A 57,671-nucleotide genomic window follows, 5' to 3' on the forward strand; every position below is an offset into this window, starting at 1 on the left:
ATCGCTAAAAATTATGTTCGTAATGAATTAACTTTGAGTTTTTCTGCTGTCTTAAATGATAATTTTTATAGTTAGAATGAACTCCGAAAAGGAGTCTCAACCAACTTTATTTTTTAGCATTCTGAATCAGCAAAAATCCACACAAGTTGTTCTTTAGTTATGCTTTTAAATAATGCTCAATCACTGTCGTCCAGTAACTGATATATAGGGTAACTCTCTTGCTGTTTAGTCTCAATCCCTTGCGGGTTAAGCTATCTAGCGAGCCGACTATCTTATCATAATGATTTGATTTGTCAAGCTTTTTTATGTTTTGTTTCATTCAATTGAATTGGGTTATTTATATGTGTCTTTCATATAAGCTTCCAGCTCGTCTTGTTGAGGGCGTATTATAGAGGGTTTGAATCTTTAGTCAAGGGCTATTTTAGCTTAATTTGAATAATCTTGGTGATTAGACTAAATTGGCAGAATGGCGACGCTACTTTTGCTTTAACTGGGTAGTAGTGTATGGAGTTTTGAGGCTGGGCTAAGGTAATTTCGTAAATAAGAGTACTTATTTCATCTCAATCATGTGGATTTCTTTAACGAGTCGTTATCAATGATCATTAGCTAAAAAATGAGTTGATCCTTATTTATCTTATCGTGATGAATACACTGATAGCCATTTTGATATATAAAGCGCATAAAAAAAGGAACTTACCCTACGGTAAATTCCTTAATATGACACTAACAGTCAATTCTAAAAATTTGCTTTTGCTTTAATCGTCGTAACAATACCCGATAACGCATAGATAATACCAATGGCTAAAATACCGACAGGTATATCATAGAGCACAATACTCATGATCAACACACCGATTATTAGAACCACAAAAGGTACTTTCTTTTTATCAAACTCTTTAAAGCTATAGTATTTGACGTTACTAACCATCAGTAAACCACAAATCACCACCCAAGCAGCAAACAAGAACATGACTGCCGTATCGTACTGCCCAACCCATTCATTATGGTCGACAGCGACCATAACCGCTGCCGTTACTAATATAGCAGCAAGTGGACTGGCCAAACCGACAAAGTATTTTTTATCAACAATACCGACCTGAACGTTAAAACGTGCCAGACGGAAGGCAGCACAGGCGGTAAAGACAAACGCACAGCCCAAGCCAATGCGACCTAACGGCTGCAGCGCAAAACTATAAACTAAGATCGCTGGTGCAACACCAAAAGCCAGCATATCGGCAAGCGAGTCATATTGCTCGCCAAACGGGCTTTGCGCATTAAGCATACGCGCCACTCGCCCATCAGCACCGTCGAGAATAGCGGACAAAAAGATGGCTAAAGAAGCTTTGTAGAACTCGCCTTGCGTACTGGCCAAAATCGAGTAAAAGCCAGATAGCAGTGACAAGGTTGTAATTAGGTTTGGCGCTAGATAGACACCGCGACTGACTACTCGCTGCCCTTCAGCAACTTCTGCTTCAATCACTTCAAAGGTCAAGCCATCATAACTCTCATTATCCGCTAAGCGAATATTGAAATCATGCTCATCGACAAAGGGCGGCTGGGCGGCTGCGCTGTCTTGTAACAATCCATCATTTAGAGGCGGATGATTTGATTCGTCTTTAGGTGATTGCACGTTAGTCATCTCAATATCCTTATTTGCCGGCATAGTTATTCACTAACATGGTTATTCGCCGACTAGCCAGCGTACATTGGTTGCGCTATCAGGCGTTAAGTCTGGAGCATCAGCCACTTTTAATGCAGGCTGTAAGAAGCGTAATATCTCACGTGCATGATTATCAAATTGCCAAGGTGGATTGATGACCAGTAAACCTGTACCGTTAAGACCAACCGCCACATCATTTGGATAAATATTCAGCTCACAAACCAGCTGGCGGCGCATTTCAGTACGCTTCAGTTTTTTGTAAAACAATTCAACGGCTTCAACGTTCTTAATAGGGAACCAAAGCGCATAAGTGCCTTGTGGCCATTTATTATAAGCAGCAACGAGTAAATTTATAAGGCGTGTAAAATCTTTGTGCTCTTGCTCATAAGGAGGATCAAGAAAAATCAGACCGCGCTTTTCTTTTGGTGGAATAACGGCGGTAATCCCTTCAAAGGCATCACGATGCTGTATACCAATGGGTAACTTGTGCAACTGATAATTTAGCGCATCATATTCGCTAGCTTTGGCTTCAAAAGCTTCACCGCGCACGCCTGCATCTGGATTTTTCTCGATATGATGGGCAACCCACCAAGGAGAACCAGGATAGACTTTATTGTCATAAGTGAAACGGGCTTGCTTAATGCCTTCCATATAATCTTTGACGGCAGCAGGTGCCTTGTCGGTATTGGCATTTAGTAACGCTTGGATACCACCTTTGGCCTCACCTGTCTTGCGCGCTTCTTCACTGCTCAGTGAATACAGTCCGCGACCACCATAAGCATCAAGCACATAAAAAGGTTTGTTTTTTTGCCCCAATTGATTAAGGAGTTGTACCAATAAAATGTGTTTAACCACATCAGCAAAGTTACCAGCGTGGTAGGCGTGTTTATAGTTCATAATCTCAAAAGTTTAAATAAGAAAAATTACATCTATGGTAGCATAGGCAGAGTAAAAGATAACGATGGTTTTGGTAAAAAGGCATTGATTGGCTATGTATTGCTAGCTAACTGACCATAGTGAGACGAAATGACAGAGATTATTAGCAATCTTGATGTGACAAAGTTGGTGGTTGAGCATCCAATAGGAGAAGATAATCCACCATTATTATTTCCTTATAGCGACGACCCAAGCCAAAAACCACTGACTCAGCGCGTATTACAACAGTCTGATTTCGATATCAGTTGGCAAGATAAGCTGACTGATACACAACTGGATATATTCGTTGATGATGGTTGGATCATTATTGATGAGGTCTTTGAAACGAAAGCGCTGTTAGCCTTGCAAGCAGAGAGTGGTTTTATTGACTATCGTGATGCAGAGCTGACAGCTGGGATTCGTGTCAGTGATATTCGCGGTGATCGCATCCGCTGGATTACGGAAAATTTCTTTGCTGGGTTTTATTATTTGCAAAGTATCAATGCGCTTGCTAGCTTATTTAATCGCAGTTTATTTGCCGGTATTCGCCACAGTGAAGCGCATTATGCTTGCTATCCGCTGGGTTTTGGCTATCAATGGCATAGTGACAATCCAGCTGGGCGTGATGAACGCGTTATCTCTGCGGTGTTTTACCTCAATGATGAATGGGAACCAACTGACGGCGGCGCACTAGAAATCATTGATAAACATGGCGTTCATCATAATGTCATGCCTGTCGCCAATAGATTGGTGATATTTGACAGTGACCTAAAACATCAAGTGCAAATTGCCCATCGGCAGCGTTACTCTATCGCGACGTGGATGCGCCGTGATGGTTTGGTACCTTTTGTTGAAGACAATATTTAAAACGCATTAGCAAGTAACAAGCAACGACTGATTGTATTGTATCGTGGCTGCCAATTTTAAAAAACCATCATCTTAATTTATAATAAAAAGGTTTATTCATGTCGGACTTTAATAAACAAACCATTCATCAACAACAAAACCATCAGCAGCAAACGCTAGATTTAAGTATTACGCTACTTGAGCGTCCCTCCGTCACACCAGATGATGATGGCTGTCAAGATATCTTGTCAAAACGATTATCACAAGCTGGGTTTGACTGCGAATTTATGTATTTTGGCGATAGAGATCAAAGCGGCGAACATGCAGAAGTTAAAAATCTATGGGCGCGCCGTGGCACCACTGATCCAGTTATTTGTTTTGCTGGTCATACCGACGTCGTGCCTACAGGTGATGAAAACAATTGGACGTATCCGCCATTTACGCCAACCATCGCTGATGGTTACCTATGGGCTCGCGGTGCGGCTGATATGAAAACAGGTATTGCCGCCTTTACTGTCGCAGCAGAACGTTTTGTCGCCAATCACCCTGAACACAAGGGTTCGATTGCTTTTTTAATCACCTCAGATGAAGAAGGCCCGTCAATCAATGGTACAGTCAAAGTCATTGAAACCTTGGAAGGGCGTCAAGAAAAGATCACCTATTGCTTGGTTGGCGAACCATCAAGTACCGATACGCTAGGCGATATCATTAAAAATGGTCGCCGCGGCTCATTGGGTGCGGAACTTACGGTCACTGGCAAACAAGGTCATGTTGCTTACCCGCATTTAGCTTGCAACCCTATTCATGCAACGATGGCAGCTTTGGCGGAACTGACTGCCGCTACTTGGGATAGTGGCAATGACTACTTCCCTGCGACATCACTACAAATATCAAATATTAATGGCGGTACAGGTGCCACCAACGTCATTCCTGAAACGTTAAAAGTTATCTTCAATTTCCGCTTTTCTACGGAAACCACTGAAGATGAGCTGAAGGCAAAAACCCATGCTATCTTTGATAAATACTTTACCGATAGCAAAGCAAATTATAATATCCATTGGAAATTGTCTGGTCAGCCGTTTTTGACCCCTGAAGGTAAGTTGGTTTCTGCCTGTCAAAAAGCCATCAAAAAGGTAACCGATACTGACACCACCCTATCTACATCAGGTGGTACTTCTGATGGACGCTTTATTGCACCAACGGGTGCACAAGTCGTTGAGCTTGGTGTAAGAAATGCGACGATTCACCAAGTTGATGAAAAGGTAGAAGTCGATGACCTAGGCAAGCTCGCCCAAATTTATGAGGGAATTTTAGAGAATTTACTGTTAGATTAATCATTCGTTGAAGTAAGCAAAAAAAGCGCCAAGTCTGATAGCAGACTTGGCGCTTTTTTATTATTTTGACTAATTTATTCAATACTAATTTTACTCAATACCAATATAGAGATCAACTTGACCATACTCTAGATTACCACCGATATAATGCTCAAAATCGACATCAAAAGTTCGGGTATGTTCACAGCTGCGATCATTAAAATAGGTCCAAGCCTTTTCCCAAGCATTCATCACCGTGTATGGCATTCTACCCTGCTCAGAGAATACCAAATACTTTCCTGCAGGAATATCTACTGTTACTAGGTTTGCAGCCTTAGACATATTTTCACTGTCTGATGGCTCTTGCTCACTGGCTACTTTCCAACTGGCAATCACGTCAAAAGCGCCGACCAAATCATCGCTCTCATAGTTATGATAGACACCATAAATGTCTTCGCCTTTAGGCAGATCACTGGCATGATTTTGGTAAAACTTTTGCCATAAACGACCCAGTTTCGCCGTGTCTTCGCTAATCTCAGCGTTATTGGTCGTACGAACGCTAATACCTTTACAAGTTATTGCTTCAGGTAACTCTTTAATTTGTGAAGTCATGATCTGTAAGTCCTATATATTTATTCAGTTTTCTATTTGAGATGGTATTAAAAATAGCGCTTCAGGGTATAAATCTAATCTGCTTCATCAATCCAATTCATCTGAATGGCTTCTAAGATGCCTTCGTTTGATTTTTGTGGATCATCATCAAAACCTTCAAGCTCAGTCACCCAGCGATGTAAATCAGTAAAACGGATGTACTGCGGATCGGTCTCTGGAAACTTCTCATACAGCTCAATAGCGATATCTAAGCTGTCTGTCCATTTTAATTTTTGCGGGGTCATGATGGCTCCTTAACTTTTAATCATTTTTAGACACGTCATCAAATCAGTGGTCAATTTGAATGGTGATTTAATTGGCAACTTAATAACCGCTATCCTACCAAAATTCGCCTGCTGATTATAGACAAGTTCGTTATGCAGCATTTGTTGTTTTACTTGTTTCAGCAGATTTGGCAGATTTAATCGCCACTTGATGCTGATTCCAAGAATCAATGACCTCATTCAACCGCTCGCCTATCATATCCAATATCTCTGGCGCACACTTGCCTTTTTTATTGGTCAATACAAACTTAGTCATACCAACGCCCATCAGCTGGCTTTTTACAAAAAAGTGCGTTTCAAAATAAACGTATTTTTTATCCCAGCCCGCAAGCGTGCTACTCACCGTCATTTTATCTAAAAATTTAATTTCTTTAAGATAGACCATCTCTTGCATGGCGATGACCCAACCTAAATTATTAATACCTTTTTGATGACAGCATGCCATTAGCCAACGAGTAACGTTCAGCTCGATAAAGGACAAATAACGATAATTGGGCAAATGATCTCGAAAACCCATGTCATGCGGCAACACGCGATAACGACGAACCGTCGGAGCAGTCAAGGTCTCAACACTCAGGCGCTCGCTCACTGATTGCTGCTTGAGTTGTTGTTTTAGCAAACTGACCATAATAAAAAAACGGAGCAACATGTTCATAAATAACTCTCTTAACGCCTATTTTGTATAAACTTATCTAGTATAAATAGTGACTTAATATAAATGTGGCATACCTTAACGCAAAAAAAGCCACCTCAGTGACTTTTTTTATTTAAAAGCTCATATTTAAAAGCTTATTTCAGAAATTAGTGAGCGCCATTAATACTACGAACCATTTCTTCGACCATTTTCTTCGCATCGCCAAAGATCATCATGGTTTTGTCCATATAGAACAAGCTATTATCAAGACCTGCATAACCGGTGTTCATCGAACGTTTGATGACCATCACCGTTTGCGCTTTGGTAACTTCTAAGATAGGCATACCAAAGATTGGCGACGATGGATCGTCTTTTGCTGAAGGATTAACCACGTCATTGGCACCAATAACCAAGACCACATCTGTACTAGCAAAATCCGAGTTGATTTCATCCATTTCAAGGATGTCATCGTAAGGCACATCCGCTTCAGCCAATAGCACGTTCATATGTCCTGGCATACGACCAGCAACAGGATGAATGGCAAAGCGAACATTAACACCTTCTTCTTTCAACAGCTCATACAGCTCTTTTACTGCATTTTGTGCTCGACCTTGCGCCATACCATAACCCGGTACGATCACCACGTTGCTGGCATTGGCCATCAAGAAACCAGCATCTTCTGCTGAACCAGCCTTGTAGTTTTTTGGTGCGCCATCATCGCCACCAGCAGCGACTGCTGCCGTACCCATACCACCAAATAGGACGTTGAGTAATGAGCGGTTCATGGCTTTACACATGATGTAAGATAAAATCGCACCTGACGAACCAACGAGCGAACCCGCGATAATTAACATCGAGTTGCCAAGGGTAAAACCAATACCTGCTGCTGCCCAACCTGAGAATGAGTTCAATAGCGATACAACGACTGGCATGTCACCGCCACCGATTGGCGCAATCCACATCCAACCGAATACCACGGCCAGTACTGCCATCGCATAGAAAGCAGGCAGTGAATCAGTCATAAAGTAGACGATACCAAAGCCAATCATAGCAATGAACAAGATAGCTTGTACGGGTTTGACCCAGCCACCGACCAAGGTTTTTGCCCAGCTCTTCGCTGCCAATTTACCAAAGGCGAAGACAGACGCTGAGAACGTAATCGCACCGATGAAACAACCGATGAACAATTCTAAACGGGCAACTGTCCCATGCTGCTGTTCCGTATGCAGTACCGTTGCTAACGCAATCGCAACCGCTGCTAGACCAACAAAAGAATGCATCAAAGCCACGGTTTCTGGCATTTGAGTCATCGCAACCGTTTTTGCCTTCCACATACCAACGATAGCACCCAATACCATGGCACCAATAATTAACCAAAGCACAGGACCTTCTGCTAAGAAGAATGTCGTAGCAACAGCAATCGCCATCGCAACCATACCAAAGCGGTTACCGCGAATGGCGGTTTTTGGGCTAGATAAACCACGTAGGGTTAACACAAAAAGAATGGCACCGATGAGATAAAACCAGTCCGCATTAGTCGCAATCATATTTGTTAAATCACTCATGCGTCGCCTCCGCTTTCAGTCGTTACCACTGGAGCTTTTTTTGCTTTGGGCTTAAACATCGCAAGCATACGTTCAGTCACCGCAAAACCACCAAAGATATTAATACTGGCTAAAAATACGGCAAAAGCACCTAGCAAACTGGTTGGAGTAAATAGTGAGCCGTCGATAGTGACGGTCTGTAGCATCGCACCAACGATAACAATACTCGATAAAGCGTTGGTCACAGCCATCAATGGTGTGTGCAATGCAGGCGTGACACCCCAAACGACGTAATATCCCACAAAAATAGCGAGTACAAATACGGTAAAAATCGCTACAAATGGTGTGCTACTCATGGCCGCACCGGCTGGCGCTGCCGCTAAAACAGTGGCAATCATCTAATCCTCCTAAAAATTGTTTCGTGTCTGGCAAATGTAGGGTAATGAAATATTCGAGACTTGATGTTTTAAGGCTTAGCGTTTAGCAAGACGTACTTGGTTTTCATGCGTCACTGCTAATGCCCCTTGAATCTCATCATTCATATCTAAATTCAATGCCAGTGTCTTTGCTGAAGTATCATTTGTCGCGGCAGGAGCAATTAAGGTCGTGATAAAATTAACGAGGTTATTGGCATACAAGTCTGAAGACTGGGCGGCCAGTTGCGATGGAATATTTGCCGCCCCAACGATACGTACGCCATTAGCAGTGGTAATAGTTTCATCAGGTACGCTGCCTTCGACGTTACCACCTGTGCCAGCAGCCATATCAATCAGTACAGACCCTGCCTTCATTTTGGCAAGTGTTGCCCCGTGCACCAAGCGTGGTGCGTTACGACCAGGAATCTGTGCAGTAGTAATGACGATGTCCGCATTGCTTAACGCTTTGTCCACGACAGCGGCTTGATCTTTGACATACTGCTCTGATGGCGTCCAAGCATAACCACCTGTAGACTTAGCGGTCTCAGCCTCCTCTGCACTCATCGGCACATCAAGCCATTTACCACCCAATGACTCTACTTGCTCGCGAGCAGTCGGACGTAAATCACTGGCTTCAACGACAGCACCCAAACGTTTCGCCGTGGCAATCGCTTGCAAACCAGCAACACCAACACCTAAGATAACCACTTTAGCAGGCTTAACCGTTCCCGCTGAGGTCATAAACATTGGGAAAGGACGTGAGTATTCATTGGCGGCGAGCAACACGGCTTTATAACCGGCAAGGTTGGCTTGTGAAGATAAGACATCCATATTCTGTGCACGTGACAATGTGCGTGGTAATAGCTCCATGGCAAAGACGGTAACGCCTTTACCTGCATAGGTATCTAGCTGCGTGTTACGATACGGGTCGAGCATGCCAATGACAATTTGACCTGATGTTAACTGGTCAATGGCTGCTGCTGGCAAGTCATTGACCGTGGTAATAATCTGAGATTGGGTGACGACCTCGGTGCTGCTACTGGCAATGTCGGCACCTGCCGCCTGATACATCTCATCAGCGTAATATGCTGCTTGACCTGCACCTGACTGAATGACAACTTCAAACCCTAGCTTACGTAATTTTTTTACCGCGTCAGGGGTTAGCGCTACCCGACTTTCACTTGCGCTATCTGCACTAATAACACCGATTCTCATACTGTCTCCTTACTTACGTCTAATGACTATACTCACGTCTAATGACTACCTTTTAACACCCTCAACGCATATTTAAAAAGCACAGGGGACAAAAAATCCTTGGTCATGGTTGGTTTAACACTTAAGACCAAAGATTATCAATTTAATAAATGATGACGCCTTTGCCATCATGCCTTTTTATTATAGAGATATCGTCTGCTAACTTTCATTGTCTAATGATGACCCACAAGTAAAATAAAAAGTTAGGAATTTACACCATCTGCATAACTTTTATTGTTATATTAAAAATTTTTCCTTTTCAATTAAACGCTAGACTTGACAAGCTATCGGCTTATATCACTTAAATATCTGTCCTTTTTAAGGATAACGTTAAACAACACGAAATAACGACGGGTAGGTCAAGATACAATGCTGCATATCGTATAATAAGAAAACTTGATACATAAATAGAATACCCATTGACTCACTATAATAAGGAATGACGATGTATTTTTTACTTTCCCCTGCCAAATCTTTAAATGAGAAAGATGCGGTGCCAGTGAACTTAGACAAATATTATAGTCAACCAGAGCTCATCGAACATGCGCAAGCATTGATGAAAAACTTAAAATCAAAAGAACCGATTGATTTACAAGAACTGATGAGCATATCTGATGATTTGGCACAGCTCAATGCCAAGCGCAATCAAGAGTGGCGTTGGAGCAACGATAAGCCCTTTACTTTAGGCAATGCCAAACCTGCAGGTTATTTATTCGATGGCGATGTTTATACGGGTCTTGATATGTATCATATGGATAAAGACACCGCCATTTATGTCAATAAGCATCTGGGTATCTTGTCTGGATTATATGGCGTACTGAAACCGCTCGATTTAATTCAACCCTATCGTTTAGAGATGGGTACCAAACTGAAAAATGAACGTGGTGATAACCTTTATGAGTTTTGGGGCGAGACAGTAACTGCCATTATCAATGCACGTATGGCAGATAGTGATGATAATATTTTGATTAATCTGGCGTCAAATGAATATTTCAAAGTGGTCAAGAAGAAAGCGCTGAATGCGAAAGTTATCACGCCACGATTTGAAGATGAAAAGAATGGTCAATACAAAGTGATTAGCTTCTATGCCAAAAAAGCACGTGGACTGATGGTGAAGTATGCTGCTGATAATAAGCTAACCAATGCTGAGCAGCTAAAGCAGTTTGATTTGGCGGGATATTATTACTGTGAAGAGGATTCTGATGATAAAACGTGGACGTTTAGACGGGATGCAGCCAGTCAGTAGTTTTTAAAAACATATCTAATTTGTATAAATAAACCCCGATAAGCTCAGCCTATCGGGGTTTTTCGACAGAATATTATCACCAGTTGCCGTAAAACCTCTCAATGATTATACGGTAAAGCGCAACTTATCTCTTGAGACATCAAGTACGACAGTTTGATCATATACGTTATAGGTATGAAGACGATCGATATCGTTCTCCCAATTGGGTTCGATATAACGCACAAAGGTTTCTTTGTAAGATGTCGGTGTCAACTCTTCTACCAGATACAAAGCCACTCTACGCCCATACCTAATAGTGCCATCTTGAGCCGTACGAAACAGCTGACCATCTCTCTTAAATAGTGCACCTGCTAATCGTGACCCACGCACGTCAATTTTTAAAGGCGCCGAGGGATGAATGGTCCAGTTATCTGACTCCAACTTATCAGACGTATAAATATGCAATTCCAAATCCATTGTAAGGACTGAAATTGAACCATGCGTGGTAAAAAGATACCATAAGCCATTGTGCTCAATAACGGCACTATCTGCTGCCTGAACTCCAGACACCAACTCATGAACTTTTTCCCACTTCTGCGGAAAATCCGTCGCTTTCAATAGGTTAATACAATTGGTATTGGCGGCTTCTGGAATCATATATACAGCGTTTTCATGCTCGAATACATTAGGAAAGCTTAAATGAGAGCGAATACCTAAATCGACTGGTCCAGAATTGATAACTTGATGGTGCTCATCCAGTTCCACCCACTCTATACGGCCGATACCTTCTTTGTAGTTTAAGCTCTCAAAAAATATATAACGCCTTGAATCTCGCTTAATATAAAAAGGGTCAGCCCAAAAACATCCTTTTTCAGGCAATAGCTCAGTGTATGTTTGCATCGACTGATCAATAGAACCAATCAAAATACTCCAGTTATTGTGATAAAGACTCTTATAGAAAGTCTTTATCGTATAGTTTTTAAAAAAACTCATCAAATGCCGTAAGGCAATCAGTTGCTGGGGTTCTTCATAAATTGCATCGTCAAGCATTAAATTCGTCAAATTTCCATTTTTAACGCCAATTTTATTTTTATGGAAATACCAATACAATATCGATGCTGTGACACCATTTAATTTATGCTCGGTTAAATTATAGTCCCAGTAAAATAAAGAGCCATACCCTCTCCCAACGACTTTATCACCATTAAGATGCTCATTTAACAGATGTAGCGTGACTACGCTATTCTCCCATTGTTCGGCAAACTGCCAATACAATGCTGATCCGTGTCTTTGTTTGGTTTCATCGCCGTAACGAAATAAGAGAATACCTTTTTTTGAAACACTCAGAATTCTCCCTGCTAAGGTTCGAAAACCAAATTTGACTAGATAATCTAGATTGGCGGCTTCAAGTTTCTCAATTACTGAATCCTCAATCTCATCATAAATTTCATCCTGATTTACTACTGATATTACAATGGGCATCTCACCATTAGCCACCAAGTCATGAATAGAATAACGCTTGGTATTACTCTTATTTCGAGAAAGAAAAGAAAATAACTTTTGATTAATGGAAGGAATAACTTTGGACAGACGAGACATGTGAGATGCTTGTTTTTTATCCCGTTGGACAGCAATACAAACCTCAACCTTGCCTTCATCGACGAGAGATTTTAATGGTTTGAACTTATACCATGGCAATGTTTCCTCTTCTACCAGAATCCCAAGCCTAATTTTTTTCATCATCATCACCTTGAATTGCACAAGAGTTCTTGGCTGGGCAGCCTTAACACGTGCTCAATTGTCCTTTGACAAAGTATCAGTCCATTGATTATATTTATTAATTATATTTAAATAATAACATATATAAAAAAACTTTATATATTCAATGCTCTTGATAATGTCAGGTCGATTTTGTTGATCTAATGGGTATTTTATTTGTTGAAATCTTTGGGGGTGCATCAAAGACTATGAATAAATAGCAGGTAAAGTGTCGCCCCTAAGTCTGGGAAACATCAACGCCCTCACTATGTCGGTCAATTGGCAACCTTCCCAAGCATAAAACACTTATCCAACACTATCGAATGAATGTATATAAAACCGTGATTACCTCATATACCAATGAGTAGCGCTATAAAAATTAGGCAAAAAAAAGCCCTGCTATCTTCCGATAACAGAGCTTCTAATGAGCAAATAAACGTTATGACAAAATTATACTTCTAGCGAAAAGCGATTTGTCGAGGAAGATGCGCAAAAATAGTACCTGTTGTACATTGAGCGCATCTGACGAAAAGAAATCGCTTTGTAGCAGAAGTAAAATTACATCATGCCGCCCATTCCACCCATACCGCCCATTCCACCAGCACCGCCCATGCCAGCCATACCGTCATCACCTTGTGGCAAATCAGTAATCATGACTTCGGTCGTTAGCATTAGGCCTGCAACAGATGCTGCATTTTCTAGCGCTGAACGAGCTACTTTAGCTGGATCAAGAATACCCATCTCTAGCATATCGCCGTATTCGCTAGAAGCTGCGTTGTAACCATAGTTACCGCTGCCACTCTTCACTTCGTTCACTACCACTGATGCTTCTTCGCCAGCGTTGGTAACGATTTGACGTAATGGTGCTTCCATTGCGCGACGTAAGATATTGATACCCGCGTTTTGGTCATCGTTATCCCCACGTAGCTCAGACAATGCATTCATTGCACGAACTAAAGCAACACCGCCGCCAGGTACAACGCCTTCTTCAACCGCTGCACGAGTCGCATGTAGCGCATCGTCAACACGATCTTTCTTCTCTTTCATTTCAGTTTCAGTCGCAGCGCCAACTTTGATAACGGCAACGCCGCCAGCCAGTTTAGCCATACGCTCTTGAAGCTTTTCTTTATCGTAGTCAGACGTTGATTCTTCAACTTGACGTTTGATAGATTCAACGCGATTTTCGATGTCAGCAGAGTTACCAGCGCCATCAACGATCACGGTATTTTCTTTACCGACAGTGACTTTCTTAGCGGTACCAAGTTGCTCAAGAGTAGCAGTCTCTAAACTTAGACCAATCTCTTCAGAAATCACAGTACCGCCCGTTAGCGTTGCGATATCTTCTAGCATGGCTTTACGACGATCGCCGAAACCTGGTGCTTTTACGGCACAAGTTTTCAAACCGCCACGCATGTTGTTGACAACCAATGTCGCCAATGCTTCGTTTTCTACGTCTTCAGCGATGATTAGCAATGGCTTGCTCTGCTGCATGACTTGCTCAAGTAATGGTACGATTTCACGAATATTGCTGATTTTTTTATCAACCAACAAGATATATGGGTTTTCAAATTCAGCGGTTAAGCTGTCTTGCTTGTTCGCAAAGTACGGGCTGATATAACCACGGTCAAACTGCATACCTTCGACAACTTCTAAGGTATCTTCGAAGCTTGAACCTTCTTCAACGGTGATAACGCCTTGCTTACCGACTTTTTCCATCGCTTGAGCAATTAGCTCGCCGATTTTGGTGTCTGAGTTGGCAGAGATAGAGCCCACTTGAGCAATCGCTTTTGAATCGTCAGCTGGTGTAGCTAGCAAATGAATTTGCTCAACAGCAGCGCGAACCGCTTTATCGATACCGCGTTTTAGATCCATTGGGTTCATGCCAGCGGCAACTGACTTCATGCCTTCTTGCAAGATAGATTGCGCCAATACAGTCGCAGTCGTCGTGCCATCACCAGCGACATCATTTGTGCGGCTAGCCACTTCACGGACCAATTGAGCGCCCATGTTTTCGAATTTGTTTTCAAGCTCGATTTCTTTAGCAACCGAAACACCATCTTTAGTGATGGTAGGCGCGCCAAATGATTTATCGATAACCACGTTACGACCTTTAGGGCCTAGGGTTACGCGTACTGCATTTGCTAGGATGTTTACGCCATCCATCATTTGTTTACGGGCATCAATGCCGAATTTTACGTCTTTTGCCATGTTAAATTACTCCACTATTATAAGTATGAGAATGCAATTAAATGTTTCAATAATTTTTAAATAATGTTGTCAAAATGCGCTGAGTATAAAAATACTCAAAAAGGACTAGCCTTCTAACACACCCAATACATCAGATTCTTTCATAATCAATAGTTCTTCGCCGTCAACTTTTACGGTTTGACCAGCATATTGACCGAACAAGACTTTGTCGCCAGTTTTTACATCTAACGCGCGAGTTTCGCCGTTGTCACGAATCTGACCATTACCAGTTGCTAGCACTTCACCTTGTGAAGGTTTTTCTTGAGCAGAACCAGGAAGCAAGATACCACCAGCCGTTTTTGTTTCTTCTTCTATGCGGCGGACAACGATGCGATCATGTAAAGGACGAATATTCATCAATATGTCTCCAATAATTTGGTTATTTGCAGTAAGGGTTTATTTGAATTAATGGTCTCAATACCAATATCTATAGGCACTACTGCCTAAAACAGCATTCTAAAGATAAGCTTTGAGCTTGTATCAAAAAGTGGGGGCAAAGTGAGTTGGCTTCAAGTGTAAAGCCCAAAAATTTACAAGAATTTTGCATATCGTGGATTATTTAGTTGGTAATGACGTTTATGAACAGTCATTTGATTGGATTGCACCGTATTAAAGGCCTTAGCATGATTTTAAAAGCCGCCATATGAGTGCTAAATTTCAACACCGATAAGTTACCGCATATCATTTACAACTGACCGATTAACTTACTCCTGCTTACTCAAGTTACAGCAAGTGACGCCTGATGATATCGCGCTCGATGCCAGCAACCTTGGCTACAATAGCAACACCACAGGGACAGCTGGCACTCTTGAAAAGATAGCAAAACATGACCATTATAGTCCTTGAGAAAATAACAATAGTTATAAGCAATGCCATAAATAGCGATTAAGGAATGTCCATGAGTTTTTTATCAAACGATCAAAAGTCATTAACAACCGATACTAATAATACTAAACGTAGCAAGTCTAAGTTTTTAACCGCCCTAACCACTGGGGCCAGTATTGCTACGATTGGAGCGATAAGTATGACTGCACCTACCCTTGCCAGCGCAAAGAATATCGAACCTTCAAGCGCCAACTACAGCTTTACGGTTGAGGACAAATATAAAGGTACGGCTACTCGCACGCTTAACAAATCAGGCAATACTTGGAAATATAATGTCAATGCTCGGGTGGCAGGTGTTGCAAGCGCTTCGCAAAACAGCACTTTTACCATCAACGGTAATAATGTCATTCCGACTCAAGCCAGCACCACTTATAAGCTATTAGGCGTTGGTCGCACGCATAAATTAGACTTCAATCCAAGCAGTAAAAAGGTGGTGAGTAACTATAAAGGCAAATCGACGACCATGAACATGGCACAACAAGCTTTTGATGATTTAAGTTTGGAAGTGCAAATTCGCCAAGATTTATTGAACGGTAAATTCTCTGGCAACTATTACATGGCGAAAAAAGACAAAATAGAGAAAACCCCTTTCAAAAAATCTGGTAACACCAAGATTACCGTTCCAGCTGGCACATTTGATACCGTACGTGTCGACCGTATCCACGATGACAATAGTCGTTCTACCAGTTTTTGGCTGGCACCAAGCTTAGATTACCTACCAGTAAAAGTTAGCCAAATTAATGATGGCAAAAAGATGGATTTAGAATTAACCAAAGTAAATTAAGCTTTTTATTAAATAAGCAGAAATAGCATAAAAAAAGCGGCACTCTAAATAGAGCGCCGCTTTTTTTGTCTCAAACTTCGCTAAATCAACTAACGCGGATGCTTAACGACGTTGTTCATTGAAGGAAGACGCTTTAGTAGAATAAATAACCAAATATTGATTGCCAGTAATAAGACAAAATCAAGCAGATAAACCACTATCTCTGCCCAACTGCTGCCGTAAACGCGGGTAAACAGCACCACACCACTCGCCCCCAAATAAACCAAGGTAAGCATACTGCCTATCAATAGCACATATGGCGAACGACCCCGTAGTATCGCGGGCGTCAAAATAAATGCTGGCACTAGCCATAATGCTTGCCAGGCGATACCGCCAATGACATCAGGACTACTGGGATTAAAAACATTGATAAAAATAGGTAGCCCAAGCAGTCTATAGACCAGCCAAATCAGCCAAGTCACCATCAAGCGCTGACGAATGGGCGTAATTGGCTTTTTAAGTTTAGCAGCTTTGGCAGATTTTTTGGCTGGTGCGCTTATCTCACTATCGGAGCGGTTTGTGACCATTAGATATATTTACTTCCTAATTAATAGCGTTATATAAGACCTTGCATGCTATAAAAATCCGCTTAGCGAGTCCAGTTAGCTTGCGCCAATGCAGTAGCACTAATCGCCAAGCGACGACCTTGGGCGATAGCCAACTCGCGCTCATCAGCTGAGATAGGTTGATCATGCAACGCCCCACTCACGTGGCTGGCACCATAAGGCGAGCCACCACGATGAGTACGATTAAGCGCAGGCTCAGCATAAGGCACACCAACAAGGATCATGCCGTGATGCATCAACGGCAACATCATGGTCAACAACGTTGTCTCCTGCCCGCCATGCATCGAGCCAGTAGCAGTAAATACAGCAGCAGGTTTGTTCTGTAAATTACCTGCCAGCCAAATAGTGACCGTATTGTCCCAAAAATACTTCATGGGAGCAGCCATATTACCGAAGTGCGTCGGGCTACCAAGCGCCAAACCCATACAGTCTTTTAGATCGTCCATAGTGCAATATAAGTCACCTTCATCAGGTATCGCAGGCTTGCTCGATGTGGTCTCGGGTGCAACCGTTGGTACAGTACGGATACGGGCTGTCATACCAGTATCCTCAATACCTTGAGCGATAGCATAAGCCAATGTCTTAGTCGTACCGTAATTTGAATAATAGAGTACCAAAACATAAGGGGCGGTCTGACTCATTAGCAATACTTCCTCATAAAACCATTAATGTTATTGTTGATTCTAATCATCTACAACAGCTTCTATGCAGTCTATTTCTTTAGCATAAAACCTTACTTATTATGTAGCTATAGTCGATTCAATTTAAAAATAGCACTAGTACAAGGCAACCGAGTGTAGATGTATATTAAATACTTCAAGCGAGGTTAACGCTGTAATAATTTTATAGTGGGATGACTATATACATAATCTGTGACAGATACCGCAATATAGACATATATTATGCCCCAGTCATTCACCGACATGCAAACAGCCTTGGTACACATTGTCGCTAATAACCTGCTAGAGAGGTTGCTGCTGTGCATTTTGACACAATTAAACCGCAGATGATAACAGCATATCTTTGTTACACTACTGTCACTCAAACACCTGCTAAATGGTCGATATGGAAAATTTATCAAAAAAAATCCCGTTTTTACATCAACGCTGGTTTCAATTCTTACGATTCTTGACTCGGCACTTTTTTGAAGACAATTGCCAGCAAAAAGCGGCATCGCTGACCTACACGACTATGTTGTCAATTGTACCCGTCCTAACCGTCCTATTGATGATCCTATCTTCTGTACCCGCACTTGCGTCCGTTAGAGCACAGATATATGAAGTGATTTATAGTAACTTGCTACCACAATCAAGTATGCAGGTCAGTGAGTATATCAATAGCTTCGCTGAAAAATCCTCAAATCTAACCATCATTGGGGCAATGGTGTTATTTTTTACGACTATTATGACGTTAACAACCATCGAACGCGCTTTTAACCAAATCTGGCGGGTAGAAAATCGCTCTGGCGGTATGAAAAGTATGCTGCGCTATTGGACCATCGTCACGTTAGGACCGTTAGTACTGGGTACGGCATTTCTTGCTTCAAGCGCGGTACAAAGTTTGAGTTTTTTAAACCGACAAATTGCTGGTTATGGCATTGACTGGTCTTTTTGGGTACAAGCCGTATCCATTGGTATCACTGTCGCAGGCTTTATTGGTATGTACTGGTTCATTCCAAAAGCACGCGTACCCGCGAAAAATGCAGCCATTGCTGGTCTCTTCGTCGCTATCGTATTCGAGCTGATGAAGCACCTGTTTGGTACAGTAATGGCAAACTTCACCAGTTATGAAGCGATTTACGGGGCTTTTGCGGCACTGCCCATCTTCTTATTATGGATATATTTGTCTTGGAATTTAATTCTATTAGGTGTTGAGATTAGCTATACCTTGACGATTTTTGAGACTGAAGAGGTCTATCCACGCCACCCGCTCCTAAGTTTGCTCGATATGCTAAACCTCGTTTATACCCATCATTTAAAAGGCGAAGCGGTAAGCGAACAAGCGCTACGTAACGTGCTAGGACGCAAAGAGCTACCAAAATGGTATACCTATATTAATTATCTGCAAGACAGCAATTTAATCACCATGACTGAAGATAATGATTATGTGCTCAAGAGAGATTTGAGCAAAATGACATTATGGGATTTTTATCGCACGCTACCTTATCCCTTGCCTATCAAAGATGAGCTAGATGAGATGGGACCAGAGGATCAAAAACCTTGGCTTAGCTTGCTAGTCAACCGTTTTGAGAATACGGAAGCTTATGCCAAGCAACAGTTAGATCTACCGTTAAATGCTATTTTTGCCAATAGTGAGCCACGTAAGAAAGCTGATTCTAATGGAAAAGGCATCAAAGGCGGTCAATCAAATTTATTTAGAAAAACCTCGGCGACCACTGCAGCATTAGACAAGAATGAGCCGATCAAAGACACCCCACACTTTGACCCAATAGCTTATGATAAAGACAGTGATATTGAATGCGATGAGCAGGATAATGAGATTCTTATTCCTAAAGATTTGAATGACTCTCAAGCTAAAACCAATGGTAATCTCTTTAATTATAAAGGCGATATCATTACTGAATCAGATAACCCAAAAACAAATTAAGAAAAGCGTTAGTAATGAATGAGGCAGACTGAATAATAAAAATTAGTTTTCACTAGAGTTTATAATAGAACTTATCATTATGCATAGAACAAAAGTCGTACGAGATGCTAACACAGCTGTTATATTGCCTTAAACTTTATTAGGGCAATAACTTGAAAAATACAATAGCATTCCCAGTAAAAGCGCTAAGCATTTGTGTCGTATCCATTATGCTTTCTGCTTGTGGTGAAGGTGATGGCAGCACATCATCACTTGTACCACCAACCGTTAATCTACCAGTAGAAACGCCGCCTGTTAAACCACCAGTAACGAGTCTTCCTGCTACGCCACTTGAACCAAGTATGCCTATTAAGCCGCCAGCAACGAGCATTCCTGCTACGCCACTTGAACCAAGTATGCCTATTAAGCCGCCAGCAACGAGCATTCCTGCTACGCCACTTGAACCAAGTACGCCTGTTAAGCCGCCAGCAACGAGTATTCCTGCTACGCCACTTGAACCAAGTACGCCTATTAAACCACTAATAACGAGCATTCCTGCTACGCCACTTGAGCCAAGTACGCCTATTAAACCACCAATAACGAGCATTCCTGCTACGCCACTCGAACCAAGTACGCCTATTAAGCCGCCAGCAACGAGTATTCCTGCTACGCCACTTGAACCAAGTACGCCTATTAAATATCCAGAACCAAAAAAGGATATTGCTGATTTTTATTTATTAGGGTTTTTTGACCACGATGGTAGAGCGGGAGAAATTCGTGCTATTCGTCCAGACTTGGTTGGCGACTTTCAAGCGATGATACAGTTTGGGCAGAATCATACCGTTGATCCACAGGGTAACGAAGCAAAAAACATGCCGCGCCTGACGGCAGAAAAAGAGGCGCTGTTATTAGTGACGCCTACTCTTGAAATGGGTGATATTAATAAATTAGCGGCTGAAATTTACAAAGACGGGGTTTTATTACGAACTGTCAATTTAGCCGATCCGACTCAAATCCCAGACACGGATCAGACTAACACTGACCAACGTCCTCGCGTTGCTTACAGTAAGCGCGCATGGTCAACCAAGCTCAACTGGGATGAGGTACAAGGTGGTCTCAAAATTCGCATTGTGGATGACCAAAATCGTAGCGGTGAATTGTCAGAAGATAACATAGATTTTGCCGCCCCTGGTGAGTTGGTATTGACCAATATCCGTCTGGGCATGTTAACGGATGCACCTCAATCTTGGGGTCATTATATGCTACGCGATCCAGAAAGAGCGGGTTCAGACTACTTCCAAACCATTCCAGCAGCACAAATGACCGTTGCTAGCTATGATGACATGAAGCTCGAACGAGTAATGGTCGCCAATGGCACTATTTATGATTCAGTCAGTGACTCAAATGATGCTGGCGTTTATGCTGGTGATATGCGCGAAAACACCGCGAAATCAACCTTTGGTGTTGGCATTAATTTAGCCAATTGGGGCGTCACCAGTGCTTCAATGCAAAGTCAAGAGCAACCGCAATTGACCCAGAACGTCAATGCGCATCACGCTCGCGGTAAATATAAGAATGGTGAATATAACCACGGCTTAAGCGGCGGTAATGGTATGTTGACCCTAATCGACTCTCAAGGTAATGAGTTCAGCCACGAAATCGGTCATCATTATGGCTTGGGTCATTATTCTGGTGAACAGAACGGCGATTTCTTTTGGGCCGAGCATCATGCTAATAGTGGCTGGGGCTATAATGGCGTCAGAAACAAAATGCGCAGCAACTTAGACTGGCCACGACAGGTCGAGGGTGATGGTCTCACTGGTAAACCTCTTTTCTTAGCCACCTATGGCTATGGTCGCGATGCGATGTCTGGTGGATCACAGAGTGGCGCTTATTCAAACTATACTCACTATACGGGTTATAGTACAAAAATTAAGATACAGCCAGCATTTGATAAAGCAGTATTTGACGCTGACTCACCTACTGGCTATAAGAAATGGAATGCCGAGCTTAGAAAGATGGAAGTCATCCAGCCTAAAGTGTGGAAAGAATCCAAAAACGTTTGGTACAACAGTACCGACGGTAATTACTTAAAACCACGCTTACAAGGCGTGCCAGTATTTACCATTTTAGGCGGTTATGACCCTGTCGCGCAAAAAGGCATCATTTATCCTGAAGCACGTGGTAACTGGGGCAACGTCTTTGAGTTACCGACACCGCATAACTCGCTTGAATCAGCAAGCTGCTGGTTAAGCGTTACTTATAGTAATAACACGATTAATGATATTGCGTTGGCTCCTAATCGGATGACCAGTAACGCCAATAAGTTCCATGTTAATTTAGCGACTTCAGACAACCCGAAAAAAGTAGATTTGTACTGTAAAAAGGTCAATGAAGCACAAGTACAGCTCTCAACTATTGATATTCGTCAATATAGTGATGCGATTAAACCCGCGGTTACCTTTGGTAAAGAACAGGGCTATACGGCACTAAGAAAGGTAGAATTGCCAATCTTAGAGCAGAAACTTCTTGCTCAAGCAGAAAATTCGACTATTAGTTTAGACGCCAACGGTCAGTTATTATATGATTCTTACAAAGAGTATCGTGATGAGCTTAGCCCTTTAGCACTCCAAACATTAGAGCGTTATGAGAAGCAGCAAGAAACTCTAAATCGTCTAAACCGTTGGGTCAATGTATATCGTACGGATTTAATCAAAAAAGAGCCTGAAGCACTTACCGAATTTCAAAAGTTTGTTATAGATTTAGAGCTACAAGATGATAAACCTTTAGATAATGTGACTACTATCCGTAATGGCAACAACTGCCTTAAAGTTGAAACTCTAGAAGGTGGTAAGTTAAATAGCTTTATTAGCGGCCCAAGTGGCTGTACTGGTGATGACTCTGAACAGTGGATTTACGATCTTAAAGGTAAAATTCACAGCAAAATGGCATTAGATCAGTGTTTAACGGAACAAGGTTCTTGGGTGGTTTTGGGTGCTTGTAGCTTGGACTCGCCAGCGCAAGTTTGGGAGATGAACGGTACCGACCAAATCAAACAAGGTGGCAAATGCTTTGATTTGCGTACTGGTAATTTAGTAGATAATCGCGGAAGCTTAATTACTTACAATTGTAGTGGTGGCTGGAATCAGAAGTGGACAACGTTAACCAAAAACCCAAGCTTTATCTTAGCAACCGCTGGTAATAATCTACCGTTAATCGTAGATAGTCTGCAAAAACAGCCAGTATCGACGGATGATATGCAAACGCGTTCATTAAGTATGGACAGTAAAGAAGAGCCATCAGTGCTAGCAAAAGTAAGCACTGCGATAAGCAATTGGATTGACAATCTAGTCAATTAACAAAACAATCCATCATGCTAAAAATAAGCTCCTATGATAGGGGCTTATTTTTTACTAAATTTTTGTGCGCAATCTGTTATATGATAAGCTAATTTACTTTTAAGAGTTTTTATTAGCCAAACAAAATCGTAGCTTAGTAATAAAAAATGGGTCAATTTTTAGGTCACTTGTGGAGCATATAATATTGAATAAACACCCTGAAAATGGCGGGTTTAACTCTGCATTGCTGACAATAACGCACAGACTAAAGCAGTTTACCCAATTATGGTCACTACAGACACTGACCGATATGCCTGATCGACTAAGAAACCTATGGCAGCAGCTTATCGGCTCTTATTGGTTTATCCCAACGGCTTGCGTCATCGTTGGAATATTGCTTGCGCCTTTATTGGTCACTATCGATCAACACTTTGACCGCGAAACCGTCAGAGAGATTACCTTTGCTTTTACCGGTGACGACGATGCGGCGCGCGCTATCATGACAGCGATTGCAGGTGCAGTATTAGGCGTAGCAGGCACGACCTTTTCCATTACAATCGCCGTGCTGTCGATGGCCTCTTCGCAATTTGGCCCACGGCTGTTGCGCAATTTTTTGACCGATACGCCAAATCAATTTGTGTTGGGGGCGTTCATTGGCACGTTTAGTTATAGTTTATTGGTGTTAAAATCCATCCATAAGTATGACGTGGCTTTTGGTGTGCCACAGCTCGCCGTGACTTTTGGTATTATTATGGCTATTATATGTGCGCTGTTGCTGGTGTACTTTGTCCAGCATATGGTACATGCCATTCAAGCTTCCCATGTGATTCAAAATGCCAGCAATGATGCGATTAATAATATTCACTATTGGTATCGCGATCATTGCGATATCCAGCATCAACGCGATATAGAACATCATGACATTGAACAGTTTCATCATTGGTCAGCAGTGCCCATCTATCCACCAAGCTCAGGTTATGTTCAACAATTTTACCTTGAGTCACTGATTACACTGACACAAGACTATGGCGGCGTGGTGCAAATGCGTATTAATCTTGGTGATTATGTCACTGATAAAAACGTCATCGGCTACTTTTACCAGCGTCCAGCAGATCATCCAAACAATCAACAGAAAACAGCGACGCCATCTTTAGCTGTTGTACCGCGTGCCCCTGACGGGCTTTTTTGGCAACGCTTTGCCGGCTGTATACGTATCGAACAACGACTGGCTCATTCTAACGATATTGCTTATAGCTTGGGACAAATGACTGAAATCGCCGTCCGCGCCTTATCGCCTGGTATCAATGATCCAAAAACAGCAGTCAACTGTGTACAATCACTGACCAGTTGCTTAAGTATTATGATGCGTCGTCAGCCGCCCAGTCCCTATCATTTTTATACACCGGCACAAAACGATGATTCATCGAAAGCCGAAGTTAAACAGCGACGCTTGGCGATATTAGCCATAGTTACTCATACTCCCAAAATATCTGATTTTATCAATACATCACTAGGCGAGATACGTCGGTATGCAGCAGCAGATTTGATGGTCTTAAAAGCGCTATGTCAGGCGATGGTCAATCTAAGTTATGCTCGCGTAAATAACGCACAGCAGCAAACCCTATTGCATGAGATAAAACTGATTGAGCGCGCAGGAGAAGAAAACCTAAGCTATCAAGAGCTGATAGATGACTTGAGCGCGATGTGCCAACAAGCCCAGCAATTCATACTTAGCAACGATGCTCATCATCAGTATTTTGACTATGTTAGCGCGTTTGACACCCATATTCGCCAAGCATTACAAACGCAATCAAAATAAAAAGACAAACGATAACTAAACTAAAATCAAACCTATTTAGTGTTTGTAAGCGCTAAGCTTATGACAATTTTAAACTCACTTGAGAATTTTTTCATGGCCCCTACCAGCAGCCTAACCATACTTGAAATCAGCGCGATATTCTTATCAATCACCGCCCTATTAACTTATGTTAACCATCGTTTTATTGGTCTACCGACCACGATTGGCGTGATGGTTATCTCCATTTTATTATCTATTGGCGCCATATTTTTGGGATTTTTGGGGTTTGATCAGCTGATTGATTATGAAGTAAGCTTATTAGAGCAGCTTGATTTTACCGAAGTTTTATTAGACGGCATGCTCTCTATGCTACTGTTCGCAGGAGCGCTGCACGTCAATATCAGCGATTTAAAACGTTATAAACTGCCTATTGGTATCCTTGCTTGCGTCGGTACCATCGTCTCTGCGATGCTTATCGCCACGGCGCTTTATTTCATGCTGCCGCTGCTTGGTTTCGGTTTGCCGTTTCTTTGGTGTTTGCTATTCGGTGCTCTAATATCACCGACCGACCCCATTGCCGTGATGGGCATCCTTTCATCGGCTGGCGCGCCAAAAAGTATAGAAACGGTCATCGCGGGTGAATCACTATTTAATGATGGTATCGGCGTCGTCATCTTTGTATTGCTGCTAGGGATTTTATCCAGTGGTGATATCCCAACCGCCAATTATGTGGCGCATACTCTAGCGGTTGAAGCTGGTGGCGGCATTATTTTTGGCTTAGTACTTGGGGCGATTTTGTATTACATGCTGAAAAGTATCGATAGCTATCAAGAAGAAGTGTTATTAACGCTTGCTGGTGTGATAGGTGGTTATGCACTCGCCAGCCATTGGCATTTATCAGGACCACTCGCTATGGTGATGATGGGATTAATGGTTGGTAATCGCGGACGAGCATTGGCGATGAGCGATAAAACGCGGCATTATATTGATTTATTTTGGGAATTAATCGATGAAATTCTTAATGCTATTTTATTCGTACTCATCGGTTTAGAAGTAGTGATGATTGCTTATTCGGGTAATTTATTTATCGCCGCTGGTTTGACGATTGTCATTGCCCTACTTGCACGTTTTATCGTTGTAGGTATGACGACCAAAACCTTTCATCGTCAGCTCGATTTACCGACTGGTGCATGGAAAGTGCTGACATGGGGCGGATTACGTGGTGGTATTTCGGTTGCTTTAGTATTGCAGCTGCCGCTGGGAACCGAACGCGATATCTTGTTGGCACTCACTTATGCAGTGGTGATATTCTCTATCTTGGTGCAAGGTTTGAGTATTGGCAAAGTCGCCAAAAGCATTCGCACTGATAAGAGTACAGCAAAGCCATAATTTGTAACCAGTTTTAAACCAATCGTTTTAGCAAAAGAAAGCCAGCATAAGAGAGTATCTTACGCTGGCTTTTTCACACACATTCAGTTTTTTTTGATAGGCAATATAATAGGCTCTTTTTATATCAGACCCTTTCGCTTCATATTACGATAAACCACGACCACGATAAGAAGATTTGAGACTAATATCCCAAGCTTAAACCAATCAAATGGGCTAACGATTAGATAGTAAAGCTCAATAGGAATAAACACCCCATAACCCAGCACACCAAACCAATACGCCCATGTTTTATCTTGCCATAAGCCATAAGCCTCAAGAAAACGTAGACTGGCGTAAGCAAAGATTAATAACAAGAATAATGGCCAGTTTTTACTTGCTTGCTGAGCAATCCGTACTACACTGTCAACTTGCGGTGCCAGTAGCTGTCCAAAAGTCTGTTGCCAAGAATCAGTCGCCGTCGTCAGCCAATGCTCAAGGTCAGTATGCCATGACCATAAAGCCCCTGCCCCTAATAGTGCACCGACCCCTTTAACCACCTCATAGACTGCTACCGCTTTGATAGATTCACTGGCAGTACCGTGCGACTTGATGGTTTGGTTGTGCAAGTGATGATCGTTATCCTTCAAGGATGGTTGCAGACTATCATCCTGCCTAGGCAAATTAGCCAAAGAAAGTCTCCACAACGCGGCCTTGCAACTGCTGATTAAAGAATGGCGTGTTTTTACCATTGGACAGCATGGATTGGGCGGTCACTTGCCACTCCAAATTAGGATCCACCAGTACTGCGCCGCCGATATTCTCATATTGCTCACTAATGCCAGCGATTTTCGCCGGATTGAGGCAGATTTTATCGACGAGTTGCTCTAAGGTTAATACCTCATCATTTACTAGCTGACAAGCCAGCGCCATAAAGGTATCAAAATTTGAGATGCCTGGTGTACTCTCAGCAAATGGGGCTTTTTTGGCGGTACTGTTCAAGGGTTCATGATGGCTACATATCGCGTCAATGGTGCCATCTTTCAAACCACGGCGGATGGCTTGCTGATCGGTATTACTACGCAGGGGCGGTAATACGTAGGCTTGGGCGTTAAAACCCTCTAAATTGTCATCGGTCAAATACAACTGATGCATGGCCACATCACAAGTCACGGGCAGGCCTTTATCTTTTGCCCAGCGCATCAATTCGATTGAAGATTTACAGGATAATTGACTAAAGTGAGCGGCGATGCCTGTTTCTTCAACCATCAGCAACTGCGTTGACAAGGCAACCGTTTCAGCGATCCAAGGAATCCCTTGCAAGCCATGATATGACGCGATATAACCTTCATGCGCCACGCCATCACCAGATAGACTTGGTTCATCAGGATAAAAGAATACTTTCATATTAAAAGTCGCGGCGTATTCCAGTGTACGCAGTAATACTAAATCATTGCGAAAAGGGCGGCGCGCATTAGAAACGGCTATACAACCGCCTTTTTTAAGCCCAGCGATATTTGATGGACGCTCGCCTTCTAAACCAGCAGTCAACGCACCTAAAATATGCAAATATATGCCGCCATCACCAAGCGCGCGCTCACGTAAGCCTTTTAATAATGAACCGTTCTCTAAGATAGGATTGGTATCAGGAGGAATGACCACATGCAAAAAACCATTGGCGCGAGCAGCGCGTCCTTCTGATTCCAAAGTGCCATGTTGTTGTTGACCTGGTTCACGTAGGCGGGCGCACAAATCAACCAAAGGCGGCAGAAGCCACATTTCACGACCAGCGTCGAGTGAAGCCAACTTATCTGTCGCAGCACTTGATAGTGAGTCTTTAAATGATTGAGGAAGATGGTTTATTATCGGTGCATCTATATTTAACATAGTTGTCATGAGCGTTATTACCGTATCAATAAAATGGGATAAATAAATATAAAACAGCGAGGCAGAGGATTATTTATTCGCGGCTTGGTGAGCGCGCTGACCTTCCATAGCTAATGACAGTACTGCCATACGAATAGCGATGCCGTTATTCACCTGTTTTAAAATCACTGACTGCTCGCCATCGGCAACGCTTGATGCAATCTCAACACCGCGGTTCATCGGCCCTGGATGCATGACCAACGCATCGGGCTTAGCCAACGCCATGCGCTCTGGTGTAATACCGTAGTGTTTATAATATTCACTCGATGATGCCAGCAGCGGCGAGCCGATACGTTCGTTTTGAATTCTTAATCCCATAATGACATCACAGTCGGTGACACATTCATTCATATCTTCATAAACTTGTACGCCGAAACGCTCAATACCTTTCGGTAATAAGGTACGCGGCGCACAGACGCGGATGTCTTTTACACCCAAGGTTTGTAGTGCACTGATATCTGAGCGCGCCACTCGCGAATGCTTGATATCGCCAACGATAGCCACTGACAACTCCTCAAATGGGCGTGGCGCTTCACGATGAATAGTGAGCATGTCGAGCATCCCTTGCGTTGGATGCGCATGCCAGCCATCACCGCCATTAATAATAGCAATATCGGGTGTCACCTCTGTTGCCATAAAATGGGCAGCACCTGATGCTGAATGCCTTACCACAAAAATATCCGCCGTCATGGCTTGTAGGTTCCACAGCGTATCGCGCAAGCTTTCACCTTTTTTGGTACTAGAGCGCTCGATATCGATATTGAGCACATTGGCACCTAGACGCTTTTCAGCTACTTCAAAAGTCGTACGGGTACGCGTTGACGGTTCAAAAAACAAATTCATTACCGTATAGCCTTCGAGCTCAGGACGGTTAATGAGCTGTCCATTATCATCAAAAAATGTCTCTGCTTTGGCAATAATCGCCTGCAACTGCGCTTTATTAAGACCTTCTACCCCCAAAAAATGGCGAATACTGCCATCGCTATTAAGCTGCGGACTACTTAACGACGCATCAAGTTTCTCATGAATGGTATAAGGGTCGAATTTGGCATAATCCGTTGGCGAGACTGTCTGAGTTGAGCGGCTATCGATAGAATTTGGCATAATGGCAGGTCTTTATTGTTGGTTTATATGATTTAATAATCATTATTTATGCGTTTTTTGGCGATTTATAGTCGACGATAAGCACAGAGACAAGGACATTTTGGCACTTATTTGCTACAATTTACCCCAGTGGCAGTGAGAGACATAGCGCCGTAAAAAACAGCCATTGTTATCCTCTTGGGCAGTAGCCATAGACCTGTCAAAACCATCATTAAAAATCCGCTTAGCCAAACGATAAATAATAATAGTGATAGTGTAGCTGATTTTGTGGTCAGGACAAAGATGCCGTGCGAGGTATTTAAAAATTTGCCAGATTTAGGTCTGTAACATGCGACCCAACCGATTTTCCAACCCCTTACTTAATCCTTAGTTTCAGTAGCATTTATTAGGAAGCCTTATGACAACCCTTACAGACTATCTCAATGATTATTCACCCAATCCTGCACTGAGTGACGTTATTACGACTGTCACCGACGTGGGTAAAACCATCTCACAATTATTGAGAAAAGGGGCACTAGCAGACATTCTAGGTGAAGCTGGCAACCAAAACGTCCAAGGTGAAGACCAAAAGAAACTGGACGTACTGGCCAATGACTTATTGTTAGATGCTTTGGCGAAGAATACCCATTGTGCAGGCGTTGCCTCAGAGGAGCTTGACGATGCTACCCCTGCCAATGCAGATGGCAGTTTGTTGGTATTGTTCGATCCGCTTGATGGTTCATCAAACATCGATATTAATATGGCCGTTGGCACTATCTTTTCTGTTTTACCGTACCAGCGCCAAGGTCAAGTCAGTGAGAATGCTGATTTTTTACAAGCAGGTAATCAACAGCTAGCAGCCGGTTATTTGCTTTATGGCACTTCTACCGTACTAGCGCTAACTATCGCCGATCATGTCGTGATGTTTAGCCTAGACCCTGACACCAATGAGTATGTGCTCATACAAGAAAATGTGCAAATCGATGCCGATACCAGCGAATATGCCATCAATGCTTCAAACTACCGCTACTGGCGCGCACCCATGCAGCAGTATATCGATGAGTTAATTGCTGGCGAAACGGGTGTCCGTGGTCGCGATTTCAATACACGCTGGGTGGCGGCCATGGTCGGTGATGTGCATCGTATTTTATGTCGTGGTGGTCTCTTCACTTATCCGTTCGATACCAAATATGCCAATAAAGCGGGCAAATTACGCTTGATGTATGAAGCCAATCCAATGAGCTTATTGATTGAGCGTGCGGGTGGCGCTGCTACTGATGCAATCAATCGCATTTTAGACATAGAGCCAACCGATATTCACCAACGCGTCCCAGTGGTACTAGGCAGCAAAAATGAAGTCAATTATGTTAAAAATCTGCATGTAACTTACGCTGATAAATAAGCACTTTGCCTTTACTTTGATAACAATCAGTATAAAGCCAGAGCATTTATAAGCTTTATACTGATCGTTTAATTTTTTTATATTTTTTTCTAAGCGATCCACTATGGTAGCAAATCCCACCGAGCTTATTACCTCAGATAAAAATACGACCGTTAAACTTGTCAAATCCTTGTTAACGCAAGCGCGGCAGCGGAAGAAGCAAGGTCAAACGGTGATTGAAGGCGTCCATCTCATCGATGCGGCGCTGCGTAGCGACTACCCGTTTGCCCAAATCCTACTCGCAGAGTCTGCGCACAACCATCCTGAGGTTCAGCAAATTTTGACGCGCTTGCCTACTTATACGCCTATTTTAACGTTATCAAATTCGCTGTATGAGAGCATTCGTAGCTTAGGTACTGGTATCGATATCATGGCAATCATTAAGGTATCAACGCCTAGTTTATCGATGATTAATGATGACTGCTTGATTTTAAATGATGTGCAAGACAGCGGCAATGTGGGCACCCTATTACGCACCGCAGCAGCGGTTGGCATCAAGAACATACTCTGTACCAACGCTACGGCACAAGCGTGGTCCCCTAAGACATTACGAGCAGGCATGGGTGCTCAGTTTGCTCTGACTATTTATGAAGGTCTAAGTGCGCAAGATATTTTGGAGCATGTGCAAACACCGCTATTTGCTACCAGCTCCCATACTGATACAGTCATTTATCAACATGACTTAAAAAAACCTATTGCTTGGATTATGGGGCATGAAGGACAAGGCGTTTGTGATGAGCTGATGCAGTGCGCCACCCCTATCGCTCTACCACAGCCTAATGGTCAAGAAAGTCTGAATGTCGCTATTGCAGGCTCATTATGCTTGTATGAAACACTACGTCAAAGAAATTATAACTAATGTTGTTTGACTGAATCAAAAACATACCTCTCAAATACGAAAAACCCGCTATAAATAATAGCGGGTTTTTATACTTAACTAATCACTAAATAACGATTAAACCTTGCTAGTAAGCTCAGGCAATGCTGTAAATAAATCCGCTTCTAAGAAGTAATCAGCAACGCTAGCGATAGGTGCTTCTGGGTCATTGTTGATAGCAACAATAACTTTAGAATCTTTCATACCTGCTAAATGCTGAATCGCGCCTGAAATGCCCGCTGCGATATATAAGTCTGGTGCAACGATTTTACCCGTTTGACCGACCTGCATATCGTTTGGTACATACCCTGCATCAACAGCGGCACGTGATGCACCAACGGCAGCGCCAAGTTTATCAGCCAATGGTTCGATATATTTGGTAAAGTTTTCACCATTTGCTAAGGCACGACCACCAGAAACTACAATGCCTGCTGAAGTCAATTCAGGACGGTCAGATTTCGCCATCTCTTCATTAACGAAGCTTGCTTTGCCAGTTTCTTGCACGTTGTCGATTGTCTCAACAGTAGCTGATCCACCTTCGCTTGCTACTGGGTCAAAAGCCGTGGTACGTACTGTCATGACAACTTTATCTTCTGTGGTCTTAACAGTTGCTGTGGCGTTACCAGCATAGATAGGACGCTCAAACGTTTGCGCATCTACGACGGCTGAGATTTCTGATAGCATGCTTACGTCAAGTAAAGCGGCAACGCGTGGCATAAAGTTCTTACCAGTGGTTGTTGCTGGTGCAAGGATATGGCTGTAATCACCAGCGATATCAGCAACCAATAGCGCGACGTTACCCGCCAATTGATGCTCATAGGCAGCGTTGTCTGCTAATAATACTTTAGTCACGCCTTCTGCTTTAGCTGCTTGGTCAGCGACAGCTTGAGCACCACTACCTGCAACTAACACATGGATATCATCACCCATTTGCTGAGCAGCAGCGATGGTATTCAAAGTTGCCTTTTTTAGACTGGCATTGTCATGTTCTGCATATACCAAAATTGCCATGGTTTTAATCCTTTTTTGTTCGTATCATCTATTCATGCGGTTGTTTATGTACAAAGCTGTTTGAGCAACTATTATTTTATATAAAATAAATCAGCCAGATCTATAGCCTTGTACAGGATATGCCGTAGCGAAGTATCCAATCATTGAAACATTAAATGACTTTTGCTTCGTTTCTTAGCTTATCGACCAACTCATCCACTGAACCCACTTTGATGCCAGCTTTACGTTCAGCAGGTGGCACAACTTTAATGATCTCTTGCTTAGAGGCCATATCAACACCAAAATCAGCAGGCGTTTTTTCATCAAGTGGCTTTTTCTTCGCTTTCATGATGTTAGGCAATTTAGCATAACGAGGCTCATTCAAACGTAAATCAGTGGTAATAACCGCTGGTAACTCAAGTGCTAGCGTCTGTAAACCACCGTCGATTTCACGAGTCACGTTTACTTTATCGCCTTCAACTTTTACTTCTGATGCAAACGTACCCTGACCGATACCCATCAATGCCGCTAGCATCTGACCAGTCTGGTTGTTATCATCATCAATGGCTTGCTTACCCAATAAGATAATATCAGTGCCTTCACTCTCGGCGATATTTTTGAGGATCTTAGCAATTTGTAATGGATACGGCTTGTCATCAGTCAACACTAAAACACCACGATCAGCACCCAATGCTAACGCTGCACGAATTTGCTCTTGTGATTCTTTTGGACCGATTGAAGCAACAATGATTTCGTCAATCACACCCGCTTCTTTTAGACGAACCGCTTCTTCTACTGCAATCTCATCAAAAGGATTGATTGACATCTTAGTGTTTGATAAATCAACGCCAGAGTTGTCAGCTTTTACACGAACTTTTACGTTGTAATCAATGACACGCTTGACCGCTACTAATGCTTTCATACGTTCCTCGTTTATTAATGTTATGAATTAAAAATTGTCAGTTAAGAACCAAAGGTTCATTTTTTTAAACTGTCGTTCAAAATACTACTTAGGGTTATTACTGCGTCAACAGATAGTAGTTAATTAAGTAAGAAGAAACAATACCGAAAATGGTATTAGTATCACACTACTCATTGATAAAATCTGCTAAAGCTAAGCCAACCATTATTATCAGACCCCTGTATCTTGCGTGACCACAGGCATAAGGTCAAGACAACGCCGTGAATAATGCGTCATAAATTTGTCACCATTCTATAATAAATAGTTTATAAGTGCACAATTTTACAGTCTTCTTTAACCTACATTCTCAATATTTCACCTGTTTTTAGCACTGTCAATACGATAGTTACTTAATGGATTGTTGTGATCTATCTCGTTGGCATCCATCGAGCACAAAAACCAAAAACTCAAAATCTACGACTTGCTGTTTTTACTGGAACCAATCAGCAACTCACTGTCGCGTATATCATCGAATAATGACCAGTCAGGCGTAACCGCATTATTTTTGATGACACTCATATCCCCTGTGGTTTCCATAATGACAGCAAATACTTCCGTTTTAGACTTGATACCATTCTTGCGTAAAACCTGTTGAACATCACTGGTACTAAGATTGGCCTCTTTTAGATTTCCACTAAAATACTCGCCATGCGCCATTAATATAATGGCTCGATTGTCTATCAGAGATTTTAAGGGTTTGAATTTACGCCTGATAAATGAGATAACCCCTTGAATCACAAACAATACTGCGACAGCAAACAGCCCTTGCATTAATGACGGTGTGTCTGATAGCACCGTTGAAGCGAGTATACTGCCAATACCGACAGTCATCGCAAAATCATGGCTTGAGAGCTTGGAGAAACTTCGCAACCCCATCAATCTTGTAAATAACATTAACCCTAAATAAAAACCGATTGCAGATAGAGAAATACCCAGCACTTGCTGCCAATCGATTGAAAACCATGCCTCCCACTTCATAAAACAACCTTATTTTGTTAGATCTTTTTTGAGTCAGTGCTGATGACTGACAGCTAATATCAGTATGCTTTTGATGATTTTACGTTTATAGCGAGAAAAATGGCATAAAAAAAGCAACCTGATAAGAGGTTGCTTTTTTTTAGAGTTGAAACAGTATTTTTATTGTTTTAACAAACAAAGGCATCAATGCATATTGATAATCTTACTGTCATCAAGCTTACTGACTAATCAGCTTACCAGATGTCAAATGAGATTAGATAGCTTCGATTTGCTCGGCTTGTGGGCCTTTTTTGCCATCACCTAAGATGAAAGACACTTTTTGGCCTTCGGCTAGAGTTTTGAAACCACCACCTTGGATAGCGCTGTAGTGAGCGAATACGTCTTGTCCGCCATTGTCTTGAGCGATAAAACCAAAACCTTTAGCTTCATTAAACCACTTTACAGTGCCTTCAACTTTATCTGACATAAATTTTCCTAACTCTTTAACTGTTGGCGAGACGTGTGTCATCACCGATTAATTGATATATACCCAAACTATTTTCTGCTAAATGCAACAGTCAATACGATCAAAATATCGTTAGATAGCTTGAAATTACGACCTAAAATCTTTTGAGTACAGGCTGATTATAGCAGCTTTTTATAATCGCAACAGGTTAAATTGATGATTTTTGTAAACAGCAACAATCGGTTTTGAAAAGTCACGAAAGCCAATTAAATACTATCTAATACATTGATAAGAAAGATATTTTATATCATTTACTATCTATCATTCTAACGTAAAGGTGTCATTTGAGTTGGTGACAGCATTATCTCAAATAATAAATAGGTGATAAGTCAGCATATGCTTCATTGAGATATCGGTAGCCACGGTGAACTTAATACTAACAAACAAAGCGCAAAAAATATCAGCGAAAATGACTGACTATAGGCGATGTATTTAGCAGGTATCACCAAGTCTTTAGGAGAGTCAGGAATACCTTTACGCTTTAGTAAACGCGTCCCGTATATCCATCCAAAGGTAGTATAGATGCCATAAGCAGCAGGTACCGTAATGGCTAGTGGCGTCAAATCAATCACATATAATATGACAACGGAAATAAAGAACCACAAAGTATCCAAGAGTGAGCTGATTTGAAAAAACTTAGACTTAGGCAATTTGCCATCGGTTTTTTTGAGCATCTCCCCTTCTATCCATATTAAAACAGCTACCACAGCGCTAAGAGTAATATATACGAATTGCGGCGTTAGCCAGTCTGGATAAGATATTTGCACAACACACAACCTATAATCTATAAAAAATAAGAACGCGCAACTCAATCGTCTTGATAATTAACCAGCAATTGGTTGCACTAAGAATATTCAAAAAAATCAATGAAGGCTAGATATATGAGGCATCGATTGGTCGTTTTCAACCAACACCAAAGCGATTGTGGTTAAAATTTCACTAAAGTAGTGCAAACTAAAAAAGCCCACACTATTAAGTAATAGCATGGGCTCTTAGTTCTATATCAGCGATTAATCTCTTAATACTGAATTAGTTTTTTTCTTTATCGATGATTTTATTACCACCGATCCAAGGCATCATGCCACGTAGCTTAGCGCCAGTGATTTCGATTTGATGCTCTGCATTGTTACGACGACGAGCAGTCATTGATGGATAGTTGGTTGCGCCTTCAGAGATAAACATCTTCGCGTACTCACCAGACTGAATGCGTTTTAGGGCATTACGCATGGCTTCACGTGATTGCTCATTGATGACTTCAGGGCCAGTTACGTATTCGCCATATTCAGCGTTGTTACTGATTGAATAGTTCATGTCAGCGATACCGCCTTCATACATGAGGTCTACAATAAGCTTTAACTCATGCAAACACTCAAAGTAAGCCATTTCTGGGGCATAGCCAGCTTCAGTTAGGGTTTCAAAGCCCATTTTAACCAGCTCTACTGCACCGCCGCAAAGTACCGCTTGCTCACCAAATAGATCCGTTTCAGTCTCATCTTTGAACGTCGTTTCGATGATACCTGAACGACCACCACCAACACCAGCAGCATAAGATAAGGCTAATTGCTTGGCTTGACCTGATGCATCTTGGTAGATAGCGATCAAATCTGGAATACCGCCGCCTTTTGCAAACTCTGAACGTACCGTATGACCTGGTGCTTTTGGCGCAACCATGATGACATCAAGATCACCACGTGGTACGACTTGGTTATAATGAATCGCAAAACCATGAGCAAACGCTAGGGTTGCACCTTCTTTGATGTTTGGTTCGATTACATCATTATATAGCTCTTTTTGAAACTCATCAGGCGTCAAAATCATGATGACATCAGCGGCTTTTACCGCTTCTTCTACTTCAGCTACTTTTAGACCTGCGTTTTCTGCTTTTTTCCATGAGCCAGAGTTAGCACGTAGACCAACGGTCACATCAACATCTGAATCTTGTAGGTTAAGCGCGTGTGCATGGCCTTGTGAACCATAACCAATGATGGCAACTTTTTTGCCTTGGATGATTGATAGATCACAATCTTTATCATAATAAACGTTCATAAACAGAGTCCTTTTCCTAAATCATGGCTTGCCATGGATAAATAAACACTTAAATTATAATCACCTTATCGAAGTGATGGGTGAGATAAGCGCTATGTTAATGTTTGAATAAATAATTTGACCTACAATAAGTACAGTAAGCACCCATTATAAACTGAGCGTTTTTTCGCCGCGTGCAATACCAATCACACCCGAACGCACCACTTCCATAATACGTTCACGACCAATCACATCAATAAAGCCGTCAAGTTTGGCTTTGTCACCGACGATTTGAATGGTATATAGATTGGCGTTCACATCAACGATTTGTGCACGAAAAATATCGGCACTGCGTTTAATCTCTTCACGTACGCCACCCGTTGCCCGTACTTTTATGAGCATCAACTCGCGCTCGACGTGTACGGTATCTGACAGATTAAGCACTTTAACCACTTCAATCAATTTATGCAATTGCTTGGTGATTTGTTCTATTTTTTCAGGTGATGTAATAGTGGTCAATGTTAAGCGAGAAATACTCGAGTCGTCTGTTGGCGCAACGTTCAAAGTTTCAATGTTGTAGCCACGTTGAGAGAATAGACCGACCACTCGCGACAACGAACCCGCTTCGTTTTCCATCAATACCGAAATCAGATGTTGTTGTTGCATTAGGTACGCTCCCCTTTTGTTAACCACATATCACGCATCGCTTGCCCAGCGATTTGCATCGGATATACATGCTCGTTACGATCGACATAAACGTCAATAAATACCAATCTATCTGTTATTGCCATGGCTTCCGCCAATTGGGCTTCCATGGTCGCAGGATCAGTAATCTTGATACCGACGTGACCATAGCTTTCAGCGAGTTTGACAAAGTCTGGTAGTGAATTCATATAAGAATGGGCATGACGACCTTCATACAGCATATCTTGCCATTGCTTCACCATGCCTAATTGGGCGTTATTTAGATTTAAGATTTTAACTGGCAAATTATATTGTAAGCAGGTTGAGAGCTCTTGGATATTCATCTGAATGGAGCCTTCACCGGTAATACAAACCACGTCACGCTCAGGGTTAGCAAGTTTGGCTGCCATCGCATACGGCAAGCCAACACCCATCGTTCCTAAACCACCTGAGTTTAGCCATTGGCGCGGCTCATTATAGGTATAATAAAGCGCTGCAAACATCTGATGCTGACCGACGTCACTCGTGATAATAGCGTTACTATTCGTCACTTTATCTAAAGCTTGAACGACCGCTTGAGGCTTAATGCCATTATCAGTGCTAGTGTCATAACGCAGGCCATGACGCTTACGCCACTCATTAATCTGTGACCACCAATCTAATAATGCTGGTTGATCTAACTCTTTATCATCACCAACAATTTCTATGATATCGGTCAGGACAGATTTGACATCGCCCACGATCGGAATATGCGCATTAATCGTTTTTGAAATAGAGGTAGGATCAATATCAATATGAATAATCGTCGCATTCGGACAGAATTTTTTGACATTATTAGTGACACGGTCATCAAAACGTGCGCCAACTGCCAAGATGACGTCGGCATGATGCATTGTCATATTGGCTTCATACGTGCCATGCATACCAAGCATACCTAAGAACTGACTATCAGAACCAGGGAACGCACCCAAGCCCATTAAGGTATTGGTTACTGGTAAGTTTAAACGGTGCGCAAGATTAGTAAGCTCTTTATGCGCATTGCCTAAAACAACACCACCACCAGAGTAAACAATCGGACGCTTTGCAGCAAGCAGCGTTTCAACCGCTTTTTTAATCTGACCACTATGACCTTTTAATGACGGCTGATACGAACGTATAAACACTTCTTCGGGATAAGCGTAAGCAAACTTTTCACTTGGCGCGGTCATATCTTTTGGCACATCAATCACTACAGGACCTGGGCGTCCAGACTGAGCAATATAAAAGGCTTTTTTGACAATCATTGGGATTTCGCTAGCGTGGCGCACTTGAAAGCTGTGCTTCACGATAGGACGTGATACACCGACCATATCTGTTTCTTGGAAGGCATCTTCCCCAATTAGGCTGCTAGGTACCTGACCTGCGATAACCACCATCGGCACAGAATCCATAAACGCTGTTGCGATAGCCGTTACGGTATTAGTAGCACCTGGACCTGACGTCGCTAATACTACACCTGTCTGCCCTGTGACTCGCGAATAAGCATCTGCCATGTGACCGGCTGCTTGCTCATGACGTACTAAAATATGCTCGATATTTTCTTGTTGAAACAAAGCATCATAGATATGAAGAACCGCACCACCTGGATAGCCAAAAATATATTTGACGCCCTCATCAGTCAGTGATTGCACCAACATCTCAGCACCAGATAGCATTATAGGTTGCTCACTACCCTCAGCAATGCGTTGTTGCTTTTCTTCAAAATTTTTGGCGGCATTCCCCGTTTGGGTATGTCCCGTCATATTCGGACTTTGCGTGGTTTGCGTCACTGTCATCACCTTTTTTTTGTCAAGAATTAGCGTTCATTTATAAGAGAAAACCACGCTATTTACACAAGATGGTTCGTCTTATAGAAATGGCTGCAAATCCTTATCCATATCAAGAATGTGTGCCCACTATCTCTAAGTAACGCTGTTTTATAAGACAGCAGGCTACTCAAACACAGCAATATATGTAGGGTCAGTTTTATGGCAGGAGTCTATCGATGTACAGTGACAAGATGCGTGTGCATCTATAAAAGAAGCTTATTATTGATAAATAGCAGATAGCATTTACAACAGATTGATTTATACAGGGGCATTGATATTCACAATTTAAATCACTCTCACAGCCAATACTAATTTGTAAAATGGTTAGATTTTACGACAGGCTTATTAAAAAGATTGAATTGCTGAATATTTTTCCATGTTTAATACAACCGCTAGAGTCACGCTTAGCGCATTTCAAATAATAAGTTTATCTTAGTCATTGTAGACAGATAAGTCCGGAGACAATACATAAAGTCATCGATAACAATCGTTATGATTACTATCTTTGCAATATCATTGTCACAAAGAAACGAAAACTGCGTAAGCCACTGATAAGTAACCTATCGTCCTCATTTTCAAGTGCCACGGCAATATCATAAAAGCCGCTCACTGACCAATCAACTGCTATTATATTCGATGGTTTGTGAGCTATTGTCAAGAAAAACTTCTAAAGCCCATCCCTAACTATTAGTTATTAAATAATATACATTCATAAGGATTATTTGTTAGAATCGAGAGCTGGTACATTTTTAGTACCATTCCAACACTTAAATGTTATATTGACACATATATACACATCTGTTTTTTACCCCTTGAGAGGATTGCTACTATGGCATATACGTCTAAAATCAATACTGCTACCAAACTGCTTGTGAGTACTGCGTATGTGCTAATGCTGTCGATGAATGCCAGTCATGCTATTCAAGTTTACAAATCTGTTGGTGCACATGGTGAAGTCAAATACAGCCAACATGTGCCGCAAAATGGTAAAAACATTGAGCTGATTGAATTTCGTAGTGACGGCAGACAAAGCAATGCAGGACAATTGGCTGGCAAAACAGATGCCAATCAAAGTACTAGTACTCAAAGCGTAGAAGAGCAAAGAGTTGCAGCGCTTGAAGCACGGATTAAAGAACAAGAAGCACAAGCCAATGCACAGCGTTGCCAGTCACTCCGCAATAATTTGACCAACTTGAATGTCGGCGGACGTATTTATGAGATGGATGCAAATGGCAAGCGTCAATATTTAGACGGTCGTGAAATTGAACTCAAACGTGAACGTGTACAGCAGGCAATTGATCAGTATTGTGGCAACTCAACTACCTAGGCTTAATGCTAATTATAGACGTTAATCAATAGCTGCATCACATGACGAATGGCTGCTGGCATATCCTGAGCTTGTAGTCCTCGTTGTCCAACCAACAACGTATTATTACTTTGATTGACCAGCGTATCCCCTGCTAATCCATGTATAACAACCGCTTGATGCAAGCTTCGCATTCCTGATGATAAATCTTGTTGTGCTAGCAGACCAGCAATGACACCAGATAACACGTCACCCATGCCAGCCGTCGCCATCCCAGCATTACCGACAGCACAAACATAAACGTGGTGCTCATCTAAGCCCTGCTCTAATATCAAAGAACCTGCGCCTTTTAGCACCCATTCACCACCATAAGTTGTAGCGCACTGTTTTATCGCTTGTAGTCTATTGCTTTCCACCTCACTGATTCTCTTATTCAGTAATCTAGCAGTTTCGCCACTGTGCGGTGTTAAACAAACTTGATGATTAACGCTATATTCTCGCAGCTGACTGACCAATTCATGATGCTCTAATTGCAATGATGCCAAATGATAAAGTCCATCAGCATCAATCACTATTGCCTTTTTAGCTGTCATCGCAGTTTGTAGATACTTTATAAACAACACTTTTGCTTTTTCATCACGACCAAGCCCCATACCAATCGCAATCACAGTGGCTGACTTGATTAACTCCTGCACTCCGTCCATATCATGCAAATTAATCGTCATTGCATCTGGTAGCGACGTTAATAGGGCGCTATGAAAAGCCTCATGGCAAGCAACTGTAATTTTACCCGCTCCTGCCGCCATCGAGCTCGAAGCAGACAGTATCGCAGCGCCGCCCATACCTTGTGAGCCATCGATACGATTACCGCCAATAATCAGTACATGACCATAGCTACCTTTGTAGCTATTTTGACGGCGAGGACTTAGACCATATGCAATAGTAATCAGTGTTGCTACTGGCATGAATCTTTTGTCATTTATTGGATAAGGTATCAGCGGTATATCAACTACCTTGCCGCTACAATCCATACCATCCTTGGTATGCAAACCGAATTTCCGTGCAATTAAGCATAGCGTTATATCAGATTGTATAGCCACATGCTCAAATACCTCACCAGTCGAAGCCACCAAACCACTTGGAATATCAACCGCAATGACCAAGGTGTTATTTCGTTCAGATAACTCATTAAAAGTGCTAATGGCTGTTTTATAAACACCTGTAGGCGCACGATCCAGTCCAATACCAAACAGCGCATCAATATAAACATCGGCTTGCAGATTACCATCTACTTCTTCTTCTAGATCACAAGCACTATTTTCAAAGCGTTGATAAGGGCAATTGGCCAATAGCGCCTCTTTTAGGGCTTTTTGTGCGTCGGAGAATGCTATTGTGTCACTGGTATCAAAATCATCACTCTCAAAACCCACTGTTACCACTTGTACCTGCCAACCCATTTGCTGTAAATAATAAGCAATTAGCCAACCGTCGCCACCATTATTACCCTTTCCAACCCAAATGCTCACTCGATGCTGACGCATATGACGACGAGGCACATAAGTAGTGGCTGATGGATATATGTTTAATTGTTTTTGTTCATATAATTGCTCTATGTGTTGCGCCATTTGCCAGGCTGCTTGTTTCATCAACCCAAAACTATCATGACCCTCTACAAACCATGCTTGCTCCATCGCATAGAGTTGTTCGCTGCTATATAACGGGATAGGTTTTGTACTTTTTATAGGTGATAAATCGATCTGATTTTTCATAACTAATCCTTGAGTATTTTTTGCTGATTTTTTATTTTATTGAGATATGATTACTATCATTTAGCATCAGCTTAGCAAACGCTTACATCAACGTATGTATCAATATGAATGTGAAATTATTTGCTTTTATACTTGCGCTCTTAGCTCACTGGCTTATTATATCGATATTCACTCTATCGCCTACTGTCACACATGAATAATCTTCCTAAAGCAAACTTGCCTATCTCTTCAACCCAGCAGAAATCAGCTAAGCAAATCTCTTCTGAACCTAAGCCTGCGTCCGAAAAAAAGATTAAGGTAAATAATAGCCCAATATTTACCACCACAGCAGATGTCAAACAATGGATTAAAGACCAAGCACAGGCTTTAGGGTTTGCCGACTGCGGTTTTTTATCGGTGCATCATCCTTTATTTGCTAAGCAGATTGTACAATTGCAACAATGGCTCGAAAAAGGCTATGAGGGGCAACTGCAGTTTATGCATAACAATCATGAACTGCGGGCAAATCCTGACCAACTGGTAGAAGGGGCAAAAACCATCATCAGTGTCCGTATGGATTACCTGACTCAAGCACCAACTCCACGTACGATTACTGACAATGACTACCCCAATCAAGGTATCATTGCTCGTTATGCCAGAGGACGCGACTATCATAAAACGATGCGCAGTCGTTTGAAGCAATTGGCACTAAAGATAGAAGCCATGCTTCCTGAGTGGCAACACCTCAATATAGGTTCAGAGCAAGATTTTATTTTTAGGCCTTTTAGCGACTCTGCTCCTATTTTCGAGCGACCCATTGCCGATGCTGCTGGTCTTGGCTGGACAGGAAAGCACACCTTATTAATCAACAAGCAAGCGGGTTCATTTTTTGTATTGGGTGAGCTATTTATTAGCCTAGAGTTACCTGATGACAAACCCGTCAAAAAGCATTGCGGCAGTTGTAGCGCTTGTATCGATATCTGTCCCACTCAAGCGATTGTCGCGCCCTATGAGCTCAATGCTTCAGCTTGTATCTCCTACCTCACTATCGAGCACGACGGTATTATCGATATAAAATACCGCCGCGCGATTGGTAATCGCATCTTCGGTTGTGACGACTGTCAACTTATCTGTCCTTGGAATCGCTACGCCAATCTTACACCTGTAGAGGATTTCGCACCACGGCATAACCTTGATAGCAGCAGTTTGCTTGAGCTGTGGCAATGGCAAGAAGCTGAATTTATGAAAAAAACTGAAGGCAGCCCGCTTAGACGCACAGGCTATGTGAACTTTTTGCGTAATATCGCGATTGGTCTTGGAAATGCTAATGGTAATGAAGAAACCATTACTCAGTTACAATCAAAGTTGGGCGTACATAACGAAATGCTCGATGTACATATCAATTGGGCCATAGCTGAACAGTACGAGAAGTTAAAAAACCTCTAAATCTTAAGTTTATATTTCTATACGCCAAAAAAATGCCTCTTATTATAGTAAGAGGCATTCTTTATTTTATTCACGCATATCTCTGACAGTTCAAAACCATATTATGGCTTAGGAATGCGTAGTACTTGACCAGGATAAATCTTATCAGGGCTAGATAGCATGGGCTTATTGGCTTCAAAGATTTTCATATAATCATCCGCTGAACCATAAACCTCTTTTGCGATCTTAGACAAGCTATCACCAGATTTCACTGTATACATCGTTGACTCAGGCGCATCTTCTTCGATATCGATATTATCGATTACCTTGGCCACGTTTTGTACATTACCAATGGCGATAATCGCTTTTTCGCGGTCTGCTTGTGTTTTAGCTTTACCGCTGATTTCTGCAGTATCTGTTGAGCCATTATACTTGATTTTCAAATCGCTAATATTAAGATTCTGCTGTTGAATACGACGAAGTAAAATATTGGCAACTGATTGCGCAGAAGGTTCGCTACTCTGTACTGGCGTATTAGCGTCTGCTTTTGTTTCTGACTTGGCATCGTGTTTGGCGTCATCACGATTGAAAATTTTATCACCGATATCTTTTGCAAAACTGAACATACCCATTTACATACTCCTTTAAATATTGTTATTTATTATTCATCATTATTTTTTTAATGGCATATACTTTCATATATAACCACACTTTATATATCACTATACTTTGTTACTACTTACCATTATGAGTATAGACAAAGATAGGTGAGGTAGATAGTAATAGTATGTTGAGTAATGTTGATTTGGCGTAGCTTATGTTAACGTATTGATTAGTCATATAACCACCTGTTGCCATGGCAAATTATCAACATAAAAAAACCGCCTATCTCTACAGATAGGCGGCTAAAATAACTCGCTAAGCCACTAGCTAATTATAGCTGCGCTTGTACATAATCAATCGCTTTTTGAACAGTCGTTAATTCTGCTGAATCTTCATCAGGAATGGTAATGCCAAAGTCACTTTCAAATGACATAACCAATTCGACTAGGTCTAACGAATCTGCACCTAAGTCTTCCATAAATGATGCATCATTGTTGATATCTTCAACATTCATACCCAATTGCTCAGCTACTGCAGCTTTAACTCTTAGCTCGGTATCATTACTCATGTAGATTTCTCCTTTTTGATCTATTATTTTGGCAAGTCACCATAGGCCTATTATTAGACTCTACAGCATTGTATATAAAATCATATCTTCAGATTAGCACAGCTATCTGAGTACTTTGTAACTTGTTTTATAGCTGGTTATACGTTTTGACAGATGTCTAGTAAAGCCCTGCTATAATACAGGGCTTTGACATAAAAGTATCCGTCATTATAACACCCTTTATTATAGTTTACACTCGTGCACAGAGTTTTTTATTATAACTGTGTAACACTTATTTATCACCTACATATACATACCACCATTGACAGGAATAACAGCGCCTGTGATATAACTGGCCTCATCACTGGCTAAGAAATGTACGGCGGCTGCAATGTCTTCTGGCTGTCCAAGGCGGCTGATAGGTACAGCGTCTAGCATAGAGTTCAATAGGCGCTCATCAAGCTCGTCCGTCATATCCGTTTCGATCAAACCAGGGGCTACACAATTAATCGTCACTTGTCGTGAGCCAATTTCACGCGCGAGCGTACGGCTGAACCCTTCGACGCCTGCTTTGGTCGCCGCATAGTTAGACTGACCTGCATTACCCATTTGCGCAACGACAGAGGTTATATTGATGATGCGACCACGGCGTGCTTTCATCATACCGCGCACAGCACGTTTACTCATGCGGTATACCGACGTCAAATTGGTATCGATAACATTTTCCCAGTCGTCATCTTTCATACGCATCAGCAGACCATCTTGGGTGATACCTGCATTATTGACCAAGACTTGTACTGCGCCGTAGACGCTCTCAATCTCTTCAAACAGCTTATCAATTTGTGCGGTATCACGCACGTCTAAAACACGTCCAATACCGCCACTATCGTGGAGATAACCATCAATCAGTTCAGCACCTTTTTCCGTAGTCGCTGTACCAATAACAAAATGTCCTTCTTTGGCGAAGCGTTTGGCAACGGCTTTACCAATACCACGGCTAGCACCTGTCACTAGAGTAATCGTACGACTCATGATAACACCTCCATTAATTTATCAAGACGAGCGGGCTTGTCAGTAGGATAGCTCGTAATTGGCTGTGCTTGACGCTTCGCCAAGTTGCTCAATACATTACCACTGCCACATTCGATTAAAATATTAATTTGTTTGTCAGCCAGCTCTTGCATGGTTTTTGACCATAACACTGGTTGGCTTAATTGCTCTGTTAATGCCTGCTTGATACCGACCGCACTGCTCTCAACACGCGCATGTCGATTTTGGATAACAGGAATCGTCGCTTGATCAAATTTTATTTCTGCCAGAATCTCAGCCAATGCACTACTGGCTGGCTCCATAAGCGCGCAATGTGATGGTACGCTTACCTTTAGCGGGATGGATTTTTTGCCGGTGTTTTGCACTTTATCAATAACGGCATTCACACCAGCAGCATTACCCGATATCACCACTTGTCCTGGACTATTAAAGTTGGCTGCACCTACAATGGCACCTTCGACATGTTCAGTCGCTTGCTCACACAAGTTTTCTACTCGATTGTCCTCAAGCCCTAACACTGCTGCCATGGCAGTATCGACACCTACAACGGCTTCTTGCATCAACTGACCGCGCTTATGTACCAATTTAACCGCATCAGCAAGCGATATGACTTCAGCCGCACAAAGCGCACTGTACTCACCTAGAGAATGACCCGCTAAATAACAAGGCGCTGTGGTTATTTTTTGTTTTAAGATACGCCAAATGGCGATGCTGGCCGTCAGTAATGCTGGCTGAGTATATTGTGTTTGATTGAGTTTTTCTTCATTTTGACAGATTGCCCATAAGTCTTCACCAAGCGCGGCGCTAGCTTCAGTAAAGGTATCGAGAATCTCTGGATAGATTTCAGCAAGCTCACTAGTCATCCCGACTACTTGCGATCCTTGACCAGGAAAAATTACCGCAATACGTGTCGGCGGCTTTTTTACCATATCGGGTACAGAGGCCATAACCAATATTCCTTATTTAATTGGAAATATCCCTAAAAACAATTGGGGTTTATTATATTATTAGAGGCGATATAAAGCCGTTGCTTTAGTATTTGTCTAAAAAAACGGATTATCGATAAACTATACACTGACGCACACTATTATCATAGCGGATGCTACTGAAACACGTATAGTAAAAGATACCACTCAAATTAAAATGGTAGAGTATATCGGTTCATTTTCATATTTTCTAAAGGCGCATGGTAAAAGGTTGTTCAAATACCTACCATAAAAGCCAATAGCAAAAAGCCAAGTTATCTAGCCACATAATATATGATAGCGAAATAACTTGGCTTTCTTCAGCTCAAAGCATATTACCTAATAACAGCGTTGCAAAAATAATGACAGTCACCAGTACTATCATTATTTTTACAATCAGCTATTGAATAGCCAATAATTTAAGCGTCTTGACTAACTTTAAACAACTGGCGACCACGGTAGAAACCATCTTTAGTCATGTGATGACGACGATGTTTTTCACCAGTGGTAGCATCTACGCTTATCTCAGCGATTTCCATACGATGATGTGAACGGCGCATGTCACGACGAGAACGACTTTTACGACTTTTTTGAACGGCCATGATATAGCTCCTATACTTAAAAGGGGATAAGCTTGAAATTCAGCTTTAATCGACACTGACAGAGGCTATATAATCACAACAACCTAAGTCTTACGCATCATTAGTTAAATAGATTGCCACGTATTAAAGTGTTGATTACGTCTAAAATCTATAGTTAGTCTGCAAGATCAGCATCTATCTGCCAGTAGCAGATTGCTAGAATGCAATAAACGGGACATTATACGCATGTTTAGCGGATTAATAAAGCCCTGCTTCTCACTCTTTGGTAGAAAGCTGATGAAAGGTATCATAAATTTATTAAGTAGTACATTGATATATGACTTGTCTCTTAATAAGATTACAACTTGCCTTTTAGCGAGGCTAAAGCAGCAAAAGGATTTTCGCTTTCTTCCTCTTCTGGAATCTCACCAAATTGCTCTACCGTCATTTCACAGTCGTCATGTTTTGGTGACATTGGCGTCTTCAGCAATATCTCATCTTCTACCAATTTTTTGAATGGCAATAAAAGCTCTGGTGCAGGCTCAGTAATAATTTCATCAAGTAATAAATAGTCTTGTTCATCATTGATTGAACGTGCTTGGCTCTCATCTTCTAGTAGCGCAATATTATAATCATCAGACAAATCGATAGCTACTGGCTGTAGGCAACGCTGACAGGTTAACCAAACTTCACCCGTCAGTGTGAATGCCAAATGTAAGACATTATTGCGGCGATACAGATTGGCATTAAGCGAGATGTTTGCTTGTTCATGTTCGGTGGCTAAGGTAGCAGCAAGACGTTTGAAAGCGCTTGGCTCTACCTCTCCTGTCCATTCATAACCAGTATCTGCCCATTTATCCAAAGAAATAGATTCAGGCATACTAGTAGATAAAGGCGCTTTTTTATTATCAGCATAACCTGCTGACGGTTTACTTTCTGGAGTGCTTGACATGCGCGACCTCATTCATCAAAACGGTGTATAATATTGCCTGCCATACTAACGGAAAGCATTGAGCGACGCTAGCGCTAGTATGTTAAATTTATTTGATATGAACTCTATTTTCATCTCTTTATTTCTCCTATTTATATTCAAAGATAGTTCTTCTTTTTATCTTTTATTTGACCAGTGTTTTACCTATGAATGTGTTTAATGATAAACCTGACTTCTCGAACCTACTTTCTGCACTTGAAGCAAAAATACTATTGCAACGTCTCACTACGTTAACCAGTAATGTGAATGCCTCTTCCACTGACTCGTGGAACCTTAACAACAATCAGTGCTTAGAGGATGTAAAAAGTGAATGGCAAAGGTTAGAAAGGTTAGCTGCTATCAAAGGCTTAGATGGCACTCCATCATTGGTTAATAAATACGAGCAAGCGGCTACTGATTGGCTCATCCAATTATTCAATAATTTATTCACTCATCAAAACGTTACATTGGTTCGTGGACAAGGAGAACCAGAGTACTTTCCGGCACAAAATAACGAACCCGCAAAAATTGAATTCGCTCATGGATTTTTTGCTAGTGCGTTGCATGAGCTAAGCCATTGGTGTGTGGCTGGAGAGGCTCGTAGACGTTTGCCTGATTTTGGCTACTGGTACGCACCAGATGGGCGTACCGCCGCTCAGCAGCAAGCATTTGAGCGCGTAGAGATTAAGCCACAAGCGTTAGAGTGTTTATTTACTCTCGCTTGCGAACGATCATTTGAGGTGTCACAAGATAATTTGTTTGCTGACTTTGATACGAGCAATAGTACATTCGCAAATGACGTCTACCGACAAGTGCAACAATACATTGCTAAGCCCAATATATTGCCATCTGATGCTAAGACTTTATTACACGCTTTACTCAGTGTCTCTATAGCTGATCTAGAATAACAGCAGCATATCAGCGCAAAGGTGTGGCATTTTTGCGTTAACGATTGTCTACGCATAATAACGGCTTGCAATCAAACTTATATTGGCTTTGCGCTATACTAAGAAGGCAATGATGCTTTTTTAGTAAATTTAGTGAAAGAAGCGTACGCGTCACAAATGTTCTACTTAGTCAAAAACCTCACACTTAAAAACCCATAATTATAAAATAAGGAACTGCTATGCAAGTATTTTATATTCATCCAGAAAATCCACAGCCACGTCTGATTGAGCAAGTGGCGGATCTCTTACGTAAAGACCAGCTCATTATCTACCCTACCGATACCAGCTATGCTTTTGGTTGTCGCTTAGGGGCAAAGGATGCACTCGATAAGCTCAAACAAATTCGTGAACTTGATGATAAACACCAGTTTACCTTACTGTGCCGTGACTTAAGTGAAATTGCCAACTATGCTGCAGTGGACAATATACAATTTAAACAGCTCAAAGCACTTACTCCTGCGCCCATCACCTTTATCCTCAATGCCACAAAAGACGTACCAAAAAAATTGGCACATGCGAAGAAAAAAACCATCGGTATTCGAGTACCTAGCAACGCCATTGCTCAAGCGCTTTTAGAAGCCATGGATGAGCCGATCTTAACCAGTTCATTAATTCTACCCAATCGCGACGACATACTAGATGATCCCTTTGAGATTGAGGATTTATTAGGCAATCAAATCGACGGTTTGATAAATGCAGGTATAAAAACCACTAAGCTCACTACGATTGTTGATATGACTGGTAGCCAGCCTGAAATTATCAGACAAGGTGCCGCGGATGTAGATTCACTACTACGGTAATAAACTAAAGCATCAGACACAAAAAAAGCTCCAATTCAATTGGAGCTTTTTTATATACATCTTTTGCTTATTGTAAAATTAGTCGCGATCAACCAATTCTACATAAGCCATTGGCGCATTGTCACCATCACGGTAACCACATTTTACGATACGCAAATAGCCACCTGGACGCGTCTGGTAACGAGGACCTAACGTGCCAAATAGTTTGCCTACCATAGCTTTGCTACGCATACGGCTAAACGCTAAACGACGGTTAGCAACGCTGTCTTCTTTAGCCATAGTGATTAATGGCTCGGCAACGCGACGTAACTCTTTTGCTTTTGGTAAAGTTGTTTTGATCAGTTCATGCTCAAATAATGAGTTAGTCATGTTCTGAAACATTGCCTTACGATGACTGCCGGTACGACCCAGCTTGACTCCACTCTTACGATGGCGCATAGTCAAAAATCCTTAAAGTTTAACGGCTACGATAAGAAAAGCGATCATCAACACGAAGGTCAGCTGGTGGCCAGTTATCTAGGCGCATACCGAGCTCTAAATCTTTAGACGCTAGTACGTCTTTGATTTCCGTTAATGATTTCTTACCAAGATTTGGGGTTTTTAGAAGTTCAGTCTCTGAACGTTGTACCAAATCACCGATATAGTAAATGTTTTCAGCTTTCAAGCAGTTGGCTGAGCGAACCGTTAGTTCAAGATCGTCCACAGGGCGTAATAGCACCGGATCAACCTCTTCTTTCTCTTTCACAGGCTCAGGCGCTTCTTCAGCTTCTAGGTCAACAAAGATAGAAATCTGTTGTTGTAAAATAGTGGCTGCTTTACGAATTGCTTCTTCTGGATCTATAGTGCCATTAGTTTCAAGCTCAATGATAAGACGATCAAGATCAGTACGCTGCTCTACACGAGCGTTCTCAACCTGATAAGCAACACGAAGCACAGGACTAAAACTTGCATCAAGCTTTAAACGTCCGATTGCTTTAGTATCACCATCTTCACGGCGCTGGTTTGCTGGCTCATATCCACGACCCATTACTACACGCAAACGCATCTTAAGATGACCACGATCACTCAATGTACCCAACACCAATTCTGGATTGACGATGTCTACATTATGCGGTAACGCGATGTCTGCAGCAGTAATAGTGCCTGGACCTTGTTTATCCAAGGTCAAAAATACTTCATTTTGGTCATGAAGCGTAATAGCCAAGCCTTTTAGATTCAAAAGCAAGTCAAGTACATCTTCTTGTAGCCCTTCAAGCGTTGAGTATTCATGGTCAACACCATCAATCTCAGCTTCAATGACTGCAGCACCAGGTAATGAAGATAACAAGATACGACGTAAGGCATTACCAAGGGTATGCCCAAAGCCGCGTTCTAACGGTTCGAGCGTGACTTTCGCAATCGTTTCATTAACCGTATCCACATTAATGGCATTCGGCGTTAGAAACTCAGTTGCATTTAGCATCATGATGTCACCTCGATTTATTAAACTGGTTTAATTAACGTTGATTGCTCAATGCCGTTTTCACGACATCGAGCAGTACGTCATTACTTAGAGTATAGCTCAACGATCAAGCTTTCGTTGATTTCAGCAGGTAGATCAATACGATCAGGCGCTTGTTTGAACGTGCCTTGTAATTTGCTGTGGTCAACATCTAGCCATTCTGGAATACCACGTTGGGTAGCCAGCTCAATTGCGTTTTTAATACGTAATTGCTCGCGAGACTTCTCTTGGATAGCGATGACATCACCATCTTGCAACTGAATTGATGGAATGTTCACACGAACAAACTCATCACGGCCAGCTTTTTTTACCATAACAGTACGATGACTGACTAGCTGACGTGCTTCAGCGCGAGTTGAGCCAAAGCCCATGCGATAAACAACGTTATCTAGACGGCTCTCAAGCATGGCTAACAGGTTTTCACCAGTAGCACCGCGCTTACGAGCAGCTTCTTTATAGTAATTAGCAAACTGACGCTCTAGTACACCATAGATACGCTTAACTTTCTGCTTTTCACGCAGCTGTAAAGCATATTCTGAGGTCTTGTTACGGCTTACACCGTGTTGACCTGGTGGACGACCAGCTTTTTTCGTTTTTACGTCGTATGGTTTAACGCCAGACTTAAGACCTAAGTCAGTGCCTTCACGACGTGATAATTTGAGTTTTGGTCCAATATAGCGGGCCATTGTTATGTCTCCTATAAGCTTTTGGGATAAAAAGCTTCGTCTTTAATATTAGACGCGGCGCTTTTTCGGCGCACGGCAACCATTGTGTGGGATTGGGGTTACATCAGAGATGCTGTTAACTTTATAACCCAATGCACCTAGTGCTCTTACCGCAGACTCACGACCCGGTCCTGGTCCTTTGACCAAAACGTCGATATTCTTAACACCATATTCTTGAGCCGCTTTACCAGCGACTTCAGCTGCAACCTGAGCTGCAAATGGTGTAGATTTACGTGAACCACGGAAGCCTTGTCCACCTGAAGTGGCCCAAGCCAGTGCATTACCTTGACGATCGGTAATCGTAACAATGGTGTTATTAAAAGACGCATGGATATGGGCAATGCCCTCCGATACTGAACGACGAGTCACTTTCTTGCGACTACGAGTGTCTTTAGCCATCTTTTAGCTTCCTAAGTTAATTATCTTTTGAGAGGGCGTGTCGGACCCTTACGAGTACGAGCGTTGTTCTTAGTATTCTGACCTCTAACTGGTAGGTTACGACGATGACGGATGCCACGGTAACAACCAAGATCAACTAAACGCTTGATATTCATTGACACTTCACGACGAAGATCACCTTCAGTCATGTAATTTGCAACTTGTGCACGGATAGCATCTAACTGTGTATCATCTAACTGACTAACTTTAGTAGTAGGGGCAATGCCAACTGCTTCTAAGATTTTCTGAGCAGTGGTACGACCTACACCAAAGATGTAAGTTAGTGAAATAACAGCATGCTTATTATCCGGAATGTTTACGCCGGCAATACGAGCCATTGATTTCTCTCCATTAAAGAAAAATAAGCGTTATTTATCAATAAGGCTTTATTTTTCAGATTTGTTGCTGTCAATACTAAAGCTTTTATAATTATTATCGCTGCTTTGACTTGGTCACAAGCCTATTCATTGACGGTCTTATAAAAGTTTTTGCATAAACTACGGCAAGTGGCGGATGATATCCCATCCGCCGTCATTTTTCAAGTATTAATTGAAATAGTAACAAAAGTCTGAGACTTTATAATACTAAATATTAACCTTGACGTTGCTTGTGGCGAGGTTCTGCTGTACAGATGATATGTACACGGCCTTTACGGCGTACAACTTTACAGCTACCACAAATCTTTTTAACTGATGCTTGAACTTTCATAGCATGCTCCTTTGAGATATCGTACCGCTCATTTAAGGTTGAGTGGGCGATTGAATTAACGTCTGATCATGATATTGATGGGTCATCAAATGCGCTTGGATTTGCGAAATGAAGTCCATTACCACAACCACCATAATCAGTAAAGACGTACCACCGAGTTGAAACGGCACACCAAACGATGACTGGACGACCATTGGCATTAAACAAATAACCGTCATATACATCGCGCCAATAAAGGTCAGTCGGTTTAATACATGATCTAGGTAACGCTGAGTTTGTTGTCCGGGGCGAATACCTGGGATATACGCACCACTACGTTTAAGGTTTTCAGCTACTTCACGTGGACTAAATACCAGTGCCGTATAGAAGTAACAGAAGAAAATAATCATCGCGCCAAACAGAACCAAATATAGCGGCTGTCCTGGAGACAACACCAATGCCATATTCTGTAGTATCTTTTGTGTAAGGGTAGGATCAGTTGATTGACCGACCCACTGCCCTAAACTTGCTGGAAACAACAACAACGAGCTGGCAAAAATGGCTGGGATAACCCCTGCCATATTAAGCTTCAGCGGCAGATGTGACTGCTGCTGAGCATATATTTTGCGACCTTGTTGCTGCTTCTGTGCATAGTTCACTGGGACACGGCGCTGAGCACGTTCAATATAAACGATACCAGCAGTAACCGCGATACCTAGTAGCACAAAAATAAACAGTACAATCAAGTTCATTTGTCCTTGATTGACCTGTTCAATAGACTGCGAAATCATACCTGGAGTACCAGCCACAATACTCGCAAAAATGAGCATTGAAATACCATTACCTACGCCGCGCTCTGTAATCTGCTCACCAAGCCACATCAAGAACATAGCGCCCGCTACCAATGAGGTAACCGCTGGAATATAAAAGGTCAGACCAGAAGATAAAGTAAGATTTTGACTGATTAAGCCAGCACACATTCCTAATGACTGTACTAGGGCTAAAGCAAGTGTCCCTTGACGGGTATACTTGTTCAACTTACGTCGTCCCGCTTCGCCTTCTTTTTTGAGGGCTTCAAGCGATGGCAATACTGCAGACATCATTTGTACAATAATCGATGCTGAAATATATGGCATAATGCCGAGCGCCATAATGGACATACGCTCTAGTGCACCACCTGAGAACATGTTAAACATGCTCAAAATGGTGTTTTCGTTGCGCGAAAACAGATCAGCCAAGTTGACCGGATTGATACCCGGTACTGGAATATGTGACCCTAAACGATAAACAACCAATGCGCCGATTAAGAATAATAAACGCGTCCATAATTCATCATACTTGCGTATGAATGCAAATGGATTGAGCGGTATACCAGTCGATGACATTGATTGTTTTGACACGTTACTACTCCTCGATGCTACCACCAGCAGCTTCGATTGCTAGCTTAGCGCCTTTAGTCACTTTGATACCTTTAAAGGTATAAGCCTTAGTGACTTCGCCTGACAACATAATACGGGCACGCTTCATGTCGTGACGAATTAGGTTAGCAGCTTTAAGTGTTTCAAGGCTAACCACATCGCCATCAATTTTATTTAGTTCAGAAAGACGTACTTCAGCCGTCTTCATTGCCATTTTACTGGTAAAACCAAATTTCGGTAGACGACGATATAAAGGCATTTGACCACCTTCAAATCCTGAGCGTATGCTAGAACCTGAACGAGATTTCTGACCTTTTACACCACGACCACCAGTCTTACCAAGACCTGAACCGATACCACGACCACGACGTTGGGCAGTTTTCTTTGCGCCAACACCTGGTGATAATTCATTTAATCTAAGACCCATTACGCTTCCTCCACTTTTACCATGTAGTTAACGCGATTGACCATACCACGTGTTGAAGGTGTATCTTCTACTTCAACAGTATGATTAATACGGCGTAAACCCAATCCTTTCAAGCTCGCTTTGTGGCTCTTTAGGCGATGGGCACCCGATTTAAATTGAGTGACTTTCATTTTTTTCATCGTAACTCACCTAGTCTAAGTTAACCCAAGATTTCGTCTACAGATTTACCACGTTTTGCTGCCATCTTCTCTGGAGTTGACATATCACGTAAACCGTTAAACGTTGCGCGAACAACGTTAGCAGTATTGGTAGAACCATAACATTTAGTCAAAACATCTTTGACACCAGCAACTTCTAATACAGCACGCATTGCGCCACCAGCGATTACGCCAGTACCTTCAGATGCAGGCTGCATATAAACTTTACTAGCACCATGACGTGCTTTGATCGGATGATACAAAGTTGCATCATTAAGCTCAACAGTAATCATATTACGTTTGGCAGCTTCTAGTGCTTTTTGGATAGCAGCTGGCACTTCACGTGCTTTACCGCGACCAAAACCAACACGACCATTGCCATCGCCCACTACAGTCAATGCAGTGAAAGAGAAAATACGACCACCTTTAACAACTTTTGCAACGCGATCAACGGTAACTAAGCGTTCTACTAGACCGTCAGTCTGTTCATTTTTATCATTTTTATCATTTCTAGCCATGATTAAAACTCCAATCCGTTTTCGCGAGCTGCTTCTGCTAAAGCTTTAACTCGACCATGATATTTAAAACCACTACGGTCAAAGGCAACTTTAGTGATACCAGCTGCTTTTGCGCGTTCTGCGATCATTTGGCCCACAGACGTTGCTGCATCAGCATTACCAGTCGCGCCTGAGCGCAAGCTGCCGTCTAAGGTAGATGCCTGAGCAATCACTTCACCACCGGTAGGAGAGATAATCTGGGCATAAATATGTTTTGGCGTGCGAGTAACCGTTAAGCGATGAACGCCTAAGAAACGGATATGCGCGCGGGTTTTCTTAGCTCGACGCAGACGAGCTGCTTTTTTATCAAACATTTCAACTCACCTTATTTTTTCTTGGCTTCTTTGCGAATCACATGCTCGTCACTATAACGAATACCTTTACCTTTATAAGGCTCAGGTGGGCGGAAACCGCGGATATTAGCCGCTGCTTGACCAAGCTGCTGTTTATTGTTTGATTTCAAAACAATTTCAGTTTGCGTTGGGGTTTCAGCTGACACACCTTCAGGCAACGTATATTCTACTGGATGAGAGTAACCAACGTTCAAAGTTACCTTGTTACCAGCAACTTGTGCGCGATAACCAACACCAATTAACTGAAGACGCTTTTCAAAGCCTTCATTCACGCCTTTAACATAGTTGTTAACAAGAGCGCGCATGGTGCCAGTGTGCATCATAGCTTCTTTTGAATCGACTGTAGGTGAGAAAATGATCGCATCATCTTCCTGTTTCAGCTCGACCAATTCATGCAGGCGTAAAGACAAAATGCCGTTCTTGCCTTTCACTTCGACCTGCCGATCGTTCAAAGTAACACTTACGCCGTTTGGCAGTGTCACTGGGGCTTTAGCCACACGAGACATAGGAATATTCCTTAAAAAATTAACTTCTTTATATTAGCGAAAAAACTAACAGGCTAAAAAGCGTGTTAGTTTAGCATAGTTGACTGCGTTAGACACCTATCAATTTGAAATAATTCATTATTACTCAATCAATAGAAGTCTAACAATCATCAAATAGACTTTATCATCGTTTAGCTTACGCTACAAATGCGACGATTTCACCACCGATACCAGCAGCGCGTGCAGCACGATCACTCATGATGCCTTGGCTAGTTGATACGATAGCAACACCCATACCTTGCTTAACAGTAGGGATAGCGTCTTTGCCGCGGAACTGGCGTAAACCAGGACGGCTAAAACGTTGAATCGTTTCGATGACAGCGCGGCCTTCGAAGTATTTCAATTCGATAGATAGGGTTGCTTTATTGTTTGCTTCTTCAGTAACAACAGCGCTCGCCACATAACCTTCGCTAACTAGCAAATCAGCAATCGATTTACGTAATTTAGAGCTCGGCA

Annotated in this window: 58 protein-coding genes (1 of these 58 running past the window's edge); 14 read left to right on the plus strand and 44 right to left on the minus strand. The window is 42.1% G+C overall.

Features of this window, described 5'->3' with window-relative positions; all coding sequences use genetic code 11:
- Window positions 1-736: 736 nt before the first annotated feature.
- Window positions 737-1,639, minus strand: a complete 903-nt coding sequence (gene pssA, locus C8D84_RS08280) for a CDP-diacylglycerol--serine O-phosphatidyltransferase (protein ID WP_228244519.1) — start codon at window positions 1,637-1,639, stop codon at window positions 737-739.
- A 42-nt stretch (window positions 1,640-1,681) separates the two neighbouring features.
- Window positions 1,682-2,557 carry a 23S rRNA (adenine(2030)-N(6))-methyltransferase RlmJ gene (locus C8D84_RS08285; RefSeq protein ID WP_045446718.1) on the minus strand — a complete coding sequence of 292 codons (876 nt, stop codon included), beginning with the start codon at window positions 2,555-2,557 and terminating at the stop codon, window positions 1,682-1,684.
- A 129-nt stretch (window positions 2,558-2,686) separates the two neighbouring features.
- Between C8D84_RS08285 and C8D84_RS08290 the strand changes: the two genes are divergently transcribed.
- Window positions 2,687-3,442 (plus strand): 2OG-Fe(II) oxygenase, encoded by a 756-nt coding sequence (locus C8D84_RS08290; RefSeq protein ID WP_109591419.1) that lies wholly within the window; start codon window positions 2,687-2,689, stop codon window positions 3,440-3,442.
- Window positions 3,443-3,540: 98 nt separating this feature from the next.
- On the plus strand, window positions 3,541-4,755 hold the full coding sequence (gene dapE / locus C8D84_RS08295) for a succinyl-diaminopimelate desuccinylase (protein WP_109591421.1): 1,215 nt from the start codon (window positions 3,541-3,543) through the stop codon (window positions 4,753-4,755).
- A 90-nt stretch (window positions 4,756-4,845) separates the two neighbouring features.
- On the opposite strand, the gene C8D84_RS08300 is transcribed toward dapE, so the two are convergent.
- From C8D84_RS08300 to C8D84_RS08325, 6 genes are all read right to left on the minus strand, one after another.
- Window positions 4,846-5,346 carry a GyrI-like domain-containing protein gene (locus C8D84_RS08300; protein WP_109591423.1) on the minus strand — a complete coding sequence of 167 codons (501 nt, stop codon included), beginning with the start codon at window positions 5,344-5,346 and terminating at the stop codon, window positions 4,846-4,848.
- Window positions 5,347-5,420: 74 nt separating this feature from the next.
- Window positions 5,421-5,630: a Fe-S cluster assembly protein IscX gene (gene iscX / locus C8D84_RS08305; protein WP_021812734.1), complete on the minus strand. Its 210-nt coding sequence runs from the start codon at window positions 5,628-5,630 to the stop codon at window positions 5,421-5,423.
- A gap of 130 nt (window positions 5,631-5,760) precedes the next feature.
- Complete coding sequence (locus C8D84_RS08310) at window positions 5,761-6,324, minus strand: acyl-CoA thioesterase (protein WP_109591425.1); 564 nt, start codon at window positions 6,322-6,324, stop codon at window positions 5,761-5,763.
- 146 nt (window positions 6,325-6,470) lie between these two features.
- On the minus strand, window positions 6,471-7,850 hold the full coding sequence (locus C8D84_RS08315; protein ID WP_211181280.1) for an NAD(P)(+) transhydrogenase (Re/Si-specific) subunit beta: 1,380 nt from the start codon (window positions 7,848-7,850) through the stop codon (window positions 6,471-6,473).
- Window positions 7,851-7,864: 14 nt separating this feature from the next.
- Complete coding sequence (locus C8D84_RS08320) at window positions 7,865-8,203, minus strand: proton-translocating transhydrogenase family protein (RefSeq protein WP_211181279.1); 339 nt, start codon at window positions 8,201-8,203, stop codon at window positions 7,865-7,867.
- Window positions 8,204-8,320: 117 nt separating this feature from the next.
- Window positions 8,321-9,478: a Re/Si-specific NAD(P)(+) transhydrogenase subunit alpha gene (locus C8D84_RS08325; protein ID WP_109591431.1), complete on the minus strand. Its 1,158-nt coding sequence runs from the start codon at window positions 9,476-9,478 to the stop codon at window positions 8,321-8,323.
- Window positions 9,479-9,962: 484 nt separating this feature from the next.
- Here C8D84_RS08325 and yaaA point away from each other — a divergent pair, with 484 nt between their 5' ends.
- Window positions 9,963-10,763 (plus strand): peroxide stress protein YaaA, encoded by an 801-nt coding sequence (gene yaaA, locus C8D84_RS08330; protein WP_109591433.1) that lies wholly within the window; start codon window positions 9,963-9,965, stop codon window positions 10,761-10,763.
- 105 nt (window positions 10,764-10,868) lie between these two features.
- Here the strand turns inward: yaaA and C8D84_RS08335 are convergent, their stop codons facing one another.
- The 3 genes from C8D84_RS08335 to C8D84_RS08345 all read right to left on the minus strand — a co-directional run bounded on the left by C8D84_RS08335 (window position 10,869) and on the right by C8D84_RS08345 (window position 15,107).
- The gene (locus C8D84_RS08335) at window positions 10,869-12,485 is read right to left on the minus strand and encodes a glucosamine inositolphosphorylceramide transferase family protein (RefSeq protein WP_146192886.1); all 1,617 of its coding nucleotides are present in this window, start codon (window positions 12,483-12,485) and stop codon (window positions 10,869-10,871) included.
- Window positions 12,486-13,058: 573 nt separating this feature from the next.
- Window positions 13,059-14,708, minus strand: a complete 1,650-nt coding sequence (gene groL, locus C8D84_RS08340; RefSeq protein ID WP_109591437.1) for a chaperonin GroEL — start codon at window positions 14,706-14,708, stop codon at window positions 13,059-13,061.
- 105 nt (window positions 14,709-14,813) lie between these two features.
- Window positions 14,814-15,107 carry a co-chaperone GroES gene (locus C8D84_RS08345; RefSeq protein WP_041757514.1) on the minus strand — a complete coding sequence of 98 codons (294 nt, stop codon included), beginning with the start codon at window positions 15,105-15,107 and terminating at the stop codon, window positions 14,814-14,816.
- A gap of 538 nt (window positions 15,108-15,645) precedes the next feature.
- Here C8D84_RS08345 and C8D84_RS08350 point away from each other — a divergent pair.
- Window positions 15,646-16,416: a DUF3108 domain-containing protein gene (locus C8D84_RS08350; RefSeq protein WP_045446684.1), complete on the plus strand. Its 771-nt coding sequence runs from the start codon at window positions 15,646-15,648 to the stop codon at window positions 16,414-16,416.
- Window positions 16,417-16,505: 89 nt separating this feature from the next.
- On the opposite strand, the gene C8D84_RS08355 is transcribed toward C8D84_RS08350, so the two are convergent.
- Window positions 16,506-16,982 (minus strand): hypothetical protein, encoded by a 477-nt coding sequence (locus tag C8D84_RS08355; protein ID WP_109591439.1) that lies wholly within the window; start codon window positions 16,980-16,982, stop codon window positions 16,506-16,508.
- A gap of 62 nt (window positions 16,983-17,044) precedes the next feature.
- Window positions 17,045-17,662 (minus strand): NAD(P)H:quinone oxidoreductase, encoded by a 618-nt coding sequence (gene wrbA, locus C8D84_RS08360; RefSeq protein ID WP_109591441.1) that lies wholly within the window; start codon window positions 17,660-17,662, stop codon window positions 17,045-17,047.
- Window positions 17,663-18,086: 424 nt separating this feature from the next.
- Between wrbA and C8D84_RS08365 the strand changes: the two genes are divergently transcribed.
- From C8D84_RS08365 to C8D84_RS08380, 4 genes are all read left to right on the plus strand, one after another.
- The gene (locus C8D84_RS08365; RefSeq protein ID WP_087945676.1) at window positions 18,087-19,628 is read left to right on the plus strand and encodes a YihY family inner membrane protein; all 1,542 of its coding nucleotides are present in this window, start codon (window positions 18,087-18,089) and stop codon (window positions 19,626-19,628) included.
- Between the two features lie 209 nt (window positions 19,629-19,837).
- Window positions 19,838-22,966: a M66 family metalloprotease gene (locus C8D84_RS08370; protein WP_109591444.1), complete on the plus strand. Its 3,129-nt coding sequence runs from the start codon at window positions 19,838-19,840 to the stop codon at window positions 22,964-22,966.
- Between the two features lie 184 nt (window positions 22,967-23,150).
- Window positions 23,151-24,764 (plus strand): DUF2254 domain-containing protein, encoded by a 1,614-nt coding sequence (locus C8D84_RS08375; protein WP_227685453.1) that lies wholly within the window; start codon window positions 23,151-23,153, stop codon window positions 24,762-24,764.
- A 93-nt stretch (window positions 24,765-24,857) separates the two neighbouring features.
- Entirely contained in the window at window positions 24,858-26,132 is a 1,275-nt protein-coding gene (locus C8D84_RS08380; RefSeq protein ID WP_109591448.1) for a cation:proton antiporter, read from the plus strand.
- 119 nt (window positions 26,133-26,251) lie between these two features.
- Here the strand turns inward: C8D84_RS08380 and C8D84_RS08385 are convergent, their stop codons facing one another.
- Genes C8D84_RS08385 through C8D84_RS08395 form a run of 3 tightly spaced genes read right to left on the minus strand, consistent with a single transcriptional unit; the run spans window position 26,252 to window position 29,138 of the window.
- The gene (locus C8D84_RS08385) at window positions 26,252-26,800 is read right to left on the minus strand and encodes a DUF2127 domain-containing protein (protein WP_109591450.1); all 549 of its coding nucleotides are present in this window, start codon (window positions 26,798-26,800) and stop codon (window positions 26,252-26,254) included.
- A complete protein-coding gene (locus tag C8D84_RS08390) occupies window positions 26,793-28,004 on the minus strand; it encodes a dihydroorotase (protein WP_211181274.1) in 1,212 nt (403 codons plus the stop codon). The genes C8D84_RS08385 and C8D84_RS08390 overlap by 8 nt, the downstream gene beginning before the upstream one ends.
- 60 nt (window positions 28,005-28,064) lie before the next feature.
- Window positions 28,065-29,138, minus strand: coding sequence for an aspartate carbamoyltransferase catalytic subunit (locus C8D84_RS08395; protein ID WP_109591452.1), 1,074 nt, complete (start codon window positions 29,136-29,138; stop codon window positions 28,065-28,067).
- Window positions 29,139-29,535: 397 nt separating this feature from the next.
- Here C8D84_RS08395 and C8D84_RS08400 point away from each other — a divergent pair, with 397 nt between their 5' ends.
- Both C8D84_RS08400 and C8D84_RS08405 read left to right on the plus strand, forming a co-directional pair.
- Window positions 29,536-30,519: a class 1 fructose-bisphosphatase gene (locus C8D84_RS08400; RefSeq protein ID WP_109591454.1), complete on the plus strand. Its 984-nt coding sequence runs from the start codon at window positions 29,536-29,538 to the stop codon at window positions 30,517-30,519.
- Window positions 30,520-30,622: 103 nt separating this feature from the next.
- Complete coding sequence (locus C8D84_RS08405; protein ID WP_109591456.1) at window positions 30,623-31,417, plus strand: TrmH family RNA methyltransferase; 795 nt, start codon at window positions 30,623-30,625, stop codon at window positions 31,415-31,417.
- Window positions 31,418-31,513: 96 nt separating this feature from the next.
- Here C8D84_RS08405 and C8D84_RS08410 read toward each other — a convergent pair whose 3' ends face one another.
- From C8D84_RS08410 to C8D84_RS08445, 8 genes are all read right to left on the minus strand, one after another.
- Window positions 31,514-32,446 carry an electron transfer flavoprotein subunit alpha/FixB family protein gene (locus C8D84_RS08410; RefSeq protein ID WP_109591459.1) on the minus strand — a complete coding sequence of 311 codons (933 nt, stop codon included), beginning with the start codon at window positions 32,444-32,446 and terminating at the stop codon, window positions 31,514-31,516.
- Between the two features lie 151 nt (window positions 32,447-32,597).
- Window positions 32,598-33,347 (minus strand): electron transfer flavoprotein subunit beta/FixA family protein, encoded by a 750-nt coding sequence (locus C8D84_RS08415; RefSeq protein WP_045446670.1) that lies wholly within the window; start codon window positions 33,345-33,347, stop codon window positions 32,598-32,600.
- 453 nt (window positions 33,348-33,800) lie between these two features.
- On the minus strand, window positions 33,801-34,364 hold the full coding sequence (locus tag C8D84_RS08420; RefSeq protein ID WP_045446667.1) for a DUF421 domain-containing protein: 564 nt from the start codon (window positions 34,362-34,364) through the stop codon (window positions 33,801-33,803).
- Window positions 34,365-34,617: 253 nt separating this feature from the next.
- Complete coding sequence (locus C8D84_RS08425) at window positions 34,618-34,830, minus strand: cold-shock protein (RefSeq protein ID WP_010196799.1); 213 nt, start codon at window positions 34,828-34,830, stop codon at window positions 34,618-34,620.
- A gap of 380 nt (window positions 34,831-35,210) precedes the next feature.
- Window positions 35,211-35,636, minus strand: coding sequence for a hypothetical protein (locus C8D84_RS08430; protein WP_045454429.1), 426 nt, complete (start codon window positions 35,634-35,636; stop codon window positions 35,211-35,213).
- A 262-nt stretch (window positions 35,637-35,898) separates the two neighbouring features.
- Entirely contained in the window at window positions 35,899-36,915 is a 1,017-nt protein-coding gene (ilvC, locus tag C8D84_RS08435) for a ketol-acid reductoisomerase (protein WP_045446660.1), read from the minus strand.
- A gap of 147 nt (window positions 36,916-37,062) precedes the next feature.
- The gene (ilvN, locus tag C8D84_RS08440; RefSeq protein WP_045454430.1) at window positions 37,063-37,560 is read right to left on the minus strand and encodes an acetolactate synthase small subunit; all 498 of its coding nucleotides are present in this window, start codon (window positions 37,558-37,560) and stop codon (window positions 37,063-37,065) included.
- The gene (locus tag C8D84_RS08445) at window positions 37,560-39,392 is read right to left on the minus strand and encodes an acetolactate synthase 3 large subunit (RefSeq protein WP_211181278.1); all 1,833 of its coding nucleotides are present in this window, start codon (window positions 39,390-39,392) and stop codon (window positions 37,560-37,562) included. The genes ilvN and C8D84_RS08445 overlap by 1 nt, the downstream gene beginning before the upstream one ends.
- An 862-nt stretch (window positions 39,393-40,254) precedes the next feature.
- Here C8D84_RS08445 and C8D84_RS08450 point away from each other — a divergent pair.
- Window positions 40,255-40,752, plus strand: coding sequence for a DUF4124 domain-containing protein (locus C8D84_RS08450; protein WP_109591463.1), 498 nt, complete (start codon window positions 40,255-40,257; stop codon window positions 40,750-40,752).
- Between the two features lie 8 nt (window positions 40,753-40,760).
- Here C8D84_RS08450 and C8D84_RS08455 read toward each other — a convergent pair whose 3' ends face one another.
- Complete coding sequence (locus tag C8D84_RS08455) at window positions 40,761-42,500, minus strand: NAD(P)H-hydrate dehydratase (RefSeq protein WP_109591465.1); 1,740 nt, start codon at window positions 42,498-42,500, stop codon at window positions 40,761-40,763.
- Window positions 42,501-42,692: 192 nt separating this feature from the next.
- On the opposite strand from C8D84_RS08455, the gene queG reads away from it, so the two are divergent.
- Window positions 42,693-43,925, plus strand: coding sequence for a tRNA epoxyqueuosine(34) reductase QueG (gene queG, locus C8D84_RS08460; RefSeq protein WP_109591467.1), 1,233 nt, complete (start codon window positions 42,693-42,695; stop codon window positions 43,923-43,925).
- A gap of 101 nt (window positions 43,926-44,026) precedes the next feature.
- Here the strand turns inward: queG and lysM are convergent, their stop codons facing one another.
- The 6 genes from lysM to C8D84_RS08490 form a co-directional block, all read right to left on the minus strand.
- Window positions 44,027-44,536 carry a peptidoglycan-binding protein LysM gene (gene lysM, locus C8D84_RS08465; RefSeq protein WP_055125278.1) on the minus strand — a complete coding sequence of 170 codons (510 nt, stop codon included), beginning with the start codon at window positions 44,534-44,536 and terminating at the stop codon, window positions 44,027-44,029.
- 302 nt (window positions 44,537-44,838) lie between these two features.
- Window positions 44,839-45,075: an acyl carrier protein gene (gene acpP / locus C8D84_RS08470; RefSeq protein WP_025652201.1), complete on the minus strand. Its 237-nt coding sequence runs from the start codon at window positions 45,073-45,075 to the stop codon at window positions 44,839-44,841.
- Between the two features lie 282 nt (window positions 45,076-45,357).
- Window positions 45,358-46,086, minus strand: coding sequence for a 3-oxoacyl-ACP reductase FabG (gene fabG, locus C8D84_RS08475; RefSeq protein ID WP_045454442.1), 729 nt, complete (start codon window positions 46,084-46,086; stop codon window positions 45,358-45,360).
- Window positions 46,083-47,051, minus strand: a complete 969-nt coding sequence (fabD, locus tag C8D84_RS08480; RefSeq protein WP_087814664.1) for an ACP S-malonyltransferase — start codon at window positions 47,049-47,051, stop codon at window positions 46,083-46,085. The genes fabG and fabD overlap by 4 nt, the downstream gene beginning before the upstream one ends.
- Window positions 47,052-47,488: 437 nt before the next feature.
- Window positions 47,489-47,671: a 50S ribosomal protein L32 gene (gene rpmF, locus C8D84_RS08485; protein ID WP_011512869.1), complete on the minus strand. Its 183-nt coding sequence runs from the start codon at window positions 47,669-47,671 to the stop codon at window positions 47,489-47,491.
- 337 nt (window positions 47,672-48,008) lie between these two features.
- Window positions 48,009-48,602, minus strand: a complete 594-nt coding sequence (locus C8D84_RS08490) for a YceD family protein (protein WP_045446650.1) — start codon at window positions 48,600-48,602, stop codon at window positions 48,009-48,011.
- A gap of 185 nt (window positions 48,603-48,787) precedes the next feature.
- On the opposite strand from C8D84_RS08490, the gene C8D84_RS08495 reads away from it, so the two are divergent.
- A complete protein-coding gene (locus C8D84_RS08495; protein WP_109591469.1) occupies window positions 48,788-49,528 on the plus strand; it encodes an elongation factor P hydroxylase in 741 nt (246 codons plus the stop codon).
- Between the two features lie 218 nt (window positions 49,529-49,746).
- Complete coding sequence (locus C8D84_RS08500; protein WP_109591471.1) at window positions 49,747-50,367, plus strand: L-threonylcarbamoyladenylate synthase; 621 nt, start codon at window positions 49,747-49,749, stop codon at window positions 50,365-50,367.
- Window positions 50,368-50,445: 78 nt separating this feature from the next.
- Here the strand turns inward: C8D84_RS08500 and rplQ are convergent, their stop codons facing one another.
- From rplQ to rpsH, 13 genes are all read right to left on the minus strand, one after another.
- Window positions 50,446-50,805: a 50S ribosomal protein L17 gene (gene rplQ, locus C8D84_RS08505; RefSeq protein WP_021813387.1), complete on the minus strand. Its 360-nt coding sequence runs from the start codon at window positions 50,803-50,805 to the stop codon at window positions 50,446-50,448.
- A gap of 19 nt (window positions 50,806-50,824) precedes the next feature.
- Window positions 50,825-51,832, minus strand: a complete 1,008-nt coding sequence (locus tag C8D84_RS08510; RefSeq protein ID WP_045446643.1) for a DNA-directed RNA polymerase subunit alpha — start codon at window positions 51,830-51,832, stop codon at window positions 50,825-50,827.
- Between the two features lie 80 nt (window positions 51,833-51,912).
- The gene (rpsD, locus tag C8D84_RS08515; protein ID WP_010196731.1) at window positions 51,913-52,554 is read right to left on the minus strand and encodes a 30S ribosomal protein S4; all 642 of its coding nucleotides are present in this window, start codon (window positions 52,552-52,554) and stop codon (window positions 51,913-51,915) included.
- Window positions 52,555-52,602: 48 nt separating this feature from the next.
- Window positions 52,603-52,992, minus strand: a complete 390-nt coding sequence (gene rpsK, locus C8D84_RS08520; protein ID WP_045454458.1) for a 30S ribosomal protein S11 — start codon at window positions 52,990-52,992, stop codon at window positions 52,603-52,605.
- A 20-nt stretch (window positions 52,993-53,012) separates the two neighbouring features.
- The gene (rpsM, locus tag C8D84_RS08525; protein WP_021813384.1) at window positions 53,013-53,369 is read right to left on the minus strand and encodes a 30S ribosomal protein S13; all 357 of its coding nucleotides are present in this window, start codon (window positions 53,367-53,369) and stop codon (window positions 53,013-53,015) included.
- A 253-nt stretch (window positions 53,370-53,622) separates the two neighbouring features.
- The gene (gene rpmJ / locus C8D84_RS08530) at window positions 53,623-53,739 is read right to left on the minus strand and encodes a 50S ribosomal protein L36 (protein ID WP_010196721.1); all 117 of its coding nucleotides are present in this window, start codon (window positions 53,737-53,739) and stop codon (window positions 53,623-53,625) included.
- A gap of 32 nt (window positions 53,740-53,771) precedes the next feature.
- Window positions 53,772-55,103 (minus strand): preprotein translocase subunit SecY, encoded by a 1,332-nt coding sequence (secY, locus tag C8D84_RS08535; protein ID WP_173936727.1) that lies wholly within the window; start codon window positions 55,101-55,103, stop codon window positions 53,772-53,774.
- Between the two features lie 19 nt (window positions 55,104-55,122).
- Window positions 55,123-55,563 (minus strand): 50S ribosomal protein L15, encoded by a 441-nt coding sequence (rplO, locus tag C8D84_RS08540; protein WP_045446637.1) that lies wholly within the window; start codon window positions 55,561-55,563, stop codon window positions 55,123-55,125.
- Window positions 55,563-55,742, minus strand: coding sequence for a 50S ribosomal protein L30 (rpmD, locus tag C8D84_RS08545; RefSeq protein WP_010196714.1), 180 nt, complete (start codon window positions 55,740-55,742; stop codon window positions 55,563-55,565). Before rpmD ends, rplO begins: the two co-directional genes overlap by 1 nt.
- A 20-nt stretch (window positions 55,743-55,762) precedes the next feature.
- Entirely contained in the window at window positions 55,763-56,278 is a 516-nt protein-coding gene (gene rpsE, locus C8D84_RS08550) for a 30S ribosomal protein S5 (protein WP_010196711.1), read from the minus strand.
- 2 nt (window positions 56,279-56,280) lie between these two features.
- On the minus strand, window positions 56,281-56,631 hold the full coding sequence (gene rplR / locus C8D84_RS08555) for a 50S ribosomal protein L18 (protein ID WP_021813381.1): 351 nt from the start codon (window positions 56,629-56,631) through the stop codon (window positions 56,281-56,283).
- An 11-nt stretch (window positions 56,632-56,642) separates the two neighbouring features.
- A complete protein-coding gene (rplF, locus tag C8D84_RS08560; RefSeq protein WP_045446634.1) occupies window positions 56,643-57,176 on the minus strand; it encodes a 50S ribosomal protein L6 in 534 nt (177 codons plus the stop codon).
- Between the two features lie 175 nt (window positions 57,177-57,351).
- Window positions 57,352-57,671, minus strand: the 3' portion of a protein-coding gene (rpsH, locus tag C8D84_RS08565) for a 30S ribosomal protein S8 (RefSeq protein WP_045446631.1). Its footprint extends 79 nt past the window's final position; the window shows 320 of its 399 coding nt (coding positions 80-399); its start codon lies off the right edge, out of view — the gene reads right to left on this strand; its stop codon occupies window positions 57,352-57,354.

Source organism: Psychrobacter immobilis, assembly GCF_003148585.1.
Classification (GTDB): domain Bacteria; phylum Pseudomonadota; class Gammaproteobacteria; order Pseudomonadales; family Moraxellaceae; genus Psychrobacter; species Psychrobacter immobilis.

Excerpts from the sequence above, each read along its gene's own strand:
- pssA (WP_228244519.1), bottom strand. The coding sequence starts at position 1,639 with ATGACTAACGTGCAATCACCTAAAGACGAATCAAATCATCCGCCTCTA.
- C8D84_RS08285 (WP_045446718.1), bottom strand. The coding sequence starts at position 2,557 with ATGAACTATAAACACGCCTACCACGCTGGTAACTTTGCTGATGTGGTT.
- C8D84_RS08290 (WP_109591419.1), top strand. The coding sequence starts at position 2,687 with ATGACAGAGATTATTAGCAATCTTGATGTGACAAAGTTGGTGGTTGAG.
- dapE (WP_109591421.1), top strand. The coding sequence starts at position 3,541 with ATGTCGGACTTTAATAAACAAACCATTCATCAACAACAAAACCATCAG.
- C8D84_RS08300 (WP_109591423.1), bottom strand. The coding sequence starts at position 5,346 with ATGACTTCACAAATTAAAGAGTTACCTGAAGCAATAACTTGTAAAGGT.
- iscX (WP_021812734.1), bottom strand. The coding sequence starts at position 5,630 with ATGACCCCGCAAAAATTAAAATGGACAGACAGCTTAGATATCGCTATT.
- C8D84_RS08310 (WP_109591425.1), bottom strand. The coding sequence starts at position 6,324 with ATGAACATGTTGCTCCGTTTTTTTATTATGGTCAGTTTGCTAAAACAA.
- C8D84_RS08315 (WP_211181280.1), bottom strand. The coding sequence starts at position 7,850 with ATGATTGCGACTAATGCGGACTGGTTTTATCTCATCGGTGCCATTCTT.
- C8D84_RS08320 (WP_211181279.1), bottom strand. The coding sequence starts at position 8,203 with ATGAGTAGCACACCATTTGTAGCGATTTTTACCGTATTTGTACTCGCT.
- C8D84_RS08325 (WP_109591431.1), bottom strand. The coding sequence starts at position 9,478 with ATGAGAATCGGTGTTATTAGTGCAGATAGCGCAAGTGAAAGTCGGGTA.
- yaaA (WP_109591433.1), top strand. The coding sequence starts at position 9,963 with ATGTATTTTTTACTTTCCCCTGCCAAATCTTTAAATGAGAAAGATGCG.
- C8D84_RS08335 (WP_146192886.1), bottom strand. The coding sequence starts at position 12,485 with ATGATGAAAAAAATTAGGCTTGGGATTCTGGTAGAAGAGGAAACATTG.
- groL (WP_109591437.1), bottom strand. The coding sequence starts at position 14,708 with ATGGCAAAAGACGTAAAATTCGGCATTGATGCCCGTAAACAAATGATG.
- C8D84_RS08350 (WP_045446684.1), top strand. The coding sequence starts at position 15,646 with ATGAGTTTTTTATCAAACGATCAAAAGTCATTAACAACCGATACTAAT.
- C8D84_RS08355 (WP_109591439.1), bottom strand. The coding sequence starts at position 16,982 with ATGGTCACAAACCGCTCCGATAGTGAGATAAGCGCACCAGCCAAAAAA.
- wrbA (WP_109591441.1), bottom strand. The coding sequence starts at position 17,662 with ATGAGTCAGACCGCCCCTTATGTTTTGGTACTCTATTATTCAAATTAC.
- C8D84_RS08365 (WP_087945676.1), top strand. The coding sequence starts at position 18,087 with ATGGAAAATTTATCAAAAAAAATCCCGTTTTTACATCAACGCTGGTTT.
- C8D84_RS08370 (WP_109591444.1), top strand. The coding sequence starts at position 19,838 with ATGCTTTCTGCTTGTGGTGAAGGTGATGGCAGCACATCATCACTTGTA.
- C8D84_RS08380 (WP_109591448.1), top strand. The coding sequence starts at position 24,858 with ATGGCCCCTACCAGCAGCCTAACCATACTTGAAATCAGCGCGATATTC.
- C8D84_RS08390 (WP_211181274.1), bottom strand. The coding sequence starts at position 28,004 with ATGACAACTATGTTAAATATAGATGCACCGATAATAAACCATCTTCCT.
- C8D84_RS08395 (WP_109591452.1), bottom strand. The coding sequence starts at position 29,138 with ATGCCAAATTCTATCGATAGCCGCTCAACTCAGACAGTCTCGCCAACG.
- C8D84_RS08400 (WP_109591454.1), top strand. The coding sequence starts at position 29,536 with ATGACAACCCTTACAGACTATCTCAATGATTATTCACCCAATCCTGCA.
- C8D84_RS08405 (WP_109591456.1), top strand. The coding sequence starts at position 30,623 with ATGGTAGCAAATCCCACCGAGCTTATTACCTCAGATAAAAATACGACC.
- C8D84_RS08410 (WP_109591459.1), bottom strand. The coding sequence starts at position 32,446 with ATGGCAATTTTGGTATATGCAGAACATGACAATGCCAGTCTAAAAAAG.
- C8D84_RS08415 (WP_045446670.1), bottom strand. The coding sequence starts at position 33,347 with ATGAAAGCATTAGTAGCGGTCAAGCGTGTCATTGATTACAACGTAAAA.
- C8D84_RS08420 (WP_045446667.1), bottom strand. The coding sequence starts at position 34,364 with ATGAAGTGGGAGGCATGGTTTTCAATCGATTGGCAGCAAGTGCTGGGT.
- C8D84_RS08425 (WP_010196799.1), bottom strand. The coding sequence starts at position 34,830 with ATGTCAGATAAAGTTGAAGGCACTGTAAAGTGGTTTAATGAAGCTAAA.
- ilvC (WP_045446660.1), bottom strand. The coding sequence starts at position 36,915 with ATGAACGTTTATTATGATAAAGATTGTGATCTATCAATCATCCAAGGC.
- ilvN (WP_045454430.1), bottom strand. The coding sequence starts at position 37,560 with ATGCAACAACAACATCTGATTTCGGTATTGATGGAAAACGAAGCGGGT.
- C8D84_RS08445 (WP_211181278.1), bottom strand. The coding sequence starts at position 39,392 with ATGACAGTGACGCAAACCACGCAAAGTCCGAATATGACGGGACATACC.
- C8D84_RS08450 (WP_109591463.1), top strand. The coding sequence starts at position 40,255 with ATGGCATATACGTCTAAAATCAATACTGCTACCAAACTGCTTGTGAGT.
- C8D84_RS08455 (WP_109591465.1), bottom strand. The coding sequence starts at position 42,500 with ATGAAAAATCAGATCGATTTATCACCTATAAAAAGTACAAAACCTATC.
- queG (WP_109591467.1), top strand. The coding sequence starts at position 42,693 with ATGAATAATCTTCCTAAAGCAAACTTGCCTATCTCTTCAACCCAGCAG.
- lysM (WP_055125278.1), bottom strand. The coding sequence starts at position 44,536 with ATGGGTATGTTCAGTTTTGCAAAAGATATCGGTGATAAAATTTTCAAT.
- acpP (WP_025652201.1), bottom strand. The coding sequence starts at position 45,075 with ATGAGTAATGATACCGAGCTAAGAGTTAAAGCTGCAGTAGCTGAGCAA.
- fabG (WP_045454442.1), bottom strand. The coding sequence starts at position 46,086 with ATGAGTCGTACGATTACTCTAGTGACAGGTGCTAGCCGTGGTATTGGT.
- fabD (WP_087814664.1), bottom strand. The coding sequence starts at position 47,051 with ATGGCCTCTGTACCCGATATGGTAAAAAAGCCGCCGACACGTATTGCG.
- rpmF (WP_011512869.1), bottom strand. The coding sequence starts at position 47,671 with ATGGCCGTTCAAAAAAGTCGTAAAAGTCGTTCTCGTCGTGACATGCGC.
- C8D84_RS08490 (WP_045446650.1), bottom strand. The coding sequence starts at position 48,602 with ATGTCAAGCACTCCAGAAAGTAAACCGTCAGCAGGTTATGCTGATAAT.
- C8D84_RS08495 (WP_109591469.1), top strand. The coding sequence starts at position 48,788 with ATGAATGTGTTTAATGATAAACCTGACTTCTCGAACCTACTTTCTGCA.
- C8D84_RS08500 (WP_109591471.1), top strand. The coding sequence starts at position 49,747 with ATGCAAGTATTTTATATTCATCCAGAAAATCCACAGCCACGTCTGATT.
- rplQ (WP_021813387.1), bottom strand. The coding sequence starts at position 50,805 with ATGCGCCATCGTAAGAGTGGAGTCAAGCTGGGTCGTACCGGCAGTCAT.
- C8D84_RS08510 (WP_045446643.1), bottom strand. The coding sequence starts at position 51,832 with ATGATGCTAAATGCAACTGAGTTTCTAACGCCGAATGCCATTAATGTG.
- rpsD (WP_010196731.1), bottom strand. The coding sequence starts at position 52,554 with ATGGCCCGCTATATTGGACCAAAACTCAAATTATCACGTCGTGAAGGC.
- rpsK (WP_045454458.1), bottom strand. The coding sequence starts at position 52,992 with ATGGCTAAAGACACTCGTAGTCGCAAGAAAGTGACTCGTCGTTCAGTA.
- rpsM (WP_021813384.1), bottom strand. The coding sequence starts at position 53,369 with ATGGCTCGTATTGCCGGCGTAAACATTCCGGATAATAAGCATGCTGTT.
- rpmJ (WP_010196721.1), bottom strand. The coding sequence starts at position 53,739 with ATGAAAGTTCAAGCATCAGTTAAAAAGATTTGTGGTAGCTGTAAAGTT.
- secY (WP_173936727.1), bottom strand. The coding sequence starts at position 55,103 with ATGTCATCGACTGGTATACCGCTCAATCCATTTGCATTCATACGCAAG.
- rplO (WP_045446637.1), bottom strand. The coding sequence starts at position 55,563 with ATGGGTCTTAGATTAAATGAATTATCACCAGGTGTTGGCGCAAAGAAA.
- rpmD (WP_010196714.1), bottom strand. The coding sequence starts at position 55,742 with ATGAAAAAAATGAAAGTCACTCAATTTAAATCGGGTGCCCATCGCCTA.
- rpsE (WP_010196711.1), bottom strand. The coding sequence starts at position 56,278 with ATGGCTAGAAATGATAAAAATGATAAAAATGAACAGACTGACGGTCTA.
- rplR (WP_021813381.1), bottom strand. The coding sequence starts at position 56,631 with ATGTTTGATAAAAAAGCAGCTCGTCTGCGTCGAGCTAAGAAAACCCGC.
- rplF (WP_045446634.1), bottom strand. The coding sequence starts at position 57,176 with ATGTCTCGTGTGGCTAAAGCCCCAGTGACACTGCCAAACGGCGTAAGT.